The sequence below is a fragment of the Pseudomonas sp. VEM90 genome (assembly GCF_054611535.1).
In genome coordinates this window covers 1-57671 of sequence record NZ_JBTRAR010000029.1, presented here as the reverse complement: position 1 = coordinate 57671, position 57671 = coordinate 1, and the positions used below count along the sequence as shown (strand labels likewise).

42 protein-coding genes and 2 pseudogenes (1 of these 44 running past the window's edge) are annotated in these 57671 nt (G+C 63.5%); 24 read left to right on the top strand and 20 right to left on the bottom strand.

The window, feature by feature from the left end; genetic code table 11:
- On the bottom strand, window positions 1–821 hold the 5' portion of the coding sequence (locus ACYCCG_RS23100) for a MurR/RpiR family transcriptional regulator (protein ID WP_012052078.1). 52 nt of this gene lie to the left of the window's left edge; only the first 821 of its 873 coding nucleotides appear in the window; it begins with the start codon at window positions 819–821; the stop codon falls past the left edge of the window.
- A gap of 142 nt (window positions 822–963) precedes the next feature.
- Here ACYCCG_RS23100 and ACYCCG_RS23095 point away from each other — a divergent pair, with 142 nt between their 5' ends.
- The 3 genes from ACYCCG_RS23095 to ACYCCG_RS23085 all read left to right on the top strand — a co-directional run bounded on the left by ACYCCG_RS23095 (window position 964) and on the right by ACYCCG_RS23085 (window position 5062).
- Complete coding sequence (locus ACYCCG_RS23095) at window positions 964–1989, top strand: Ldh family oxidoreductase (RefSeq protein WP_176683281.1); 1026 nt, start codon at window positions 964–966, stop codon at window positions 1987–1989.
- A gap of 220 nt (window positions 1990–2209) precedes the next feature.
- The gene (locus ACYCCG_RS23090; protein ID WP_459671880.1) at window positions 2210–3406 is read left to right on the top strand and encodes an amino acid aminotransferase; all 1197 of its coding nucleotides are present in this window, start codon (window positions 2210–2212) and stop codon (window positions 3404–3406) included.
- A 375-nt stretch (window positions 3407–3781) separates the two neighbouring features.
- A complete protein-coding gene (locus ACYCCG_RS23085) occupies window positions 3782–5062 on the top strand; it encodes a serine/threonine transporter (protein WP_176683282.1) in 1281 nt (426 codons plus the stop codon).
- Window positions 5063–5133: 71 nt separating this feature from the next.
- On the opposite strand, the gene ACYCCG_RS23080 is transcribed toward ACYCCG_RS23085, so the two are convergent.
- Entirely contained in the window at window positions 5134–6321 is a 1188-nt protein-coding gene (locus ACYCCG_RS23080; protein ID WP_339444162.1) for a Bcr/CflA family efflux MFS transporter, read from the bottom strand.
- 329 nt (window positions 6322–6650) lie between these two features.
- On the opposite strand from ACYCCG_RS23080, the gene tpx reads away from it, so the two are divergent.
- The 6 genes from tpx (at window position 6651) to ACYCCG_RS23050 (ending at window position 18706) form a co-directional block, all read left to right on the top strand.
- Window positions 6651–7151: a thiol peroxidase gene (tpx, locus tag ACYCCG_RS23075; protein WP_176683284.1), complete on the top strand. Its 501-nt coding sequence runs from the start codon at window positions 6651–6653 to the stop codon at window positions 7149–7151.
- A gap of 347 nt (window positions 7152–7498) precedes the next feature.
- Entirely contained in the window at window positions 7499–8803 is a 1305-nt protein-coding gene (locus tag ACYCCG_RS23070; protein ID WP_209965398.1) for an MdtA/MuxA family multidrug efflux RND transporter periplasmic adaptor subunit, read from the top strand.
- On the top strand, window positions 8800–11898 hold the full coding sequence (locus ACYCCG_RS23065) for an MdtB/MuxB family multidrug efflux RND transporter permease subunit (protein ID WP_209965400.1): 3099 nt from the start codon (window positions 8800–8802) through the stop codon (window positions 11896–11898). Before ACYCCG_RS23070 ends, ACYCCG_RS23065 begins: the two co-directional genes overlap by 4 nt.
- Window positions 11895–15002, top strand: coding sequence for an efflux RND transporter permease subunit (locus tag ACYCCG_RS23060; RefSeq protein ID WP_209965402.1), 3108 nt, complete (start codon window positions 11895–11897; stop codon window positions 15000–15002). Before ACYCCG_RS23065 ends, ACYCCG_RS23060 begins: the two co-directional genes overlap by 4 nt.
- Window positions 14999–16489 (top strand): efflux transporter outer membrane subunit, encoded by a 1491-nt coding sequence (locus tag ACYCCG_RS23055; RefSeq protein WP_209965404.1) that lies wholly within the window; start codon window positions 14999–15001, stop codon window positions 16487–16489. The genes ACYCCG_RS23060 and ACYCCG_RS23055 overlap by 4 nt, the downstream gene beginning before the upstream one ends.
- Before the next feature lie 129 nt (window positions 16490–16618).
- Complete coding sequence (locus ACYCCG_RS23050; protein ID WP_459671878.1) at window positions 16619–18706, top strand: putative bifunctional diguanylate cyclase/phosphodiesterase; 2088 nt, start codon at window positions 16619–16621, stop codon at window positions 18704–18706.
- 51 nt (window positions 18707–18757) lie between these two features.
- Here the strand turns inward: ACYCCG_RS23050 and ACYCCG_RS23045 are convergent, their stop codons facing one another.
- The gene (locus ACYCCG_RS23045) at window positions 18758–19018 is read right to left on the bottom strand and encodes a DUF1652 domain-containing protein (RefSeq protein ID WP_176683290.1); all 261 of its coding nucleotides are present in this window, start codon (window positions 19016–19018) and stop codon (window positions 18758–18760) included.
- Window positions 19019–19499: 481 nt separating this feature from the next.
- Here ACYCCG_RS23045 and pgm point away from each other — a divergent pair, with 481 nt between their 5' ends.
- The 4 genes from pgm to ACYCCG_RS23025 all read left to right on the top strand — a co-directional run bounded on the left by pgm (window position 19500) and on the right by ACYCCG_RS23025 (window position 25142).
- Window positions 19500–21137, top strand: coding sequence for a phosphoglucomutase (alpha-D-glucose-1,6-bisphosphate-dependent) (gene pgm / locus ACYCCG_RS23040; protein ID WP_209965406.1), 1638 nt, complete (start codon window positions 19500–19502; stop codon window positions 21135–21137).
- Between the two features lie 78 nt (window positions 21138–21215).
- Window positions 21216–21728 carry a sigma-70 family RNA polymerase sigma factor gene (locus ACYCCG_RS23035; RefSeq protein ID WP_209965410.1) on the top strand — a complete coding sequence of 171 codons (513 nt, stop codon included), beginning with the start codon at window positions 21216–21218 and terminating at the stop codon, window positions 21726–21728.
- Window positions 21725–22669 (top strand): FecR domain-containing protein, encoded by a 945-nt coding sequence (locus tag ACYCCG_RS23030; RefSeq protein WP_339444164.1) that lies wholly within the window; start codon window positions 21725–21727, stop codon window positions 22667–22669. Before ACYCCG_RS23035 ends, ACYCCG_RS23030 begins: the two co-directional genes overlap by 4 nt.
- 67 nt (window positions 22670–22736) lie before the next feature.
- Complete coding sequence (locus ACYCCG_RS23025; RefSeq protein WP_459671876.1) at window positions 22737–25142, top strand: TonB-dependent siderophore receptor; 2406 nt, start codon at window positions 22737–22739, stop codon at window positions 25140–25142.
- 93 nt (window positions 25143–25235) lie between these two features.
- Here the strand turns inward: ACYCCG_RS23025 and ACYCCG_RS23020 are convergent, their stop codons facing one another.
- A complete protein-coding gene (locus ACYCCG_RS23020; protein ID WP_014590706.1) occupies window positions 25236–25652 on the bottom strand; it encodes a RidA family protein in 417 nt (138 codons plus the stop codon).
- Window positions 25652–26971: a flavin-containing monooxygenase gene (locus ACYCCG_RS23015; protein WP_209965416.1), complete on the bottom strand. Its 1320-nt coding sequence runs from the start codon at window positions 26969–26971 to the stop codon at window positions 25652–25654. Before ACYCCG_RS23015 ends, ACYCCG_RS23020 begins: the two co-directional genes overlap by 1 nt.
- A 317-nt stretch (window positions 26972–27288) precedes the next feature.
- Between ACYCCG_RS23015 and ACYCCG_RS23010 the strand changes: the two genes are divergently transcribed.
- Window positions 27289–27966 (top strand): DUF1028 domain-containing protein, encoded by a 678-nt coding sequence (locus tag ACYCCG_RS23010; protein WP_209965418.1) that lies wholly within the window; start codon window positions 27289–27291, stop codon window positions 27964–27966.
- Window positions 27959–29119 (top strand): acetylornithine deacetylase, encoded by a 1161-nt coding sequence (argE, locus tag ACYCCG_RS23005; RefSeq protein WP_209965420.1) that lies wholly within the window; start codon window positions 27959–27961, stop codon window positions 29117–29119. Before ACYCCG_RS23010 ends, argE begins: the two co-directional genes overlap by 8 nt.
- Window positions 29120–29160: 41 nt before the next feature.
- Here the strand turns inward: argE and ACYCCG_RS23000 are convergent, their stop codons facing one another.
- From ACYCCG_RS23000 to ACYCCG_RS22990, 3 genes are all read right to left on the bottom strand, one after another.
- Entirely contained in the window at window positions 29161–30429 is a 1269-nt protein-coding gene (locus ACYCCG_RS23000; protein WP_459671873.1) for a carbohydrate porin, read from the bottom strand.
- Window positions 30430–30529: 100 nt separating this feature from the next.
- Window positions 30530–32947, bottom strand: a complete 2418-nt coding sequence (locus ACYCCG_RS22995; RefSeq protein ID WP_459671872.1) for a glucose/quinate/shikimate family membrane-bound PQQ-dependent dehydrogenase — start codon at window positions 32945–32947, stop codon at window positions 30530–30532.
- Between the two features lie 259 nt (window positions 32948–33206).
- On the bottom strand, window positions 33207–33548 hold the full coding sequence (locus tag ACYCCG_RS22990; protein ID WP_209965426.1) for a cupin domain-containing protein: 342 nt from the start codon (window positions 33546–33548) through the stop codon (window positions 33207–33209).
- A 117-nt stretch (window positions 33549–33665) separates the two neighbouring features.
- On the opposite strand from ACYCCG_RS22990, the gene ACYCCG_RS22985 reads away from it, so the two are divergent.
- Entirely contained in the window at window positions 33666–34571 is a 906-nt protein-coding gene (locus tag ACYCCG_RS22985) for a LysR family transcriptional regulator (protein WP_209965428.1), read from the top strand.
- A gap of 106 nt (window positions 34572–34677) precedes the next feature.
- Window positions 34678–35877: an MFS transporter gene (locus tag ACYCCG_RS22980; RefSeq protein WP_209965430.1), complete on the top strand. Its 1200-nt coding sequence runs from the start codon at window positions 34678–34680 to the stop codon at window positions 35875–35877.
- Between the two features lie 48 nt (window positions 35878–35925).
- Here ACYCCG_RS22980 and ACYCCG_RS22975 read toward each other — a convergent pair whose 3' ends face one another.
- Window positions 35926–36537 (bottom strand): LysE family translocator, encoded by a 612-nt coding sequence (locus ACYCCG_RS22975; RefSeq protein WP_459671870.1) that lies wholly within the window; start codon window positions 36535–36537, stop codon window positions 35926–35928.
- A 104-nt stretch (window positions 36538–36641) separates the two neighbouring features.
- Between ACYCCG_RS22975 and ACYCCG_RS22970 the strand changes: the two are divergent.
- Window positions 36642–37654: pseudogene (locus ACYCCG_RS22970) on the top strand (GlxA family transcriptional regulator).
- On the opposite strand, the gene ACYCCG_RS22965 reads toward ACYCCG_RS22970, so the two are convergent.
- The 8 genes and pseudogenes from ACYCCG_RS22965 to ACYCCG_RS22930 all read right to left on the bottom strand — a co-directional run.
- A complete protein-coding gene (locus ACYCCG_RS22965) occupies window positions 37621–38469 on the bottom strand; it encodes a CAP domain-containing protein (protein WP_339444175.1) in 849 nt (282 codons plus the stop codon). The pseudogene ACYCCG_RS22970 and the gene ACYCCG_RS22965 sit on opposite strands and share 34 nt — an antisense overlap.
- Window positions 38470–38675: 206 nt before the next feature.
- A complete protein-coding gene (locus tag ACYCCG_RS22960) occupies window positions 38676–39287 on the bottom strand; it encodes a cell wall hydrolase (RefSeq protein ID WP_209965438.1) in 612 nt (203 codons plus the stop codon).
- Between the two features lie 34 nt (window positions 39288–39321).
- A complete protein-coding gene (locus ACYCCG_RS22955) occupies window positions 39322–40239 on the bottom strand; it encodes an AEC family transporter (RefSeq protein WP_209965441.1) in 918 nt (305 codons plus the stop codon).
- Between the two features lie 135 nt (window positions 40240–40374).
- Window positions 40375–41238 (bottom strand): LysR family transcriptional regulator, encoded by an 864-nt coding sequence (locus ACYCCG_RS22950; protein WP_209965443.1) that lies wholly within the window; start codon window positions 41236–41238, stop codon window positions 40375–40377.
- Window positions 41239–41331: 93 nt separating this feature from the next.
- Window positions 41332–42180: an ABC transporter permease gene (locus tag ACYCCG_RS22945; protein ID WP_252459177.1), complete on the bottom strand. Its 849-nt coding sequence runs from the start codon at window positions 42178–42180 to the stop codon at window positions 41332–41334.
- Window positions 42177–43193, bottom strand: a complete 1017-nt coding sequence (locus ACYCCG_RS22940; RefSeq protein WP_209965448.1) for an ABC transporter substrate-binding protein — start codon at window positions 43191–43193, stop codon at window positions 42177–42179. The genes ACYCCG_RS22945 and ACYCCG_RS22940 overlap by 4 nt, the downstream gene beginning before the upstream one ends.
- 94 nt (window positions 43194–43287) lie before the next feature.
- A complete protein-coding gene (locus ACYCCG_RS22935; protein ID WP_241792063.1) occupies window positions 43288–44043 on the bottom strand; it encodes a methyl-accepting chemotaxis protein in 756 nt (251 codons plus the stop codon).
- A 102-nt stretch (window positions 44044–44145) separates the two neighbouring features.
- Window positions 44146–45111: pseudogene (locus ACYCCG_RS22930) on the bottom strand (methyl-accepting chemotaxis protein); the annotation flags it as partial.
- Between the two features lie 569 nt (window positions 45112–45680).
- On the opposite strand from ACYCCG_RS22930, the gene ACYCCG_RS22925 reads away from it, so the two are divergent.
- The gene (locus tag ACYCCG_RS22925) at window positions 45681–47000 is read left to right on the top strand and encodes a Na+/H+ antiporter family protein (RefSeq protein WP_459671866.1); all 1320 of its coding nucleotides are present in this window, start codon (window positions 45681–45683) and stop codon (window positions 46998–47000) included.
- A gap of 13 nt (window positions 47001–47013) precedes the next feature.
- Here ACYCCG_RS22925 and ACYCCG_RS22920 read toward each other — a convergent pair whose 3' ends face one another.
- From ACYCCG_RS22920 to ACYCCG_RS22910, 3 genes are all read right to left on the bottom strand, one after another.
- Window positions 47014–48021 (bottom strand): FecR family protein, encoded by a 1008-nt coding sequence (locus ACYCCG_RS22920; protein WP_209965455.1) that lies wholly within the window; start codon window positions 48019–48021, stop codon window positions 47014–47016.
- Between the two features lie 265 nt (window positions 48022–48286).
- Window positions 48287–50056, bottom strand: a complete 1770-nt coding sequence (locus tag ACYCCG_RS22915) for an acyl-CoA dehydrogenase C-terminal domain-containing protein (RefSeq protein ID WP_459671863.1) — start codon at window positions 50054–50056, stop codon at window positions 48287–48289.
- A gap of 95 nt (window positions 50057–50151) precedes the next feature.
- On the bottom strand, window positions 50152–51774 hold the full coding sequence (locus ACYCCG_RS22910) for an acyl-CoA synthetase (RefSeq protein ID WP_019437073.1): 1623 nt from the start codon (window positions 51772–51774) through the stop codon (window positions 50152–50154).
- Between the two features lie 196 nt (window positions 51775–51970).
- Between ACYCCG_RS22910 and ACYCCG_RS22905 the strand changes: the two genes are divergently transcribed.
- The 5 genes from ACYCCG_RS22905 to ACYCCG_RS22885 all read left to right on the top strand — a co-directional run bounded on the left by ACYCCG_RS22905 (window position 51971) and on the right by ACYCCG_RS22885 (window position 57429).
- Window positions 51971–53377, top strand: coding sequence for a sensor histidine kinase (locus ACYCCG_RS22905; RefSeq protein ID WP_209965460.1), 1407 nt, complete (start codon window positions 51971–51973; stop codon window positions 53375–53377).
- Window positions 53378–53386: 9 nt separating this feature from the next.
- Window positions 53387–54019 (top strand): response regulator, encoded by a 633-nt coding sequence (locus tag ACYCCG_RS22900; protein WP_176683318.1) that lies wholly within the window; start codon window positions 53387–53389, stop codon window positions 54017–54019.
- Window positions 54020–54199: 180 nt separating this feature from the next.
- On the top strand, window positions 54200–54673 hold the full coding sequence (locus tag ACYCCG_RS22895) for a MarR family winged helix-turn-helix transcriptional regulator (RefSeq protein ID WP_003247811.1): 474 nt from the start codon (window positions 54200–54202) through the stop codon (window positions 54671–54673).
- 30 nt (window positions 54674–54703) lie between these two features.
- On the top strand, window positions 54704–55897 hold the full coding sequence (locus ACYCCG_RS22890; RefSeq protein ID WP_176683319.1) for an HlyD family secretion protein: 1194 nt from the start codon (window positions 54704–54706) through the stop codon (window positions 55895–55897).
- Window positions 55894–57429: a DHA2 family efflux MFS transporter permease subunit gene (locus ACYCCG_RS22885; protein ID WP_209965464.1), complete on the top strand. Its 1536-nt coding sequence runs from the start codon at window positions 55894–55896 to the stop codon at window positions 57427–57429. Before ACYCCG_RS22890 ends, ACYCCG_RS22885 begins: the two co-directional genes overlap by 4 nt.
- The last annotated feature ends 242 nt before the right edge of the window (window positions 57430–57671 follow it).

The following is a 57671-nucleotide window of genomic DNA, read 5'->3' as shown; positions in this document are numbered from 1 at the left end:
AGAGCGGCAGTTGCTTCCAAGCGTTTTTCAACATCTGGCCCGAGCTTCTTGCAGACCTCGTTGACCATCAGATGCACCCACGACAACATCGTCGAGGTGGATTCCCAGAACAGGTTGAACTCGGTGGGGATGCGGAACACCTCGTCGGCATTGGCATCCGCCCAGTCACAGAAAGTGTCGGTCACCAAGGTGACCGCAATGCCAGCCTCGCGCGCCTTCTGGCACAGCATCAGGGCATGGCGGGAATAACGGCGCGCCTCGAACACCACCAGAGCGCTGTCTTCGGCACGGCCCAGCAGCACTTCGCCGAAGTGCCCGGCGCTGATGTCGACCAGTTGCACACCATCGCGCAGGTATTGCAGCAGGTGGCTCATGCACATGGCGATGCCACGCTCGGTCTGGAAGCCGGCGATGAACACTCGCGGTTTGCTCGCCAGGCGTTGCGCCACGTTGTGCCAGGCCGGGCTCTGGCGGTACTCGTGTACGCGCACCAGGGCGGCGATTTCCAGCTCCAGGCTGCCGGCGTTGTCGCTGGCGTCCTGGTTCTGGCGGTAATCTTGCAAGCGATCACCCACCAGCCACGGGCCATCGCCCAGATCGTTCTGCAGGTCCTGCTTAAGCGCCTTGAGGTGGGCATAACCCAGTGAGCGACAGTAGCGCCCGACGCTGGATTCGCTGACGCCCAGCTTGGCGGCAATGCTGGCCGAGGTCTGGAACGGCAGTTCGTGCAGGTTGGCAAGCATGTAGGTGGCGATCTTGCGACCCGAGGCAGCGGCCCCTTCGAGGCTGTTTTCCAGGCGTTGCTTGATCAGTTGGCTCATGCTGCGGCTCCAGGGGTGAGGCTTGGGAAGAAAATGAATGTTTTCTGTCATCAAGTCAACATTTGACAGATTGCTGTCACATGAAGGAAAGTTTTTGTCGTTGCAACGCTGTAGCCATTCCAAAATCAACAAGGAGCTTCAGATGTCCGCACCTGCCACCAGCACCGTTGTGCGCATGCCGTTTACCGAGCTGCAAAGCCTGTTGCAGGCCATTTTCCAGCGCCATGGGTGCAGCGAGGCCGTGGCCCGGGTGCTGGCCCACAACTGCGCCAGCGCCCAGCGTGATGGCGCCCATAGCCATGGGGTGTTCCGCATGCCCGGTTATGTCTCGACCTTGGCCAGCGGCTGGGTCGATGGCCAGGCCACGCCACAGGTCAGCGACGTGGCCGCCGGTTATGTGCGTGTCGATGCTGCGGGCGGTTTTGCCCAGCCAGCACTGGCGGCGGCCCGTGAGCTGTTGGTGGCGAAGGCACGCAACGCAGGCATTGCCGTGCTGGCGATCCACAACTCGCACCACTTCGCTGCGTTGTGGCCGGATGTAGAGCCGTTCGCCGAAGAGGGCCTGGTAGCCCTCAGCGTGGTCAACAGCATGACGTGCGTGGTGCCGCATGGTGCGCGCAAGCCACTGTTCGGTACCAACCCCATCGCTTTTGCTGCGCCTTGCGCTGAGCATGACCCGATTGTTTTCGACATGGCCACCAGTGCCATGGCCCATGGCGATGTGCAAATTGCCGCGCGTGCCGGCCAGCAATTGCCGGAGGGCATGGGGGTGGACGCCGATGGCCAGCCGACCACCGACCCAAAGGCGATTCTGGAAGGCGGCGCCCTGCTGCCATTTGGCGGGCACAAGGGCTCGGCGTTGTCGATGATGGTCGAGCTGCTGGCGGCGGCGCTGACCGGCGGTCATTTCTCCTGGGAGTTCGATTGGTCCGGGCATCCGGGGGCGAAAACGCCATGGACCGGGCAGTTGATCATCGTCATCGACCCAGGCAAGGCCGAGGGCGAGCGCTTTGCCCAGCGCAGCCGCGAACTGGTGGAGCAGATGCAGGCAGTCGGGCTGACCCGCATGCCGGGTGAGCGGCGCTATCGTGAGCGTGAGGTGGCCGAAGAGGAGGGGGTGGCAGTGACCGAGCAGGAGTTGCAAGGCCTGAAAGAGCTGCTTGGCTGATCTGGCCCTTTCGCGGGTTAACCCACAGGTGCCTGAGCTGTTCCCAGGCTGTGCGCTGAACCCGTAGGAGCGGGTTTACCCGCGAAGAATCCAGCACGAATTTCCAGCCATGCAATGTTGCATAGACAACCTTGCACAATAGTGGATGTTCCTGAGCCCTCTCTCCGGGTATGCTCAGGGCTGACTTTCCGTACCGTCCTGATCCAAGGAGCTGCACGCTGTGTTCAAACATGTCGATGCCTATGCCGGCGACCCGATCCTCTCGTTGATGGAAACCTTCAAGGCCGACCCGCGCGCCGACAAGGTCAACCTGAGTATTGGCCTGTACTACGATGAGGCCGGCGTGGTGCCGCAACTGGCGGCGGTGGATGCGGTGGAAAAACGCATTGCCGGTCAGGACCACGAAGCCTCCCTGTACCTGCCGATGGAAGGCCTGGCCAGTTACCGCCAAGCCATTCAGGCGCTGCTGTTCGGTGCCGATCACCCGGCCGTGACCGGCGGCCGGGTGGCCACCGTACAGACCGTGGGTGGCTCCGGCGCCCTGAAGGTCGGTGCCGACTTCCTCAAGCGCTACTTCCCGCAGTCTGAAGTCTGGGTCAGCAACCCGACCTGGGACAACCACCGCGCCATCTTTGAAGGTGCAGGCTTCAAGGTCCACACCTACCCGTACTTCGACCAGGCCACCCGTGCCGTGGACTTCGACGGCATGCTGGCCACCTTGCAGAGCCTGCCGGCCAACAGCGTGGTGCTGCTGCACCCGTGCTGCCACAACCCTACCGGTGCCGATCTGGAGCAGCACCAGTGGCAACAAGTGGTCGAAGTGGTCAAGGCGCGCCAGCTGATCCCATTCCTCGACATCGCTTACCAGGGCTTCGCCGAAGGCCTGGTAGAAGACGCCTACGCTATCCGCGAAATGGCCCGTGCGGGCGTTCCGTGCCTGGTCAGCAACTCCTTCTCGAAAATCTTCTCGCTGTATGGTGAGCGGGTGGGCGGCCTGTCGGTGGTGTGCGATGACGAGGCCACTGCCCAGAGCGTGCTTGGCCAGCTGAAGGCCACCGTGCGCCGCAACTACTCCAGCCCGCCCAACTTCGGCGCCCAGCTGGTTGCCGGCGTACTGAGCGATGCTGGCCTTAATGCCCAGTGGGCCGAAGAAGTCGAAGTGATGCGCAAGCGTATCCTTGACATGCGCCAGGCGCTGGTCGATGCCCTGGCCGTGCTGCTGCCGGGCCAGGACTTCCAGTTCTTCCTGCGCCAGCGCGGCATGTTCAGCTACACCGGCTTCAGCGTCGAGCAGGTACGTCGCCTGCGTGACGAGTTCGGCGTTTACCTGATCGACAGCGGCCGTGTGTGCATGTCCGGCCTGCGCCCGGCCAACCTGCAACGGGTTGCCGAAGCGTTCGCTGCCGTTCAGAAGTAACTCGCCAGCCACGGACCCTCCTGCGGGGCGCGGTTGGACTTTGTGGGAGCGGCCTTGCGTCGCGAAAGGGGTGCGGAGCGCCCCCACGATTGCAGCTTTGCCGCTGACATTGCTGGGGCCGCTTTGCGGCCCTATCGCGACGCAAGGCCGCTCCCACAGGCGGCCCCACAGGCCCCCAGGCCGCTACATTCCATCGAACGACACCAGCAATGCCTTCCGCTTGTAAAGACAAGTGCAACCGCTCCTCGGAAAAGGGCTTCGCAAGTGCAACCTTTCCGTGCACAATCGCGCCCCTCTTTTCCGGTTGAGTTGGGCGAAACGTCTATTTCGCCATTCTCAGCCTGTTGCAGTCTTGCGAGTGGAGCTTCACCCGGAATGAATGAGCAGGCCCCAAGCGTTGAACAACGCTTTGCAGAATCGACCCCCGCCACCCTAGGCACCTGGGCGCGTCAAGACACCACCTGGATGCTGGGCCTGTTCGGCACAGCCATCGGCGCCGGGACACTGTTCCTGCCGATCAACGCGGGCCTTGGCGGCTTCTGGCCGCTGCTGATCCTGGCCGTGCTGGCCTTCCCGATGACCTATTTCGCCCACCGCGGGCTGACCCGTTTCGTCCTTTCCGGGCGCGATGGCGGCGACATCACCGAAGTGGTCAAGGAGCATTTCGGCGTCACCGCCGGCGCCTCGATCACCGTGCTGTACTTCTTCGCGATCTTCCCGATCCTGCTTATCTACAGCGTGGCGCTGACCAACACCGTGTCCAGCTTCATGGAACACCAGCTGCACATGCAGCCGCCGCCACGGGCAATCCTGTCATTCGTGCTGATTCTCGGCCTGCTGGCCATCGTGCGCTGCGGGGAGCAGGCCACGGTCAAGGTCATGAGCCTGCTGGTCTACCCGTTCATCGTCGCTCTGGCGTTGTTGGGCCTGTACCTGGTGCCGCACTGGACCGGTGGCATTCTCGACAGTGCCACAGAGGTGCCGCCGGCCTCGGCCTTCCTGCACACCCTGTGGCTGGCCATTCCGGTGATGGTGTTCTCGTTCAACCATTCGCCGATCATTTCGGCCTTTGCCGTCGACCAGAAGCGCCGTTACGGCGAGCACGCCGACGAGCGTAGCGGCCAGATCCTGCGTCGTGCCCACCTGCTGATGGTGGCGATGGTGCTGTTCTTCGTGTTCAGCTGCGTGCTCACCCTGAGCAGCGCCCAGCTGGCCGAAGCCAAGGCGCAGAACCTGTCGATCCTGTCGTACCTGGCCAACCACTTCAGCAACCCGACCATCGCGTTCGCTGCGCCGTTGATCGCCTTCGTGGCCATCGCCAAGTCGTTCCTCGGCCACTATATCGGTGCCAGCGAAGGCCTGAAGGGCATCATCGCCAAGACCGGTGCGCGTCCGGGCGCCAAAGCCCTGGACCGCGTGGTCGCTGCACTGATGCTGGTGGTGTGCTGGATCGTTGCCACGCTCAACCCGAGCATTCTCGGCATGATCGAGTCGCTCGGCGGCCCGATCCTCGCGGTGCTGTTGTTCCTGATGCCGATGTACGCCATTCGCCGTGTGCCATCGATGCGCAAGTACAGCGGTGCGGCCTCCAACGTGTTCGTCGTTGTGGTCGGCCTGGTTGCGCTGACTTCGGTGGTGTACGGCCTTGTAAGCTGATTCACCCGTTTCATTCAAGAATGCCCGGGGCGCTTGTCGTCACCCGGGCATTTTTCTGCCTGATCAAGGTTTCAACAGCGTTGCATTCCATCGTTCTTGGTGCGTGCAAGCAGCCACCACCCGCAAAGGCTGACCACCACGAACAGCATGCCCAAGCCTGCCGGTAGCTCGCTTTCCAAAGCTGCGACCACACTGCTCGTCAAACCGGCACCGGCGAACAGCAATGTCGCATTGAGCGACGCTGCCGCACCTGCCTGACGCGGATAGCGCGCCAAAGCCTGGGTTGTTGCGGCGGGGCGTACCAAGGTTGTCCCGGTGGTACAGACAATCATCGGCAGTAGAACCCCCAGCACAGATAAACCTGCTACCCGCCCCCACATCAAAAGGGTAATGCCCGCAGTACTTATAAGCAGCAAGCCTGCTTTTATTTGAGTTTGCGGGCTTACGCGACTGTTCAAGTAGGTCGCAGCCATGCCGCCGGCGATGTATGCCAACCCATAGCCGATAAAGACCAGAGAGAATTGATAGGCCGTCAGCTCCAGCCTGCCCATCAGCAGCAAGGGCGCTATGACGATAAAGGAAAAATGGCAGGCAAAGGCGAGGCTGGACAGCATGGAATGCGCGAGATAGTCCGTGTCTCGCAGCATCACCCGATAACTGGACATGCTTGGCGCCCGGTCGCGCGCCGCAGGTGTGTCATGAAGCAGCACACACGATAAAAGTGAAACGATTGCAGCGATGATCACGAATACCGTAAAGCTTGCCTTCCAGCCAAACGACTGTTGAAGCAAAGCACCTGCCAGCGGTGACAGGGAGATGAACAACCCGCTCGCGCTTGTTAACAGGATGCGCATGGCATTGCGTTGTGTACCGCTGTAGAGGTCCTGCACAAGCGCCTGGCCTAGCACGAGGCTGCCGCAACCCAGGGCCTGCACCAAGCGAAAGGCCATGAACGTTTCATAATGGGTTGAAAATACGCAACCGAGCGCCCCCACAATGGATACGCTCAACCCAGCGAGCAACAAACGCTTGCGCCCGATGCCATCCGACAGTGGGCCGATCACGATTTGCGCCATGGCCACACCAACAGCAAAAAAGCTCACCGAGTACGCAATCTGTTTTGTGTCGACTCGAAACTCATTGGCCAGCGCAGGGAATGACGGGAGGATCACGTCCAGGGGAAACACACCCAGCAGACATAACAGAATCAGCAGCGTCGAACACAGATAGCGCCGAAGCGAACCAGCGGGGCGGTGCACGCTGCTAACCACGGGCCAGGCTGGCCGGTTTTTCAGGTCTCGTGTTGGTAGCGTTCATCTATGTATTCCCCTTGTTGTCAGGCGTCTGATGGTAGCGCTGCCTTGAGGATGCACAAGCCGAACTCAGTGGCGAAATTTCTGATAGCGTTGTAGGTTTCTGCCGAGGGCTTATTGGCAGCCGTGAAGCAACTGGCCGTGACAGTCGGGGGTCGTCATTTTGTCCACAAAAATCGTCCGGCAATAGAACAATTTCACCTGCCCCCATAGGCACCCGGCTGCCTTCATGCTTAACTCAGTGTCCTTTTCAAACCCCGCATAAGGATTTCGTCATGGCTCAAGTGACCCTCAAAGGCAACCCGGTCCAGGTCAACGGCAACCTGCCACAGGCCGGCGCCCAGGCTCCGGCTTTCTCCCTGGTAGGTGAAGGCCTGGCTGACAAGTCGCTGAAAGACTACGCCGGCAAGCGCAAGGTGCTGAACATCTTCCCGAGCGTCGATACCCCGACCTGCGCCACCTCGGTGCGCAAGTTCAACGCCCAGGCCAACGACGTCGCCAACACCGTGGTGCTGTGCATCTCGGCTGACCTGCCGTTCGCCCAGGCACGCTTCTGCGGCACTGAGGGGCTGGACAACGTGAATAACCTGTCGACCCTGCGTGGTCGCGAGTTCCTCGAAAACTACGGCGTAGCCATCGCCGACGGCCCGCTGGCCGGCCTGGCCGCCCGCGCCGTGGTGGTGCTGGACGAGAACGACAAGGTGCTGCACAGCGAACTGGTTGGCGAAATTGCTGACGAGCCGAACTACGAGGCGGCGCTGGCTGTACTGAAGTAAGGATTGCGTGGGGCAGGGCGGGCGTCTGTAGCCTGTGATGGCCTCTTCGCGGGTAAACCCGCTCCTACAACGTGCGGCACAGTTTTCAAAGGCTGTGACATCCCCGTAGGAGCGGGTTCACCCGCGAAAGGGCCAGACCAGGCAACCGAACCTTCAGGCCCGTCACCGCTCCAAGCAACACCCTGTAACGGCCCGGAACACGTTCCGGGCCGTTTTCATTTAAAATTCCGCCTCTTGGCAACGTCAGGCAAAGGTAAACCTCTGGTAAAGGCCCTTTGCTAAAACGATGGCAGTGCTTATCGTTCATCCTCCCCAAGTCGTCATTCCGAACAAGGTTCGTTCAACCCATGCAAGCGTCCAATTCCCGTTCCCTCCGTCGCTGGCTCGTCGGCCTGCTGATCCTGCTGCTGGTGGCTGCACTGGCCTGGTGGCTGTGGCCCGCAGCGACGCCTGCGCATAAAGAAGCCAGTGGCGGGCGCGGTGGCAAGGGCATGATGGGCGGTCGGCCAGGTTTTGGCGGTTCCAGCGACCCGGTGCCGGTACGCGTCGTGCCGGCGCGGACAGGCGACTTCCCGCTCTACTACAAAGCCTTGGGCACGGTCACCGCGACCAATACAGTCAATGTGCGCAGCCGCGTGGCTGGCGAACTTGTGAAAATCCACTTCAAGGAAGGCCAGCGCGTCAAGGCCGGCGATCTGTTGGCCGAAATCGACCCGCGCCCTTATCGCATCGCCCTGCAGCAGGCCGAAGGCACCTTGGCGCAGAACCAGGCGCAGTTGAAGAACGCTCAGGTTGACCTGGCCCGCTATAAAGGCCTGTACGCCGAAGACAGCATCGCCAAGCAAACCCTGGACACCGCCCAAGCCCAGGTTGCGCAGTTCCAGGGGCTGGTCAAGACCAATCAGGCGCAGGTCAACGACGCCCGCCTGAACCTCGATTTCACCCAGATCCGTGCGCCGATCAGTGGCCGGGTGGGCCTGCGCCAGCTCGATCTGGGCAACCTGGTAGCCGCCAACGACACCACCGCGCTGGTGGTGATCACCCAGACCGAGCCGATCAACGTCGCCTTCACCCTGCCGGAAACCGAACTGAGCACTGTGCTGGAGCGCTACCGCAGTGGCGCCAGCCTGCCGGTCGAGGCCTGGGACCGCAGTGACAGCAAGCTGCAGTCCACCGGTGTGCTGGGCAGCATCGACAACCAGATCGACACCACCACCGGCACCCTGAAGTTCAAGGGCCGCTTCGAGAACAAGGACCTGGCCCTGTTCCCCAACCAGTTCGTCAACGTGCGCTTGCTGGCCGACACCCTCAAGCAGGTGGTCATGGCCCCGGCCGCAGCCATCCAGTTCGGCAACGACGGCACCTTCGCCTATGTGGTCAACGAGCAGAGCACCGTCAATGTCCGCAAGCTGAAGGTGGGCGCCAGCGATGGCGAGAACAGCGTCATTCTCGACGGCCTGAAGGCCGGCGACCGCCTGGTGCTGGAAGGCACCGACCGCCTGCGCGAAGGCACCCAGGTGGAAGTGGTCGAAGACAGCTCGCAAGTGCCGACCAGCCCAGGCCAGCACCTGCAAGGGCAGGAAGCCAAGGGTGCGGCCCAAACAACAGGTGAAGCACAACCTGGCAACGCAGCAGGCAAGGCGGGCGCATGAACCTGTCGCGCCTGTTCATCCTGCGCCCGGTCGCCACCACGCTGAGCATGCTGGCCATCGTGCTGGCCGGCCTGATCGCCTACAAGTTGCTGCCGGTTTCCGCCTTGCCGCAGGTGGATTACCCAACCATTCGCGTCATGACCCTGTACCCCGGCGCCAGCCCGCAGGTGATGACCAGCGCCGTCACCGCGCCACTGGAGCGCCAGTTCGGCCAGATGCCGGGCCTGGAACAGATGGCTTCGACCAGTTCTGGCGGCGCGTCGGTGCTGACCCTGCGTTTCAACCTCGACATGAACATGGACGTTGCCGAGCAACAGGTACAGGCCGCGATCAACGCCGCCAGCAACCTGCTGCCCAGTGACCTGCCGGCACCGCCGGTGTACAACAAGGTCAACCCGGCCGACACCCCGGTGCTGACCCTGGCCATCTCCAGCAAGACCATGCCGCTGCCCAAGCTCAACGACCTGGTCGATACCCGCGTGGCGCAAAAGCTTGCGCAAATCAGCGGTGTGGGCATGGTCAGCATTGCCGGTGGCCAGCGCCAGGCGGTACGCATCAAGGTCAACGTCGACGCCCTGGCGGCCAATGGCTTGAATCTGGATGACGTGCGCACGCTGATCGGTGCCTCCAACGTCAACCAGCCCAAAGGCAACTTCGACGGCCCGACCCGGGTGTCGATGCTCGATGCCAACGACCAGCTGCGCTCTCCCGAGGAATACGCCAACCTGATCCTGGCCTACAACAACGGTGCGCCGCTGCGCCTGAAGGATGTGGCCGAAATCGTCGATGGCGCTGAAAACGAGCGGCTGGCTGCCTGGGCGAACGAGAACCATGCTGTGCTGCTGAACATCCAGCGTCAGCCGGGTGCCAACGTGATCGAAGTGGTCGACCGCATCAAGGGCCTGCTGCCGTCGATCACCGACAACCTGCCGGCCGGCCTCGATGTGTCGGTGCTGACCGACCGCACCCAGACCATTCGCGCCGCGGTCAAGGACGTGCAGCACGAACTGCTCATCGCCATCGTTCTGGTGGTGATGGTCACCTTCGTTTTCTTGCGCCGCTTCAGCGCCACCCTCATTCCGTCGATTGCCGTGCCGCTGTCGCTGATCGGGACGTTCGGGGTCATGTACCTGGCCGGGTTCTCGGTCAACAACCTGACACTCATGGCCCTGACCATCGCCACCGGCTTTGTGGTCGATGATGCCATCGTCATGCTGGAGAACATCTCCCGGCATATCGAAGAGGGCGAGACGCCCATGCAGGCGGCGCTCAAGGGCGCCCGACAGATTGGCTTCACCCTGATTTCGCTGACCTTCTCGCTGATTGCGGTACTGATCCCGCTGCTGTTCATGGCGGACGTGGTCGGTCGCCTGTTCCGCGAGTTCGCCATCACGCTGGCTGTGGCGATCCTGATTTCCCTGGTGGTGTCCCTGACCCTGACGCCGATGATGTGCGCGCGTCTGCTCAAGCGCGAGCCCAGGGAAGAAGAGCAAGGCCGCTTCTACCGTGCCAGTGGCGCCTGGATCGACTGGCTCATCAAGCACTACGGCAGTGCCCTACAGTGGGTGCTCAAGCACCAGCCGCTGACCCTGCTGGTGGCGGTGGCCAGCCTGGCGCTCACGGTGCTCCTGTACATGGTCGTGCCCAAGGGCTTCTTCCCGGTGCAGGACACCGGGGTGATCCAGGGTATTTCCGAAGCGCCGCAGTCCACCTCGTTCGCCGCCATGAGCGAACGTCAGCAGGCCCTGAGCAAGGTCATCCTGCAAGACCCGGCCGTGCAAAGCCTGTCGTCCTACATTGGGGTAGACGGCGACAACGCCACGCTCAACAGCGGTCGCCTGCTGATCAACCTCAAGCCCCACGGCGAGCGCGATGTCAGCGCCAGCGAAGTGATCAGCCGCCTGCAGCCGCAAGTCGACCGGCTGGTGGGCATCCGCCTGTTCATGCAGCCGGTGCAAGACCTCAGCATCGAGGACCGGGTCAGCCGTACCCAGTACCAGTTCAGCTTGTCGTCGCCGGACGCCGACCTGCTGGCGCAGTGGAGCGGCAAGCTGGTGCAGGCGCTGCAGCAGCGCCCGGAACTGGCCGATGTGGCCAGCGACCTGCAGGACAAGGGCTTGCAGGTGTACCTGGTGATCGACCGTGATATGGCCAGCCGCCTGGGGATCAGCGTGTCGCAGATCACCAATGCCCTGTACGACGCCTTCGGCCAGCGGCAGATCTCGACCATCTACACCCAGGCCAGCCAGTACCGCGTGGTGTTGCAGTCCCAAGACGCCGCCACGATCGGCCCGCAGGCGCTGGAGTCGATCCACGTCAAGGCCACCGATGGCGGTCAGGTGCGCCTTTCGGCGCTGGCGCGGATTGAGCAGCGTCAAGCGCAGCTGGCTATTTCCCACATTGGCCAGTTCCCGGCGGTGACCTTGTCGTTCAACCTGGCCCACGGCGCATCGCTGGGCGAAGCCGTGCAGGTGATCGAGCAGGTGCAGAAGGACATCGGCATGCCGCTGGGCGTGCAAACCCGCTTCCAGGGTGCGGCCGAGGCCTTCCAGGCGTCGCTGTCGAGTACCTTGCTGCTGATTCTGGCGGCGGTGGTGACCATGTACATCGTGCTGGGGGTGCTGTACGAAAGCTACATCCACCCGGTCACCATCCTCTCGACCCTGCCGTCGGCGGCGGTCGGTGCCTTGCTGGCCTTGCTCATCAGCGGTAACGACCTGGGCATGATCGCCATCATCGGCATCATCCTGCTGATCGGTATCGTCAAGAAGAACGCGATCATGATGATCGACTTCGCCCTGGAGGCTGAGCGCAATCAGGGCATGAGCCCGCGTGATGCCATCTACCAGGCGGCGCTGCTGCGCTTCCGGCCGATCCTGATGACCACCCTGGCCGCGCTATTTGGTGCGGTGCCGCTGATGCTTGCCACCGGTTCCGGCGCCGAGCTGCGCCAGCCACTGGGCCTGGTGATGGTCGGCGGGTTGCTGGTCAGCCAGGTGCTGACGCTGTTCACCACTCCGGTCATCTACCTGTACTTCGATCGCCTGGCCCGCCGCCTGCGCCCGGCCACTGACGTGAAGCAGGCCCAGGCATGAACCTGTCCGGGCCTTTCATCCGTCGCCCGGTGGCGACCATGCTGTTGAGCCTGGCGATCATGCTGCTGGGCGGGGTCAGCTTTGGCTTGCTGCCGGTGGCGCCACTGCCACAAATGGACTTCCCGGTGATCGTGGTATCGGCGAACCTGTCTGGTGCAAGCCCCGAGGTCATGGCGTCCACTGTGGCCACACCGCTGGAGCGCAAGCTGGGCAGCATCGCCGGCGTCACTACGCTCACCAGCAGCTCCAACCAGGGTTCGACACGGGTAATCATCGGCTTCGAGTTGGGCCGTGACATTGATGGCGCAGCCCGTGAGGTGCAAGCGGCGATCAACGCAACCCGCAACCTGCTGCCCAGTGGCATGCGCAGCATGCCCACCTACAAGAAGATCAACCCGTCGCAGGCGCCGATCATGGTGCTGTCGCTGACCTCGGATGTGTTGCAGAAAGGCCAGCTGTATGACCTGGCCGACACCATCCTTTCACAGAGCCTGGCTCAGGTATCGGGGGTAGGGGAGGTGCAGATCGGTGGCAGTTCGCTGCCGGCCGTGCGCATTGCCGTCGAGCCGCAATTGCTCAACCAGTACAACCTGTCGCTGGACGAGGTGCGCACTGCGGTGTCCAACGCCAACCAGCGCCGGCCCATGGGCTTTGTCGAGGACGCCGAGCGCAACTGGCAGGTGCGGGCCAACGACCAGTTGGAAAGCGCCAAGGACTATGAGCCGGTGGTGATTCGCCAGCAGAACGGCACCATTCTGCGCCTGTCTGACGTGGCGACCGTCACCGACGGTGTTGAAAACCGTTACAACAGCGGTTTCTTCAACGACCAGGCAGCGGTGCTGCTGGTGGTCAACCGCCAGACTGGCGCCAACATCATCGAAACGGTCGACCAGATCAAGGCGCAGCTTCCGGCACTGCAGTCGCTGCTGCCAGCCAGCGTGCAACTGAACGTGGCCATGGACCGCTCGCCCGTGATCAAGGCCACCCTCAAAGAGGCCGAGCACACCCTGCTGATCGCCGTGGTGCTGGTGATTCTGGTGGTCTACCTGTTCCTCGGCAGCCTGCGCGCCTCGCTGATCCCCAGCCTGGCGGTGCCGGTATCGCTGGTGGGTACGTTCGCGGTCATGTACCTGTGCGGTTTCTCGCTCAACAACCTGTCGCTGATGGCGCTGATCCTTGCCACCGGGCTGGTGGTGGACGATGCCATCGTGGTGCTGGAAAACATCTCCAGGCACATCGAGAACGGCCAACCGCCGATGAAGGCGGCCTACCTGGGCGCCAAGGAAGTGGGCTTCACCTTGCTGTCGATGAACGTGTCGCTGGTGGCGGTGTTCGTCTCCATCCTGTTCATGGGTGGCATCGTGCGCAACCTGTTCCAGGAGTTTTCCATCACCCTGGCAGCGGCGATCATTGTCTCGCTGGTGGTGTCGCTGACCCTGACACCGATGCTCTGCGCCCGCTGGCTCAAGCCGCACCAGGCCGAGCAGAGCCGCCTGCAGCGCTGGAGCGACAAGCTGCATCAGCGCATGGTTGCTGCCTATGACCGCAGCCTGGGCTGGGCCCTGCGCCACAAGCGCCTGACCCTGCTCAGCCTGCTGGCCACCATCGGCGTCAACATCGCCCTGTACGTGGTGGTGCCCAAGACGTTGATGCCCCAGCAGGATACCGGCCAATTGATGGGCTTCATCCGGGGCGACGACGGCCTGTCGTTCAGCGTGATGCAGCCGAAGATGGAAATCTACCGCCGGGCCTTGCTGGCCGACCCGGCAGTACAGAGCGTCGCCGGTTTCATCGGTGGCAACAGCGGTACCAACAACGCTTTTGTGCTGGTGCGCCTGAAACCGATCAGCGAGCGCAAGATCGATGCGCAGAAGGTGATCGAGCGCCTGCGCAAGGAACTGCCCAAAGTGCCCGGCGGGCGCCTGTTCCTGATGGCCGACCAGGACCTGCAACTGGGTGGCGGTGGGCGTGACCAGACCTCTTCGCAGTACCTGTATACCCTGCAAAGCGGCGATCTTTCGGCATTGCGCGAATGGTTCCCCAAGGTGGTCGCGGCGCTGCGTGCACTGCCTGAGCTGACCGCCATCGACGCCCGCGATGGTGCTGGTACCCAACAGGTGACGCTGGTGGTCGACCGTGACCAGGCCAAGCGCCTGGGCATCGACATGGACATGGTCACCGCGGTACTGAACAACGCCTACAGCCAGCGGCAGATCTCCACGATCTACGACAGCCTCAACCAGTACCAGGTGGTGCTGGAGATCAACCCGAAATACGCCTGGGACCCGAGCACGCTGGAGCAAGTGCAGGTGATCACCGCCGACGGCGCCCGGGTGCCGCTGTCGACCATCGCCCACTACGAGAACAGCCTGGCCAACGACCGGGTCAGCCACGAAGGCCAGTTCGCTTCGGAAGACATCGCTTTCGACGTCGCCGAGGGCTACAGCCCCGACCAGGCCATGGCGGCGCTGGAGCGCGCGGTGGCCAAGCTGGGCTTGCCCGAGGAGGTGATTGCCAAACTCGGCGGCACTGCCGATGCCTTTGCCAAGACCCAGCAGGGCCAGCCATTCATGATCCTTGGCGCACTGCTGCTGGTGTACCTGGTGCTGGGCATTCTGTATGAAAGCTACATTCACCCGCTGACCATTCTCTCGACACTGCCTTCGGCGGGCGTCGGAGCCTTGTTGGCGCTGTACGTCACCGGTGGCGAGTTCAGCCTGATCTCGTTGCTGGGGCTGTTTCTGTTGATCGGGGTGGTGAAAAAAAATGCCATCCTGATGATCGACCTGGCCTTGCAGCTGGAGCGCCATCAGGGCTTTTCGCCGGAAGAGTCGATCCGCCGGGCCTGCCTGCTGCGCCTGCGGCCGATCCTGATGACCACCCTGGCGGCGATCCTTGGCGCATTGCCGTTGCTGCTGAGCCAGGCTGAAGGCGCAGAAATGCGTCAGCCGCTGGGCCTGACCATCATCGGTGGCCTGGTGTTCAGCCAGATCCTCACCCTTTATACGACGCCGGTGGTTTACCTGTACCTGGACCGCCTGCGCCACCGTTTCAACCGTTGGCGCGGCGTGCGCACCGACGCCGCCCTGGAAACCCCGCTATGACTTTTGCCCAGACCCCACTTCATCGTGCCCTGCAAGCACTGGCCCGTGGCCGTGGCTCGCGCCTGCTCGGCGCCGGGTTGTGCCTGGCCTTGCTCAGTGCCTGCACCCTGAGCCCCGATTACCACCGCCCCGAGCTGAACAGCACGGCGGCGCAGTTCAAGCACGCCGAAGGCTGGACCCAGGCCTCGCCGTCCGACGCCATCGCCCGCGGCGCCTGGTGGGAAATCTACGGCGATGCCGGGCTCAACGCGTTGGTCGAAGAGCTCAACCGCAGCAACCAGACCGTGGCGCAATCAGAAGCCCAGTATCGCCAGGCCCAGGCGCTGGTGCGCAGCAGCCGTGCGGCGCTGTTCCCCAGTCTGGACCTGAGCGCCAGCAAGAACCGCTCGGCGCAGGGAACCGGCAGCTCCAGTTCCAGCCTGTCCAATAACAGCAGTGGCATTCGCAACACCTACAACGCCCAGTTGGGCGTGAGCTGGGAGATCGACCTGTGGGGCAAGCTGCGCGAAACCCTGAATGCCAATGAGGCCAGTGCCGAAGCCAGTTTCGCCGACCTTGCGTCTATCCGCCTGAGCCAGCAGTCGGAACTGGTGCAGAACTACCTGCAATTGCGGGTTATCGATGAGCAGAAGCGCTTGCTGGAAGCCACCGTGGCGGCTTATGAACGCTCACTGCGAATGAACGAAAACCAGTACCGTGCCGGGGTCGCCGGCCCGGATGCCGTGGCCCAGGCCCGCACCCAGCTCAAAAGCACCCAGGCTGACCTGATCGACCTGATCTGGCAGCGTGCGCAGTTCGAAAATGCCATCGCCGTGCTGCTGGGCAAGGTTCCGGCCGACTTCGCCCTGGCCGACAGCAAGGCTATTCCCGCGTTGCCGCAAATACCGGTTTCGCTGCCTTCGCAACTGCTGGAGCGCCGCCCGGACATCGCTGCGGCCGAACGCAACGTGATGGCGGCCAACGCCAACATCGGGGTCTCGCGGGCAGCCTACTTCCCGGACCTCAGCCTGAGCATGAGTGGCGGGTATTCCAGCAGCAGCTTCAGCAACTGGATCGAGCTGCCCAACCGCTACTGGTCGGTAGGCCCGCAGTTGGCGCTGACCCTGTTCGACGCCGGCAAACGCAGCGCCGAGGTCGACCGCACGGTGGCCGTGTATGACCAGACGGTGGCGCAGTACCGCCAGACCGTGCTGGACGGCTTCAGGGAAGTGGAAAACCTGCTGGTTCAGCTGAAGGTGTATGGCGATGAAGCCGTGGTGCGCCAAGAGGCGCTTGATGCTGCCCGCGAGTCGTTGCGCCTGACCGAGAACCAGTACCGCGCCGGGCTGATCGGCTATCTGGATGTGGTCAACGTGCAAACCACGGCGCTGAGCAACGAGCGCAGCGTGCTGAACCTGCTGCAAGGGCGCCTGGTGGCCAGTGTGCAACTGGTGGCTGCGTTGGGCGGCGGCTGGGATGCAGAGCAGGCGTTTGCCGAGCAGAATTGACCACGCGCAGAGGGGGGCATTTGCGGTTATTGGGCCCATCCCCATTCGCAAAAACCCCGTGCGTTTCGCTTAAGCTTGAGTACAATTGTCAGCTTTTGCCGGCCCCCTGTTCCGGCGCTGGAACTTTCAATGCTGACCGGTAGCTACTCTTCTTCGCTGGTGTTGATTTCGCTGTGCGTGGCGATCCTGGCATCCTATACCGCTCTTGACCTGACTGGCCGCATCGCCACGGCCAAGGGCCGCGCTGCCTACCTGTGGATGGGCGGCGGTGCATTGGCCATGGGCATCGGCGTGTGGTCGATGCACTTCATTGGCATGCTTGCCTTCAGCTTGCCCATCGACTTGGGTTACGACCTGGCCCTGACCGCGTTGTCGCTGCTGATCGCTGTGCTGTCCTCGGGCTTTGCCTTGTGGCTGGTCAGTCAGCCGAGCCTGCCAGCGCTGCAGTTGGGGTTCGGCGCGCTGATCATGGGCTCGGGTATTGCCTGCATGCACTATACCGGCATGGCCGCACTGCGCATGCTGCCGGGCATCGACTACGACCCGACGTTGTTCGGTGCTTCGCTGCTGATTGCCGTAGGCGCCTCGGCGGCGGCATTGTGGATCGCCTTCCGCCTGCGCAAACACACCCCCTATGTACGGCAGATCCGTGGCCTGGCGGCAGTGGTGATGGGCTTTGCCATCGTTGGCATGCATTACACCGGCATGGCAGCGGCGAACTTCCCCGAGGGCAGCTTCTGCGGCGCGTTGGGGGGCGGGCTGCAGGGTGACAGCCTGGTTTACCTGGTGCTGATCACCACGCTGGCAGTACTGGCAGTGGCTCTGCTGACTTCGGTGCTGGATGCTCGCCTGGAGGCGCGTACTGCCGAGTTGGCTCGTTCGCTGACCTTGGCCAACCAGGAGCTGACCCAACTGGCCCTGCACGACACCCTCACGGGTCTACCCAACCGTACCTTGCTCGCCGATCGCATCGAACAGGCCATCGCCAAAGTGGCGGAGCAGGGCGGCTGTTTTGCCCTGATGTTCATTGATCTGGACGGCTTCAAGCCGGTCAACGATGCCTTTGGCCACCATATCGGAGACCTTCTGCTCAAGGCAGTGGCGGCCCGCCTGCGCGGCCACCTGCACAGCCAGGATACGCTGGCACGGATTGGCGGCGACGAGTTCGTTCTGCTGGTGGAACTGCAGGAGCCGAACGATGCCATGGACGTGGCGGTCAAGCAGGTCAACCTGGTGTCCCGGCCTTTCCGCGTGGCCGAGCACGACCTGCAACTGTCGGCGAGCCTGGGCATCGTCCTGTACCCGGGCAACGGCCAGGACCAGCACGAGCTGCTGCGTAACGCCGACGCTGCCATGTACCATGCCAAGAGCGCAGGCAAGAACGGTTACAGCTTCTTCGATGTGTCGATGAACAGCAATGCCCGCCAGCAGTTGCAACTGCTGCAGGACTTGCGCCTGGCGCTGGAGCAGCGCCAGTTCCGCTTGCATTACCAGCCCAAGTTCGACGCCCAGGCCTGCCAGCCGATTGGTGCCGAAGCGTTGCTGCGCTGGGAGCACCCGCAGCAGGGCCTGCTGCTGCCTGACCGCTTCATCGGCCTGGCGGAAAAGACCGGCCTGATCATACCCATTGGCGAGTGGGTACTCATCGAGGCCTGCCGTCAGATGCGCCAGTGGCTGGACCAGGGCCACCATGGCTGGCGCATGGCGGTCAACCTGTCGGCCATCCAGTTCTGCCACGCCGGCCTGGTCGACAGCGTGGCCCGCGCCCTGCAGCAGAACGGCTTGCCGGCCAACTGCCTGACACTGGAAATTACCGAAACCACCGCCATGCACGATGCCGACGCCAGCCTGACTGTGCTGCAGCGTCTGTCCGACATGGGCGTGGACTTGTCCATCGATGACTTTGGTACGGGCTATTCCAGCCTGATGTACCTCAAGCGCCTGCCAGCCAACGAGCTGAAAATCGATCGTGGTTTCGTCCGCGACCTGGAGCAGGACAGTGACGATGCAGCGATTGTTTCGGCAATTGTCGCACTGGGCCAGGCCTTGGGCCTGCGTATCGTTGCCGAGGGGGTTGAGACCGACAAGCAGCAGGACTTCCTGACCCGTCTGGGCTGTGATTCGTTGCAGGGCTACCTATTGGGCCAGCCCGTGCCGGCCGAGCAGTTCATGAGCAAGTTGCAGGCCATGGGCCCGGAATTCACCGCTGCGGGCTAAGCTCTGTATGAAAAGCCTTGATACTCGGTGAAGCTGCGTTGAAAACAGCGCCTAGACTGCATCGCGCAGGGTAAAGGCGGGTATGAAGGCATCCATTTCCGCCTCGACGGCCTCGATGATGCGCTCTACATCGGCAGCGGGCATGATCGCCGCACAGGGGATGCCCGCAATCGCCAGCAAGGTTTCACCGCTGGCGCGGTCGAACAGCCGCGCGACCATGCTGCGTGGCGCATCCATGCTGGCCTCGAAACCCAATGGATGGAAATGCCAGCGCATCACCTGGCAGGCGTTGGGGAACGTCATCTTGTTCATGCCAGCCTCCTTGTCCGTCCCCGGACGTGATGAGCGGGTGGCCACATCGATGCGGCCGCCGGGAACATAAAGATAGCACCTGCCATGCGCGATTTTCGGTTGTCGGCACGACAAATGTGTTAATGCATGACAGTGGTCACATCCTGGTCATGGGCGCTATGTGTCGACTGGTCGCATGGCAAACGTTTTCCCGGCCGGATGGTGCCAGGTAACCATTGGGTTTCGTGGATTTCGCTGACATACGACGCGCAGGTTTTTCAGACGAGCGGCTTGGGGGAGGGGCCGGCGACGGAAAGCCATGGGTTCCATTATCCAGGGGTATTGTTTCTACGCGAGACCGTTTACGCGCCATCACGCTTTGATGCGGTTCTGCAAGGGCGACGTGCACTAGCTGATTCTTTGATGCCCCCATCGCACGGCATTGCAACTCTCAGTACACTGCACGCTCCAACACCAACATCCGTTGAACTCGAGGTTTTGCATGACGCTCAGTCCATTGGCAGGCAAGCCGGCTCCGACCAGCGTGCTGGTCGATATTCCCCGGCTGCTCACCGCCTATTACACCGGCCGCCCAGACGCTGCCGTGGCGGCCCAGCGGGTGGCCTTCGGCACCTCGGGGCACCGGGGCACTTCGCTTGAATTGAGTTTCAACGAGTATCACGTCTTGGCCATTACCCAGGCTATCTGCCTGTATCGCCAGGAAAAAGGTATCGATGGCCCGCTGTTCATCGGCGCCGATACCCACGCTCTGTCGGCCCCGGCTACCGCTAGCGCCCTGGAGGTTCTGGCCGCCAACGGCGTGCAGGTGATGCTGTCCAAGGATGACGAATACACGCCTACGCCGGCGGTTTCCCACGCCATCCTCTGCCACAACCGTGGCCGCACGCAGGGCCTGGCTGACGGTATCGTCATCACTCCGTCGCACAACCCGCCGCAAAGCGGTGGCTTCAAGTACAACCCGCCCAACGGCGGGCCGGCCGACAGCGACGTGACCAAGTGGATCGAGGGCAAGGCCAACGAACTGCTGGTGGCTAACCTGGCCGGCGTCAAGCGCATGGACCATGCCCAGGCGCTGCGGGCACCGACCACCCACCGCCACGACTACGTCAGCAACTATGTGGCCGACCTGGAAAACGTCATCGATTTCGATGTCATTCGTGGCGCCGGGTTGCGGCTGGGCGTCGACCCGCTGGGCGGGGCAGGGGTGCGCTATTGGTCGGCAATTGCCAAGCACTACCAGCTTGACCTGGAAGTGGTGAACACCGAGGTCGACCCGACCTTCCGCTTCATGACCGTCGACTGGGACGGCCAGATCCGCATGGACCCTTCCTCGCCGTATGCCATGCAGGGCCTGATAGGCCTGCGCGAGCGCTTTGACGTGGCCTTCGCCTGCGACCCGGACCACGACCGCCACGGCATCGTTACCCCAGACGGCTTGCTGCAACCCAACAACTACCTGGCCGTGGCCATCGACTACCTGTTCCGCCACCGCCCGCAGTGGCGCAGTGACGCCGCCGTGGGCAAGACAGTGGTCTCCAGCGGCCTGATCGACCGCGTTACCCAACGGCTGGGCCGCGATCTGTATGAGGTGCCGGTGGGCTTCAAGTTCTTCGCTCAGGGCCTGTTCGACGGTTCGCTCGGTTTTGGTGGCGAAGAAAGTGCAGGGGCTTCGTTCCTGCGCCGCGATGGCTCGGTGTGGGCCACCGACAAGGACGGGTTGATCCCGGCCTTGCTGGCCGCCGAAATGACCGCCCGTACCGGGCGTAACCCGAGCCAGGCCTATGCTGACCTGACCGAGGCGCTGGGCAAGCCGTTCGCCACGCGTGTCGAGGCCAAGGCAGATGCGCGGCAGAAGGCGTTGCTGAGCAAACTGGCGCCGGAGCAGGTGAAGTCGACCGAGCTGGCCGGTGAGCCGATCGTGCAGATCCTCAGCCACGCCCCAGGCAATGGCCAGGCGATTGGCGGGCTCAAGGTGATGACGGCCAATGGCTGGTTCGCCGCGCGCCCGTCGGGCACTGAAGACATCTACAAGATCTACGCCGAAAGCTTCATCGACGAGGCGCATTTGCAGCGTCTGGTGCAGGAAGCACAAGTGCTGGTCGATGAAGCAATCGCCTGACCGGTAACAAACCGCTTGGTTCTGTGGCGCGATGTAAATTAGAATTAATCTTATTTACTCCGCCGCAGGACCCTCCTCATGATCGACGCCGCGCCGCCACCGGAGCCTGGCCTGCCTGCCCTGTACCGGGAGCATCGCGGCTGGCTTGAAGCCTGGCTGCGCCGGCGTATGGGCAATGCCTGGGATGCCGCCGACCTCAGTCAGGATACTTTTCTGCGCATTCTGGCCAGCGCCCAGCCGCTGGCAGACATACGCGAACCGCGCGCCTATCTGCTGACCGTCGGCAAGCGCCTGCTGAGCAACTTCCACCAGCGACGTAGCCTGGAGCAGGCCTACCTTGATGCTTTGGCGCAGTTGCCCGAGCAACACGTGCCGTCGCCAGAACAGCGCTGGGTACTGCTGGAAACCCTGCAAGCACTGGATGAATTGCTCGACGGCCTCAAGCCGGCGATACGCAAGGCCTTTCTCTGGAGCCAGCTGGAAGGCTTGGGCTACGCCGAGATTGGCCAGCGCCTGGGCGTTTGCCAGCGCTCGGTGAAACGCTACATGGCGCAGGCTTACGAACATTGCCTGTTGGCCGATTTGCAATGAGCCCCCACTCCCCAGAAACCCGCAAAGCGCTGCGTGCTGCGGCCCGTTGGCTGGCATTGCTGGATTCTGGCGACGCAAGCGAAGCTGACCTGCTGCGCCTGGCGCAATGGCGCGCCAGCAGTCACCTGCACGAAGACGCCTGGCAAAAGGCATCGCTGCTGCGAGCGCGGTTTGCCGGGTTGCCCGGCGCATTGGCGATGGCCGCCCTGGATCGTCCGGATGCCGGTCGTCGGGCATTGCTCAAACAAGCCCTGGGAGTGTCGGCGTTGTTGCCGGTGGCCTGGCTGGTGAGCCGTGAGCTGCCGCTGGATGCCTGGACCGCCGACATGCGCACCGCAGTAGGAGAGCGCAGGCAGGCTCTGCTGAGCGACGGCACCTGGTTGCAGTTGAACACCGACAGTGCGGTCGATATCGAGCTGGGTGCAGGCCGCGTGGCACTGCTGCGCGGTGAAGTGGCCGTCAGTGTGCCCGCTAACCTGAGCCTTACCTTGCAGGTGCCTTACGGCCGGGTGGTGCTTAGTGAGGGCGAGGTGTGCCTGCGCCTGCTTGATGAGGCCTGCCGGGTGTCGGCGATCAAAGGGGCGGTCAGCCTGCAACCGTTGCGTGGTCCAGCCGTGATGCTGCAGGCCGGCCAGCAGGCCAGTTTGCAGGCGACCGGCGTTGGCCCTGTCAAAGCCTTCGACGAATGGCAACTGGGCTGGCGCGAAGGCGCACTACGGCTGGACGACCGCCCGTTGGGCGAGTTGCTGCACGAACTGCGCAGGTATCGCCCCGGCGTACTGCGCTGGGCACCGGAACTGGAGCGCTTGCGTGTGACCGGCACGTTCCGCCTTGACGACACCGACCGGGTGCTGGCCTTGCTCGCCGCCAGCCTGCCGTTGCAGGTGCAGAGCCGCACGCGTTATTGGGTGAGCCTGACCGCACGAGAAAAACGAGCATGAGGCTGTCCCCTTTTTTTCACTCGCCGGTCATTACCGGTAGGAGAAAATAAAAGGGGAGCCTTGTTCAATGCCTGCAGTAAAATCTTGCCGCCTGCGCCCACTGGTGCGCGCCGCACATCCATTGTTCGCGATGAGCCTGCTGTTGTGTGCGCCCACCTGGGCCGATGAGCCGGCCCGGCGTACGTTCCAGGTGGCGCCAGCCAGCCTGGGTGCTGCTTTGACCCATTTCGCCGACCAGGCCGGTGTCAGCCTTTCGCTGGACCCGGCATTGGTAGAGGGCCGGCAAAGTAACGGCTTGTCCGGTCGTTACAGTGTCGATGAAGGCTTCAGCCAGTTGCTGCGCAGTAGCGGCCTGCAGGCGCTGCCGGTGGGTGAGGGGGCCTTCACCTTGATGCCGGCCCCCCAGGCCAGTGGCGCTCTGGAAATCGCCCCCACCCGCATCGTCGGCGGCCTGGCCGCAGGCAGCGAAGCGCAGCCGTATGCCGGTGGCCAAGTGGCACGCCAGGGCGCGCAAGGCATGCTCGGTTCGCGCGACTTCATGGAAACCCCGTTCAGCATCACCAGCTACACCAGCGAACTGGTCAAGAACCAGCAGGCGCGCACCTTGGGCGAGCTGATTGCCAGTGACCCTTCGGTGCGTGCTACCAACCCGGCGGGCGGGCGTTTCGAGCAGTTCACCATTCGCGGCTTCAGCCTGTTCAACAGTGATGTGGCTTACAACGGTCTCTATGGCATCTTGCCGACGTACTCGATCGACATGGAAATGGCCGATCGGGTCGACATCATCAAAGGCCCCAGCCAGTTGATCAACGGCATTTCGCCGCGTGGCAGCGTGGGCGGCGGTATCAATGTGCAGCCCAAGCGAGCCGCTGACAAACCGATCACCGAATTCACCGGCAGCTACGCCTCGGCAGGCCAGACAGGCGGCGCAGTGGACATCGGCCGTCGCTTTGGTGAAGGCCAGCAGTTCGGCGTGCGCTTCAATGGTGTGAAGCAGGCCGGTGATACCGAATGGGACCACCAGCGCGTTGACCGCGAAATGGCGGTGCTGGGCCTGGATTTTCGAGGCGAGCGCCTGCGGCTCTCGGCAGACCTTGGCCACACCGAACGCGACACCGACGCCCCGCAGGAGCGTGTGCTGGTCGGTGCCAATGCCAAGGTGCCCAATGCCAATGACGTACGCCACAACTACGCCCAGGCCTGGAGCAAGGCGCGTACCAACGACACTTTCGGTGCGCTGAACGCCGAGTACGATATCAGCGAATCGCTGCTGGCCTATGGTGCGGTCGGTGCGCGCAAGAGCAACCACGACTTCCTGCGCCATAACGTGTCGATCACCAACGATGCCGGCGACTTCACTGTGCAGCCGCGTGACTTTACCCGGGACGAGTCGGTGCGCACCGCCATGGCCGGTTTGCGTCACTGGTTCCATACCGGGCCGGTGAGCCACGAGCTGAACCTGGCCGCCAGCTATTACTACATGGACTTCACCAACGGCGGGGCGCGCTATGCCTCGGCGCCGAGCAACCTCTACAACCCGGTGGCCGCAGCGACACCCGCTACGCCAACCCGCCTCGACCCCGAGGTTTACACGGAAAACCGCTTCTCCGGCGTGGCCCTGGCCGACACCCTTGGTTTTTTTGACGACCGCCTGCTGCTGACCCTGGGTGCGCGCTGGCAACGGGTGCAGGTGGATGACTGGAGCGACGGCGTCAAAGGCGAGACGGCCTATGACGAAGAAAAGCTCTCGCCTTCGGGGGGGATATTGCTCAAGGTCACCGACCAGCTCTCGTTGTACGCCAACTACATGGAGGGCTTGAGCCAAGGCAAGATCGCCCCATCGACCTCGATCAACGAAGACCAGATCTTCCCGCCGTTCACCAGCCGTCAGATCGAGGTGGGGGCCAAGTACGACCTCGGCCAGGTGGCCTTTACTGCCAGCGCCTTCCGCATTCGCCAGCCGGCCTACGAGACCAACCCCGTCTCGCGGGTGTTCGGCCCCAATGGCAAGCGTGACAACCGCGGCATCGAGCTGAGTGTGTTCGGTGAGCCAGTGCAGGGCGTGCGGGTGCTGGGTGGGGTGATGTATCTCGACAGCGAGCTCACCGACACCATCGGCGGTGCCTACGATGGCAACCGTGCGCCGGCCACGCCCGAATACAACGTCAATCTGGGGGCTGAATGGGACGTGCCAGGGGTGAGCGGCCTGACCTTCACAGCGCGCGGCATTCACTCCAGTTCGCAGTACCTGGACCAGAACAACAGCAAGCGCATCGATGGCTGGGAGCGTTATGACCTGGGCGCACGTTACGCCTTCAAGGTGGACGCCACCGAGGTTACCTTGCGGGCCAGTGTCGAGAATGTGCTCGATGATCGCTACTGGAGCTCGGCGGGGGCGTCGGATGACAGTGAGCCGGGGTTGACCCTTTCCACGCCGCGTACTTACCTGTTATCGGCAACCTTGGGCTTCTAGCTCAAAGCGCTGGGGCCGCTTTTCGCGGCCCGTTGGCACTCAGGTGTGGCTGGACGGCAGGTGGCAGTCACCACCCGCCATTCAGGCCTGCGGTCATTGCTGATCGGGTACCACGGCGATCACGTCGATCTCCATCAGCCATTCGGCCTGGGCCAACCCGGCCACCACCAACCCGGTGGAAATCGGGAATACGCCCTTGAGCCACTTGCCCACCTCTTTGTACACCGGCTCGCGGAAGCGCGGGTCGGTGATATAGGTGGTGGTCTTGACGATGTGCGACAGGTCCGAGCCGGCTTCTTCAAGCAGTTGCTTGACGTTCTTCATCGCCTGTTCGGTTTGTGCGCGCGGGTCACCCAGGCCTACCAGCTTGCCTTCGAAGTCGGTACCGACCTGGCCACGCACGTAGATGGTATTACCCGCCCGCACGGCCTGGCACAAGTCGTTGTCCAGGGTCTGGTTGGGGTAGGTTTCCTTGGTGTTGAACATGCGGATGCGAGTATGGGTAGGCATCAGTGGGCTCCGAGGGTGCTGACATTGCTGATCTTGGCGGTTTGCTGCTCATCCGCTGCGCGTTGCTCGCGGTCGCGGTAGGCGGTGTAGGTACGCTGCGTGGCGATGTGGCCGGCGACGTGCTTGGCGTCGTGCCACACCCCCCAGATGAACGATGAACCACGGCGCGACAACCACGGCAGGCCGAGGAAGTACACGCCCGGTTCGCGGGCTACACCGCGCTGGTGCTGGGGCTTGCCGTTGGCATCGAAGGTGTCTACCTGCAGCCAGCTGAAGTCCACGCCGTAACCGGTGGCCCAGATGATGCTGCTGACGCCGGCTTTGGCCAGGTCCAGTTGCTGCAGCGGGTTGCGCATGCACTCCGGGTCGGCCAGGCGCTGGCGGGCTTCGGGCTCTTCCGGCAGGTCCAGGCCGTTGCGTTCGATGTAGGCATCGGCCGCATCCAGCAGGGCCAGGTAGTTTTCGTCGCCGCGGTTGATGTTCTCGACCAGGTTGTCCTGGAAGCGCGCTACGCCGTTTTCGAACGACTGGGTCAGGCCGACCAGGGTCATGCCTTGGTGGGCGAGGGCGCGGAAGTCCACGGTGTGGCCACCACGGGCGCCGCTGACCGCGATGGTCACATGCTCGCGACCGGGCTTGGCAATTTCCGCGTCCCACTCGCCCAGCACGCCCAGCCACCAGCAGAAGTCGCGGTTGCGGTAGGCACGCGGCGGGCGGTCGTGGGCGCCAACCGACAGGTACACCTGGCGCCCGGCGCGCATCAGTTCTTCGGCGATCTGCACGCCGGAGGAACCGGCACCGACCACCAGTACCGCGCCTTCAGGCAACTGCTCTGGGTTGAAATAAGCCGCGGAATGAATCTGGTGCAGGTTGCTGTCTTTCGGCGCGATGGCCGGGATCACTGGCTTCTGGAACGGGCCGGTGGCGGCGACTACGCGGTTGGCGCGAATCACGCCTTCATTGGTTTCGATGGTGAAGCCGGGGCGGTCGCTGTTACGCACCACGCGCTTCACTTCAATGCCGGTGCGCACGGGCAGGTTGTACTTGCGTACGTACTGCTCGAAGTAGTCGGCCACTTGGTCCTTGCCGGCGAACGCATCGGCGTCAAGGTTGAATTCCAGCCCTGGGAAGCGGTCGTGCCAGACCGGGCCGTTGGCGACCAGCGAGTCCCAACGGCCGGTACGCCAGGCCTGTGCGATGCGGTTGCGCTCCAGTACCAGGTGCGGCACGCCAAGCTTGCTCAGGTGTTCGCTCATGGCCACGCCGGCCTGGCCGGCGCCGACGACGAGGGTGTCGATTTCGAGGTTGTTCAGTGTCATGTCCGAGCCCTTGTTCAGGCGGTTATTGTCAGGTCGGTTTGGAGGACCGCCGTTGCCTGGAGCCAGACTAGGGATGCTGTGGAAATGGCGAAAATAGTATTTAGCTGGTGCTTGCCGATAAAACGGCGAAGGCCTTGAGTTCTCTGGCCTGCGGGGTGGGTTGCCCGGGTGGGTGAGGTGGTTTTTCGAGCGGGTGCAGAGAGCGGGGCCTTGAGCATAGTTTTTTCCTGCCTACCCCCTCGGAAAAAGGTCGTTTCGCCCGCCAGAAGGTTCCACTCAGAATGCCGTGTATCGCACAGCACAACAGGAACCATGACATGACGTTCTCCATCATCGGTCGTTGCCAGGAAACCGGCCAGGTCGGTATCGCCATCAGCTCGTCGAGCATCGCCGTGGGTGCCCGTTGCCCCTGGGTGCGTGCCGGTGTGGGCGCGGTCTCTACCCAGAACATCACTCTGCCGGCGCTAGGCCCGCAGATTCTCGATGCCCTTGAGCATGGCCAGTTGCCGCCTGCCGCCGCGCTGGACAGGGTGCTCAGTGCCAATGGCTGGAGTGAATACCGCCAGGTCACGGTGATCGACAGTCACGGCCAGGTGGCATTGTTCACCGGGCGGGAAGCACTGGGCACACACCATGCAGTGGCCGGCGAACAATGCGCGGCGGCTGGAAACCTGCTGTCCTCGACCCAGGTGATCGAAGCCATGGTACTGGCCTTCGAGCAGGCCGGCGGCCACCTGGCCGACCGCCTGTTGGCAGCCATGCACGCGGCGATGGCCGCGGGTGGTGAAGCCGGGCCTGTGCACTCGGCGGCGCTGAAGATTGCGGGCGAGCTGACCTGGCCGCTGGTGGACCTGCGCGTCGACTGGGCCGATAGCGACCCGGTCGGCGCGCTCGATGGCCTGTGGCAAGCCTATCGCCCGCAGATGCAGGATTACGTTACCCGCGCCCTCAACCCGACTGCCGCGCCAAGCTATGGGGTGCCGGGCGATGAGTGAATTTGTCAGCCGCACGCTGCTGGCCCGGCTGATCGGCTTTGCCACGGTGAGCCGCGACTCCAACCTGGCGCTGATCGGTTTTATCCGTGATTACCTGGCCGAGTTGGGAGTGGAATGCGAGCTGTTCCATAACCCGGAGGGCACCAAGGCCAACCTGTTCGCCACCATCGGCCCCAGAGATGTTGGCGGTGTGGTGCTGTCTGGCCATACCGATGTGGTGCCGGTGGATGGCCAGGCCTGGACGGTCGAGCCATTTGCCCTGAGTGAGCGTGACGGCCGCCTGTATGGCCGCGGCACGGCCGACATGAAAGGCTTTATCGCCTCGGTGTTGGCTGCTGTGCCCGCTTTTCTCGCCCAGCCGTTGCGCATGCCGATACACCTGGCATTTTCCTATGACGAAGAAGTTGGTTGCCTGGGCGTGCGCTCGATGCTGGCTGCCCTCGAACAGCGCCCGTGTAAACCACGGCTGTGCCTGATCGGTGAACCCACCGAACTCAAGCCGGTGCTGGGGCACAAGGGCAAGCTGGCTATGCGTTGCCAGGTACAGGGCGCAGCGTGCCATTCGGCGTACGCGCCGTATGGGGTGAACGCCATCGAATATGCGGCGAAACTGATTGGCAAGTTGGGTGACATCGGCGATGCCCTGGCACTGCCGGCTCATCACGACGAGCGCTTCGATCCGCCGTTCTCCACGGTGCAGACCGGGGTGATCAAAGGGGGCAGGGCGCTGAACATCGTGCCGGCCGAGTGCGAGTTCGATTTCGAAATACGCGCGCTCCCTGGGTTCGAGGCGCAGGCGGTGGCCGACCAGTTACAAACGTATGCTGAAGCCGAGTTGCTGCCGCGTATGCGCAAGGTCAATACCGCCAGCGCTATTCGCCTGGAGCCGCTGAGCGCCTATCCGGGGCTGGCGACACCGGAGGACAGCGAGGCTGCGCGGTTGGTGGCGTTGCTCAGTGGTTCGGATGCGTTCGGTACCGTAGCGTTTGGTACCGAAGGTGGCCTGTTCGACCAGGCGGGCATACCCACCGTGGTGTGCGGGCCTGGCAGCATGGACCAGGGCCACAAGCCGGATGAGTTTGTCAGTGTCGAACAGTTGCGGGGCTGTGATGCCATGCTGCTGAGGCTGGTGGACTACCTCAAGCAGGCTTGATGGTTGCGACGGTGGATGGGCCGCAGCGCGGCCCCGGTGACTCAGAAGGTCGCCTTGACCTGCAGGCCAACCACCAGTGCGTTGTCGATGTCTTTGCCCGAAAACGCCCCTGGCTCGATGATGTATTGCACATCCGGGCGCAGGTTCAGCCATGGCGTGGCCTGGTAGCCGTAGCTCAGTTCGATCAACTGCTCGGCGCTGTCGATATCCGGGAACTGCTGGCCCGCGTCGAAAGCGGCATCTTCCAGCACATCGCGGCTACGCGGGTTGGGCACGGCCCGGCCGTAACCCAGTGCCACGGTATCCTTCGGGCGGCCTTCGAACGGTTTGTACAGCACCACGCCGGCGCCATACCACTTGGTGAACGGCGAAGCGGCCTTGCTTGACGCCGAGTACTGGCCGAAGGCGTGCAGGCTTCGGCCTGGGGAGGCCTGGTCGTTCCACACCGCCTGGTCGATCAGCAGGTAATGGCCACCTCGGCCAGACACTTCATCGTCGCTGCCAATGCGTTTCACATCGGAGCTGTCGTAGTAGTAGCCCAGCTTGTACTCGCCTGGCAGTTCACCTTGCAGCTTGTAGATAAGCTCTACCGGTACCACGGTGCCGGTGGTGTGTTTGGGCCCCAGGTGCCAGGCGCGGCTTGAGTTGCCGTTGCTTTCGGGGTCGACGTTGAACGCCGCCACGCGCAGTTGCCAGGCGGGCGACAGGTCGTACTTCACCCGCACACCGAGGTGAGCGTTGGGGTAGTTGGCCCAGCCACTGCCGCCGGACATGTTCAGCGGGTGGCCGCAGAAGCCGGCGTTCATGAAATTGCACAGGATGCCGCTGTCCAGGCCGCCGAGGTCGTTGCCCATGGCCATGTAGCCGAGCTTGACGTTGAGCGCCGTGGTGAACAGCGTGCGCTCGTAGCTCAGCTCGGTCAGGCGAGTGTACAGGCCACCGAAGTTTTCCTGAATCGGCAGGCGGTTGCCTACCAGGTCTTCCGAGGCGCTGTTACCGCGGCGGTCGTTGATGGTCAGCTGAACCTTGCCGCCGTTGTCCAGGCCGTACAGTTTCGACAGGTCGAACTGCACGCCCAGCTTGACGTTCTGCGAATAGCGCGCCGAGCGGTGCAGGCCACCGTGGGCGTTGTAGGCAGTTTCACCGCTGTAGTCGCCGGTGATCTTGACGCCGTCCTCTTCGAGTTGATGACGCAGGCCGCCCCAGTCACCGGTCAGGGTGCTGCGGGTCATGAGGTCGTCGTTGGCAAGGGCAGTGGTGCTGGCCAGGGCCAGCAGCAGGGTGGGGGTGATGCGAATTGCGGATGGCATTACAGAATCTCGGATTGTCTTTGAGGGGCATTCGCGGGCAAGCCCGCTCCTACAGGGGCCTTGTAGGAGCGGGCTTGCCCGCGAAGCAGGCGACGCGGTCTTACGGCAGAGCGTAAGAAATCACGTAGTCGCCACGGTCAGTCGACTGGCGTGCACCGCCAGCAGTGATCACCACGTACTGCTTGCCGGTTTTCGGCGAGACGTAGGTCATCGGGCCGCCCTGGCTGCCTACTGGCAGGCGAGCCTTCCAGATTTCCTTGCCGTTGCTGCTGTCGTAAGCGCGCAGGTAGAAGTCCTGGGTTCCGGCGATGAACACCAGGCCGCCTTGGGTCGACAGGGTGCCGCCAAGGGTTGGCAGGCCGATCTTGATCGGCAGGTGCATGCGGATGCCGAGCGGGCCGGTGTCTTCAACGGTGCCGACCGGTACCTGCCAGGCCACCTGGCGGGTCTTCATGTCGATGGCGGTCAGGGTGCCGAACGGCGGTGCCTGGCATGGAATGCCGGCGACCGACAGGAAGCGGTTCTTGTTCACGGCATACGGGGTGCCCTTGAGCGGTACCGCGCCCATGCCAGTGTTCAGTGCTTCGCCACCGGACGCTGCGCCACCTTTGTTCTGCGACGGGATCATCTGGATCCACAGGCCCAGGCGCATGTCGTTGACGAAGATGAAGCCATGTACCGGGTCGGTAGAAATGCTGCCCCAGTTCATGCCACCCAGCGAACCCGGGAAGCTCAGCGACAGGTCGGTGCCCGGCGCGGTGTACAGGCCGTCGTAGCGCATCTTCTTGAAGTCGATGCGGCACAGCAGCTGGTCATACGGGGTGGCACCCCACATGTCCGATTCGGTCAGGGTCTGCGCGCCAATCTGCGGCATGCCCACCGACTTGGGCTGGGTAGGGGAGTACGGCTCGTTCGGGATGTTGCTTGGCTTGACCGGTACTTCGTCGACCTGGGTCAGCGGCTTGCCGGTGGCGCGGTCGAGCACGTAGATCTGCCCGGCCTTGGTGCCGATCACCACCGCAGATACCGACTGGCCGTCGTCCTTGGTGAAGTCGATCAGGCTCGGCTGCATGGGCAGGTCGAAGTCCCAGAGGTCGTTGTGCACGGTCTGGAACACCCACTTCTGGTTGCCGGTGGTGGCGTCCAGGGCCAGCACCGAAGCGCCGTACGTGTGGTCCAGTTTGCTGCGCTCTACGCCGTAGATGTCGGTGGACGACGAACCCATGGGCAGGAACACGGTGTTCATCGCCGGGTCGTAAGACATCGGCGCCCAGCTGTTCGGCGTGCTGCGCACATAGGTGCTGTCGGCTTGTGGTGCCTGGCGATCTTCCGGGTTGCCCGGGTCGAAGGCCCAGCGCATTTCACCGGTGATCACGTCAAAACCACGGATCACGCCACCTGGCATGTCGGTCTGGACGTTGTCGGCAACCCGGCCTCCGACCACTACGGTAGTGCCGGCCATCAGTGGTGCCGAGGACAGCTGGTAGTAGGAGTCCGGTACATCACCCAGGCCGGCCTTGAGGTCGACCTGGCCATTGTTGCCGAAGCCCTGGCAGAACTCGCCGTTGTCGGCGTCGACGGCAATCAGGCGGCCGTCGATGGTGTTGGTCAGCAGGCGACGCTGGCAGTTGGCACCGGCTGGTACGCTAACGCCGGTGATCGGCGAGCTGTTCGGCTGGGTTGGCTGGGCGATGGCGGCAGTGGCGTCGAAGTAGGCCATGCCACGGCAACGCTGCCAGACCTTGGACTGGGCGTTGATTTCGTTCTTCCACAGCTCTTTGCCGGTGTCGGCATCGAGTGCGATCAGGTTGTTGTGCGGGGTGCAGATGAACACCTTGCTGCCGATCTGCAGCGGGGTGAGCTGGTCTTCGGCACCGTTGCCGTCACTGATGGCGACGTCGCCGGTGTGGTAGGTCCAGGCCACTTTCAGCTTGTTGACGTTATCCCGGTTGATCTGGTCAAGCGCGGCGAAGCGGCTGCCACCTTCGGTGTTGCCGTAGTGGGCCCAGTCTTTCTGTTCCTTGCCGGTTTCGACCGGGGTCATGCCCGGGCCTTTGCCGTTGGGGGCGACGCTTGGGTGGGCAACGAACATGTTGCCGACCGCGATCACCAGTACCACGGCCATTACCCCGGCGACGCCGTAGGCACCGCGCCCGGCGCTGGCGCCGTTGGCACGCGCCAGCAGCGGGTAGACCAGCGCCACGACCATGCCGATTGCGCCGAACATGAACAGGCGCGAGAACAGCGGCCAGAACACCAGGCCTGCATCGATCACCGCCCAGATGGCAGTGCCGACCAGGAACACGGCATACAGCCAGGCGCCAGCCTTCTTGCGCCGAGCAATGAGGACACCGGCGATGGCCATGGCCAGGCCGCCGATCAGGAAGTACCAGGAACCGCCCAGACCGGCGAGCTTGACGCCGCCAGCAGCCAGGAGGAGGCCGAGCAGGGCGATGATCACGCCCAGGCCGACCAGGATGAAGTGTGTGGCGCCAGAGGCGCGCGGTATTTCTTTCATGCCAGGGATCTCAGCAGGTGGAATGCGCGCAGTTTAAGCCCTTAGCTTGCTAATTAACAAGTTGGTACATAATTGAGCGAGGCTGATTGTCGCAGGGCTGAACTTACGAAGATGTGGCTAAAAGTATAGATAAGGTGCTGAAAAACGCATTGAACGGGGCGTTAATGCGCATGTTCGATTTGTATTCATGCTTTGGTCGTAAGCCCAACCTTGCACGGCTACGTAACAACAGCGTCATGTGCATGGCCCTTCATGCCGGTCATGGGGTGCTGCTGCTATAGAACACCGCGAGCCAGATGGTGGCCGTGCCGGGTGCGGTCCATTCCACGCGGTGGCGGTGGTGCGGGGGGATGTCCAGACAATCGCCCGGCGCCAGCAGGCGGGTGTGGTGCTCGTGCTCGAAACGCAGGGCGGCAGCCCCCCTGAGCAACATGATCCACTCACCTTCAGCCTGGTCGTACCAGAAACCGGGTGGGCTGGCTTGCCCGCTGGAGACGATACGCTTCACGCGCACGCCTGGGCGGCTGAGCAATTCGTCGACACGTTCGGCGCTGGCGGGATCGCAGGGCGGCAGGGCGGTCAGCAGGTTGTTCAGGGTCATGGCAAGCCTCCTTGGAATTGGGTTGATTTCACTATGGACGCAATTGCCGTGGGGCGCGCTGCTTGACCCGCCCGGCTGTTTGTAAGAACTTTCCGGTTTTTGGAAGACGGGCTGAACATGGACAAGCTGCTGGCGATGAAAATGTTCGTGGCCACTGTCGATGCCCAAGGCTTTTCTGCTGCCGCGCGCAGGCTAGGGCTGGCGACATCGTCGGTGACACGTCTGGTCGATGCCCTGGAAGCGTCGCTGGGCGCCACCTTGCTCAACCGCTCGACGCGCCAGGTCAGCCTGACCGAAGCCGGCGCCCGTTACTACCAGCGGGCACGGGGCATTTTTGAAGCACTGGACGAGGCTGATGCCAGCATCGCCGATCGCGGCGAGGAGCCTGTGGGTGTACTGCGCCTGAGCCTGCCAGTGGAGTTTGGTCGGCGGGTCATCGCCCCGCACCTGGGGGCATTCCTGGCGCAGCACCCGGCACTGGAACTGGACATCGACCTCAGCGACCGCCTGGACGACTTGCTTGACGGGCGCTATGACCTGTCGATTCGCCTGGGCGACCCCTCGCCCAATGACGAGCTGGTGTGCCGCCGGCTCGGCGGTTTTCAGCGTTGGCTGGTGGCCAGCCCGGCCTACCTGGTCGGGCGTGAGCCACTGCAGCATCCCCGGGAGTTGCTTGACCATGCCTGCCTGCGCTTTCGCTATGGGCAGAAAGCGCGCCCCTGGCGCCTGACCTGTGGCCAGGACAGCCTGGAGCTGGACGTAAACGGGCCACTGCGCAGCGCCAACGCCGACCTGTTGCGTGAAACGGCACTGGCAGGCAGTGGTATCGCACTGCTGGCCGACTGGCTGGTACGCGACGATGTGCTGGCGGGGCGCCTGCAGCGGGTTTTCCCCGACTGGCAGGCCAGCCCTGGCACAGCCAATAGCAGCATCAACGCCTTGTATATGCCCAACCACCGGGGCTCACGGCGGGTAAACGCATTCATCGACTTTTGCGAAAATTTGCTCATACGCGGCAACTAGTGTTGCGCTGTGCGCAAAGCCGCATTGCGCCACCGCCGGATTCTCGGCGATGGCGTCCATGGGTAAGGTAGCCGGCATCTCCCCATCCCATGTCGAGGAACTTCGCATGAACCCCTCCCTTGCGACAGCGCAACCGGCAGCCGCCAGCCTGAGCCGGGCTCTGGTAGTGCTGTTGGCGTTCTGCTGCGGCGCGATCGTCGCCAACATCTACTACGCCCAGCCCATCGTCGGGCTGATCGCCCCGGACCTGGGGCTGTCCACCGAGCATGCCAGCCTGATCGTTTCTCTCACTCAGCTGGGCTATGCCTTGGGCCTGTTGTTGCTGGTACCGCTGGCCGACCTGCTGGAAAACCGCCGCCTGATGGTGGCCACCGCGGTCCTGGCGTGCGTCAGCCTGCTGCTGGCGGGCACCAGCAGCAGTGGCCAGGGCCAGCTGTTCCTGGGTTATGCACTGCTGATCGGCTTTAGTTCGGTGTCGGTGCAGATGCTCATCCCGCTGGCGGCGCATCTGGCGCCGGAGCAGCAGCGTGGTCGTGTGGTCGGTAACATCATGGGCGGCTTGTTGCTGGGCATCCTGCTGGCACGACCGCTGTCGAGCCTGGTGGCCGACCACTTCGGCTGGCGTGCGGTGTTCATTGGCGCCGCCGGGGTAATGCTGGCGATCATCCTCTTGCTGGTGTTGACCTTGCCGCAGCGGCGTCCCGAGCACAAAGCCAGCTATGCCGGGTTGATGCTGTCGCTGCTCACACTGCTGCGTCGTTATCCGCTGTTGCGCCAGCGTTCGTTGTACCAGGCATTGATGTTCGCAGCGTTCAGCCTTTACTGGACGGCGGTGCCGATGGCGCTCGCCGGTGAGCATGGGCTGTCACAAAGCCAGATCGCTGTGTTCGCCCTTGTTGGCGCGGTGGGCGCCGTTGCTGCACCCTTGGCCGGCCGCCTGGCCGATGCCGGGCATGCCCGGGCCGGCTCGCTGCTGGCGCTGTTGCTGGCGCCGGCGGCCTTGTTGCTGGGGCTGACAGTACCGGGTTACAGCGTGATTGGCCTGGGCCTTACCGGCGTGTTGCTGGACTTTGCGGTGCAGATGAACATGGTCATCGGCCAGCGCGAAGTATACGCACTGGACCCTGCCAGCCGCGGGCGGCTGAATGCGGTGTACATGACCAGCATCTTCCTCGGCGGGGCGCTGGGGTCGGCGGTGGCCAGTGCGCTGTTCAGCCAGTTTGGCTGGCATGGCGTGGCACTGGTGGGGGCGGGGTTGCCGGGTGTGGCGCTGGTTGTGTTTCTACTCAAACCACGCCGGGGTTGAACCGGTACGCGATGGAGGGCACGGGCTTCGCCCGGTTTCGCGGGCCCGCTATCGGCCAAGCGGCAGCGCCAGGCCAATCAAGGCAAACAGGCTCCCGCAGCAACGATTGAAACCTTTGCCACCCTTGGCCAGCCATGGCCGAATGCGAAACGCCAGGCGCGCCAGCAGGTATTCGACCAGGAACTCAACGCTGGCAAAGGTCGCGGCCATCACCGCAAATTGCAGCACCAGCCCTCGCTGTGGGTCGATGAACTGCGGCAGGAAGGCGCCATAGAACAGCAGCACCTTGGGGTTGGCCATGGCCGAAAGCAGGCCCTGGCGAAACAGCCCGGCATTGCCGCGCCGCGCGCTTTGCTCGGTCAGTTCCAGCAGCAGGCCTGGGCTGCGCCACAGTTGAATGCCCAGCCAGATCAAATAAGCCCCACCCACCCACTTCAGTACGCCCAGCACCGACGCCGAGGTTTGGAGCAGTGCGCTGAGGCCGAACATGGCCAAGGCGATGAGGGCGCTGAAACCAAATACCCCACCCACGATGGTAAACAGCGTTCGCCGTGCGCCATAGAGCGCGCCATGGGTCAACGCCAACAGGCTGTTGGGCCCAGGGGTCAGCGACAGGCCGATGCTGGCCAGCAGATAGATGAGCCAGGTGTCCAGTGCCATGTTGAACATTGCCTTGTTCGAGAGAGAGCGCCAGTCTATGGCGCAACGCTCAAGCTGGAAGAGTATTATCTGGTCATACAAGGGTTTTTTCTGGACGTGGTTTCATGCCGCCCGACATCCGCTTGCTGATCATGCCGTTACCGGATTTTGCCTTGCTGCCGTTTGGCGCCTTTCTCGACAAATTGCGCTTCAGCGCCGACGACGAGGACTACAGCCAGCAACGCTATTGCAGTTGGACGGTGGCGGGGCTCAGCCTCGAGCCGGTACCGTCAAGCAGTGGCGCGGTGCTGCAGGTCGAGGCCATTGCGGATCAGCTCGAGCTGAGCCGTTTCGACTACCTGGTGGTGTTTGGCGGCCGCAGTGCCTTGGCCACCGTGGAGCTGGCGCCACGTTATCGGGCTTTGCTCAGGCAGGCCGCCAAGGCAGGTGTCAAGCTGGTGGGGGTCGACAATGGCGCCTTCCTGCTGGCGGCCTGCGGCCTGCTGCAGGGGCACAAGGTGGTGGTGCACTGGCGTCACGAAGCCGAGTTTCGGGCTGCTTTTCCGCAGTTGCAGCTGCTGCGCGAGCAGTTGTACTGCATCGATGGCAACCGCATCACGTGCGCCGGTGGCACTGCCGCCATCGACCTGGCCGTTGCCCTACTGTCACGTGCTTGCGGGCGAACACGTGCGCTCAAAGGGCTGGCTGACATGCTGGTGGACGAGACCCGCGACAGCCGTCATGCCTTGCGCTCGCTGGAGCTGGGAGCCGGTCAGGGACGCCAGGTGCAGCGGGCGCAAGCACTGATGCGTCATCATCTGGGCACGCCGTTGGCCGTGGAGCAACTGGCGGCGGAACTGGGCATTAGCCGGCGTCAACTGGACCGGCAGTTCCAGGCCAGCCACGGCATGAGCGCCAAGGCCTGGTGGCTGGAGATGCGCTTGCAGCAGGCGCGCTGGCGTTTACTCAACTCCAGCCACAGCCTGGCGCAGATTGCCGATGAGGTGGGCCTGGGGGATGCCAGCTACCTTGGCAAGTGCGTGCGGCGTCGGTTTGGTTGTACAGCTTTGCAGTTGCGTGCAGGCAATTGCCCCTTCACCTGACCTACTGCGGCGTCCCGAACACGCCTGTCCAGTAGATCCCGGCATCACTCTTGGGGTCTACCGCATACGCAGCGCCCAGTTCACGGAAGGCCGGATTCATCAGCGTGGCGCAGTGCCCCGGGCTGTTCAGCCAGCCATTCACGACCTTTTGCGCGGTGTCACGCCCGGCAGTGATATTTTCGCCGATCTGCTGGTACAGGTACCCGGCCAGTTCCGCCCGGTCACCGGGTGTGCGGCCATCTTTGTCGATGTGGTCGAAGAAGTTCTGGTTGGCCATGGCCCGTGTGTGGTTGGCTGCGACCCCGGCCAGCACTGTGCTCCAGCTGAGTGCCGGGGCGGCGGCAAACGGCTGGCCGCCGCATTGCCGTGGCACCTTGCGCGCGGCGTTGACCTCCTGCAGCACCTTCTGCCCCTCGGCCTGCCAGTCGCCCAGGCGGCCGGTGAGCAGCGGCCGTGCCAGTACGATGCGCCAGTCGCGGCCCTCCTGGCTGACGCCGATATCGACGAATTGCGGGTCGAGCACCACTTGGCAGAAGCTTTCCTCGATGGCATGCATGGCGGCGCGTGCATCGCGTGGCCCCGACAGGCTGATGGCCTGGACGCTGACCATCGGGTAAGCGGCGCGGGTCATGGCCTGTTGCAGGTCGCGGGTGCCCTCTGGCGACAGCGCAAGGCGTGTGTCGCTATTGAGCGGTGGCAGTTCCAGCGACGCCCCGCCACCGCAGGGCTGGGCCTTGCTGCGGTAGACATTGATCGAATCGATCAGCTGCGCCTCTTCGCCGGTGGCTGCCAGCGCCCCGGTCGAAACGACCAGGCTCAGCGACAAGACGACGGATGTCAGGACGCGCATGTGGATCTCCCTTTGACTGGCAGCGTCGTGGTATGCGCTGCTCATCCTACACAAGCCCGCGGCTTTTGGCCCGAGGTCGTGCAAGGCAATGAAAACGCCGGCAATCGTTACTGGCGGCAAAAGAGGGGGTAGACCCCTGGTCGATGGAAAAGTGCGGTCAGTTGCCAATCATTCGTATCAGGCCAGCGTTGTCAGCCGTTTACGCGTCAATGGGCCAACGCCTGGTCTGGCTTGTAGAACAGGAAGTGGGTCGTCTGCGCGGTCTTTCGATATGCCTTCGCCCAGTCGGGGCGCACAGTGCGATCGTGAAAGTACAACGCACCGCCGGTGGGGTCTTTCAACTGCTGGTTCAGTGCCTTGCGTGCGATCTCTTTGGCAACATCGTAGCGTTGCGGCTCCTCGACCTGGTCCGGGCGCCCGTCACACCACCATGAGAACTGGCAGGCCTTGGTCTCCACACCCTGTTTGACAACCCCGCAGATGGTATCGGGAAAGCCATCGTGGCCCAGGCGGTTGAGCACCACGCTGGCCACTGCGGTCATGTCTTTGGCGTCGGCGCCTTTGGCTTCCCAGTAGAGGGTACGAGCCAGGCAGGTGATGCTGTCATCCAGCGGCGCCTTGCCAGCCGGGTCCACTGCCTGAGCTTCGCCGGGGGTCAGTTTCTCCGCTTTTTTGGGGGGAGGCGCATCTTCAACGACTTTTTCTTCAAGCACTTCGGCCTTGTCCTCGGCAACGGCGGCTTTGGCCGGGTCAGCGGCAAACAGGGGGCCTGTGAGCAGGGCCGAGGTCAAGCCGATCAGCATGCAGTAAAGGCGCATGGGTGAACTACCAGGCGGTGGGCAGAATTTCAGTCTAGCCAAGCGTAAGCATTAACACCAAAGGCAAGGTGGCGGCGGCAGCCACGGTCTGCAGAGCGATGATGGTGGCCATCAGTGGCGCATTGCCGCCCATTTGCCGGGCCATGACATAAGACGATGAAGCGGTTGGCAGCGCCTGGAACAGCACCGCCACCACCGCTGCCTGGCCACTCAGGCCGAGCAGCCGGCAAAGGCCCCAGGTGGTCATTGGCATGACCAGGAACTTGAACGCCGATGCCGCCATCAGCGGGCGCACCTGCTGGCCGAGGCTGGCGCCGCCCAGTGCTGCACCGACACACAGCAGGCCCAGAGGCAAGGCGGCGTGGCCCAAGGCCTTGACCGTGGCGTCGATACCGGTTGGCAAGCCCAGCCCCGAGACCCGTAGCATCAGCCCCCCAGCGCAGCCGATGATCAGCGGGTTGGCGAAGATCGCCCGAAGCACTGTGGCAGGGGAACTGTGACGGGCGCTGAAGCGGGCAAACACCAGCACGCAGAGCAGGTTGACCAAGGGCACGATGGCCGCGTTGGCCACCGCTGCCAGGGCAATCCCGGCGCTGCCATAGATGCCCGCAGCCAGGGTGGCGCCGATGTAGTTGTTGAAGCGGATACCGCCCTGAAACACTGAAGTGAAGTCGGCTCCATCATGGTTCGCCGTGCCCTGATACAGCACCAGCAACACGGCACCTGCCAAGGTTGAGAGCATCAGGGCGCCGGCCATGCCCAGCACCGGTATGCCATCGAGGTTGGCAGTGGCCAGGCCATGGAGGAACAGCGACGGCAGCAGGACGTAATAGCTCAGGCGCTCGGCGCCAGGCCAGAAGTTCTCGGCAAGAAAACCGCGAAGTCGCAGGAAGGTACCCAGGGCAATCAGCAGGATGATGGGTAGCAGGGTGGTCAGCAGCAAGTGCAGCATGGTCAGCATTCCGTGGTCGGGTACGGGCATAGACTACGGGTGCGGATCAATCTGGAAAAACGTTGTTTTCTTCAGTGACCGTTGAGGAAAAGTGCATGTTGGTGGGTGCTCGTCTCGCCCTGGAGCAGCCCGGCTTCAGGCTTCCAGGGCGGTCTTCAACACCGCACTCAAATGCCGCCGCTGGCTTTTTTCATGCTCCAGCAACACCACCCGCCGGGTCAGCTGCGGCTCGCCAAACGGCAGGCAGGTGGCGGGTGGCAAGCGTTGCAGGTCGTCGTCCGCCATGGGGATGATCGCCACGCCCAGGCCCATCACCGCCATGCGCGCCAGGGCTTCCTGGCTGTCCAGCTCCATCAGTTCGCTCACCTGTACATGCTGGCGGCGTAGCTCCTGCTCGATCTGCCGGCCGGCCCAGGCACGCTTGTCGAAGCGCAGGAATGGCTGGCTGGCCAGCAACTGCGGCACGCTATACCCGGCCAGCTCAGGGCTGGCAATGGCCCAGAAACGGTCCTCGAACAGCGGTGTGAAGTCCAGGTTTTGCGGGTAAGGGCTGACCGGTTCGGTAGTGATTGCGGCATCGAGCTCACCGTCTTCCACGCGCCGCGCCAGCTCCGCCGACATGCCTGAGGCCACGCTGATGTGTAGCTGCGGGTGGTGGGCCTTGATCCACACCAGCGCTTTAGGCAAACGCCGCGCCAGCACCGTGTGGATCGCCCCCAGGCGCAAGCGGCCGCGCAGGCTTGGGCCGCTGGCCAGGGCATCGGCCAGTTCGTCATAGGCAGCCAGAAGGCTCTCGGCGCGGGCCACCGCCAACTGGCCGGCTTCGGTCAGCACCACCTGCCTGCGGCTACGGTCGAACAAGGCCACCTTCAGTTCGTCTTCGAGGGTTTTGATGTGCAGGCTGACCGCCGAGGGGGTGAGGCTTAGCAGGTCGGCAGCGCGGGCAAAGGTGCCGTGGCGGGCGATGGTCACCAAGGTGCGCAGGGCTTTCAGGGACATGCGGTTGAGGTCCGGTTCTCAGCTGACAGAGGCGTATTGTCAGGCCCGGCCCTCTCGCAGCACAAGGCTGCTCCCAGGCCTTGACCGCACGGCTCAGCGATTGCTACGCCCATAGGCCTGGCTGATCCGGTCGATCACCATCGCCAGGGCGACAATTGCCAGCCCGGCCTCCACCCCTTGGCCAACATTCAAGGTCTGGATCCCCGCCAGCACATCCTCGCCCAACCCACGGGCGCCGATCATCGACGCCACGACTACCATCGACAAGGCCATCATCACCGACTGGTTGAGCCCGGCCATGATACTTGGCAGCGCCAGGGGCAGGGCGATGCGCCGCAACCGCTGCCAACGGCTGGCGCCAAGGCCGTGTGCCGCCTGTAACAACGAGGGGTCGATCTGGCTCAAGCCCAGTTCGGTCAACCGCACCAGCGGCGGCAGGGCGTAGATCAGCGTGGCGAACACGGCAGGCACCTTGCCCAGGCCAAACAGCATCAGCACCGGGATCAGGTAAACGAACGCAGGTAGCGTCTGCATCACATCGAGTACTGGCAACAGGAGCCGCCTGGCCAGTGGCCGGGCGGCCAGCAGGATGCCCAGCGGTACCCCCACCAGTACGCACAGGCCGGTACTGACCAGCACCAGGGCCAGGGTCTGCAGCAGTTTGTCCCACAGCCCGAGCATACCGATCAGGGCCAGCAGCGCGACCAGCACGGCGCTGCGCAGCAGGCTGCGGCTGGCGTGCCAGGCCAGCAGCCCCACCAGCAGCAACAGCAGCCACCAAGGCAACAGACGCAGCAGGTTCTCCAGGCCGACCAGCAGTTGCAGCAACTGGTCAGAAAAACCGCGCAGGTGGTCGCCGTAGTTCAATACCAACCAGTCGACCAGGCGGTTGACGCTGTCGGCAAAGGAAAACTGCAGGGTTTGCGGGAAACCGCTGCTCACAGGCTGGCCTCGACCTTGGCGGCGATGTCCGCCGGCAGCCAGGCTTTCCACACCTCGCGGTTATCGCGCAGGAAGGTGAGGGCGGCTTTGCGCGGGGGCGTGCGTTTTTCGCTCATGACAGCCAGGGCCTTGTTCAGGCGATCGATGGGCAGGTTGACCTGTTCGAACACGCTGACCAGGTCTGGGTAGTTTTCGCGGAAGGCTTTGGACACGCCAATCGACAACTTTGCCGGCAGCGAGCGGCTGCCCTTCGGGTTGGGATTGGCGGGGTCGGTGAGGGTGGCCCAGGCCTGGGCATCGAACGGTGGCTCTTCCAGCCGGATGAGCTTGTAGCGCCCCATCAGCGGGGTCGGGTTCCAGTAGTAGAACAGCACGGGTTTGCCACGGCGGATTGCCGAACCGATCTCGGCGTCCATCGCGGCGCCGGAGCCACTGCGGAAGTTGCTGTAGAGGCCATCCAGGCCATAGGCCTTGAGCTTCTGGCTGTTGACGGTTTCAGACGTCCAGCCGCTCGGGCTGTTGAGAAAACGCCCTTTACCGGGTGATTCGGGGTCGGAAAATACCTGCGGGTAACGCTTGAGGTCCTCGACACTGTGCAGCTCAGGCGCCACGGGTTTCAGATTACGAGCGGCATCACCCTCGATCACATAGGCTGGTACCCACCAACCTTCCTCTGCATGCTTGACCGTATCGCCCAGTGCGAACACCTGGCCGGCCTGTTCGGCCTTGACCCAGGCAGGGCTGCGCCCGGCCCATTCCTCGGCGATCACTTGCAGGTCATTGCGCGCCAGGGCCACTTCCATGCTGACCGTGCTGCCAGGCAGGGTGTCGGTACGGTAGCCGTAGCCGCGCTCCACGATCAGCCGCAAGATCTCGGTAGTGAGGGCGCCGCTTTCCCAGCCGATGGCACCAAAATGGATAGGTGCAGGCTGTTCTGCCGATGCGGCGCTGTCCGTGCTGGCCAGGCCCACCGTCAACAGCAGCCCGGCCAGCAGCGCTGGAATTCGCTTCATGTAAACCTCGTCGTTCGCACCCCTTGGCGGTGGGGGCAAGTGTAGACGACGAGGTTTTGTCGGTTTCAGGGCCACTGGCGTGGCCCCGTTCGCTTCAGACGCGGAACTGGTCCATCAGCGCTTGCTGCTGGTTGGCCAGGCTGTTCAGCGACTGGCTGACCCGCGCCGACTCGTTGGCCTGGCCTGACAGGGATTCAGTGACGTCACGAATGGTCGCCACGTTGCTGTTGATTTCCTCGGCTACCGCGCTTTGCTCCTCGGCGGCAGAGGCAATCTGCAGGTTCATGTCGGTGATCACCGTCACTGCCTGGCCTATGCGCTGCAATGCCGTGACGGCTTGGCCGACCTGCTCCACGCCACCTTGGGCCTGGCGGTGGCTGTGGTCCATGGCGCCGACCACTTCGCGGGTGCCGTTCTGCAGTGCTTCGATGACCTGACGGGTTTCTTCCACCGACTCCTGAGTGCGCTGGGCCAGGTTGCGCACCTCATCGGCGACCACGGCAAAGCCACGGCCGGCCTCACCGGCGCGGGCAGCTTCGATGGCAGCGTTGAGTGCCAGCAGGTTGGTCTGCTCGGCGATCGAGCGGATCACTTCCAGTACCGAGCCGATCTTCTCGCTGTTCTGCGCCAGGCCTTCTATTTCGGCCATGGTGTCGCTCATGTTGGCGGCCAAGGCACCGATGCTGCTGGTGGTGCGGTCGATTACCGCCAAGCCCTCGCGGGTGGCCTGGTCGGCATCGCGTGCAGCCTGTGCAGCCTGGGCGGCGCTGCGGGCAACGTCCTGGGCGGTGGCGCTCATTTCATGCGAGGCGGTGGCCACCTGGTCGACCTGGCGGTACTGCTGTTCCATGCCGGCGCTGGTTTCAGTGGCAATCGCCGAGGATTGGTCGGCCGTGCCTCGGGCGGCCTGCACCGAGCTTTTGACCTCGGCGATGGTTGGCTGCAGCTTGTCGAGGAAGCGGTTGAACCAGCCGGCCAGTTCGCCCAGTTCGTCCTGCTTCTGGTAGGTCAGGCGACGGGTCAGGTCGCCTTCGCCGCTGGCAATGTCCTTGAGCATGGCGGCCACGCCAAGGATCGGCCGGGTAACGCCGCGAGCCATCAGCCAGACCAGCAGCAGGCCGGCAATGGCTGCCGCCAGGCCCAGGCTCAGTTCCAGCAGGGTGCCACTGGTGTTGAGGGCGTCAAGTTCCTGCTTCAGGGTTTCGGCCGGCCCGGTCAGGGCGTTTTCCGGCACATCCAGCAACACGCCCCAGGGCTGGGCGTCCGGGATTGGCCGGAATGCCGCCAGCACCTTCAAGCGCTGGCGGTCGTGGAGGATGCTCAGTTTGCCATCGGCCAGCTTGCGCACCAGCTCGGCGCCTTTGGCCGGGTCTACCTGGTCGAAGCGCTGGGCCAGCTTGCTGGCATCGGCGCTGTAGCCTGCCAGCAGGCCGACCGGGGTGAGAATGCCGACCGTGGTGCGGCCTTCGTAGAGGCTGCGGCTGGCCTCCTGGCTCAGCGCCTGCAGGCTGTTGAGGTTGATGTCGATGGACAGGGTGGCAATGATCTTGCCGTTGACCGTCAGCGGGAACACGATGCTGGTCATCAGTACCTGCTGGCCGTCGATGTCGTAGAAGTAGGGCTCCACCACACACACCTTGCCGGATGTGCGAGGGCACACCCACCAGGTGTTGGCCGGCTGGCCGCTGGGGCCGATCTCGGTGTTGGCCATGTCATGTTCGGGCAGGGCCATCGAGGTCAACTGGCCTGCGCGTGGCTGCGACCAGTACAGGGCAAAGCGCCCGGTTTCGTTGCTGCCCAGTTCTGCCTTGCCGGCAAACAGGCTGTCCTTGTCGTCCAGGGCATTGGGCTCGAACACCAGTGACAGGCCAAGCAGGTCGGGGTTGGCTTGCAGTGCGGCGCGCACCTGGCGGGTCATGTCCTCGCGCAGGTCGAAGGCATCGAGAAAGCGCTTTTCGGCCTGCTCGCGCAGGAACAGCACCTGGCGGGCGAAGCCGGCGCCGTACTGGTAGGCATCCATGAACTGGCGGCGGATGTTCAGTGCTTGCACTTCACCTTGTGACTCGATACGCGACTGCGCCGCCTCGGTCAGCATCTGCATGCTGCTGGCCTTGACCAGGTCCGAACTGTGATCCATGCGGTACAGCGACAGGCCGACGAGCAAGGTGACGATAGCGGCCAGACAGAGACCGGCGAGCAGGGTGATCTTCCACTGGATGGAGAGTTGGCGCAAAGGCATGGGGGCGGATCCCTTTTTTGGCAGTAAGGGTTATGGCTTCATCTGCGGTGGGGCCGGGAGGTGCCAAAGCGCTCCAGCCAGGCACCTCGCTGCCTCTCACGGTATCGGCTCAAGCCGTTTTTTCTTTATTCAAACATTCAATTTAAATTCGACCGTCAGTTAACGCGCCGTATCAAGGCGCTTTTGACATCTGCCGCCTACTGCTTCAGAGTTCGCGCTTTTTTCTGTCGTAATGAGGTAAGCCAACCATGAATGCAGTGATCGCCGCGGTCGGCATCATGCTGATACTCAGCCTGTCCCGCGTGCACGTGGTCATCGCCCTGATCATCGGCGCCCTGGTCGGTGGGCTGGTGGGCGGCCTGGGCATCGAAGGCACGCTCAAGGCCTTCAACGGTGGTCTCGGTGGTGGTGCCACGGTGGCTTTGTCCTATGCACTGCTGGGTGCCTTTGCCGTGGCGATTGCCAAGTCTGGCCTGGCCCATGCGCTGGCCGACCGCGCCCTGGCCATGATCGATCGGCGGGGCGACGCCAGTGGCGGCAAGCTCAAATGGCTGATGATCGGCCTGATGCTGGTGGTGGCCGTGTCGTCCCAGAACATCCTGCCCATCCACATTGCCTTCATCCCGCTGCTGGTGCCGCCTCTGTTGTACGTGCTCACGCGCCTGCGCATCGACCGCCGGCTGATCGCCTGTGTGATCACCTTTGGCCTGATCACCCCGTACATGTTCCTGCCGGCGGGCTTCGGCAATATCTTCCTCAACGAGATCCTGCTGGCCAACGTTGCCCGCGCTGGTGTCGATGTGAGCGGCGTCAACGTCACCCACGCCATGGCTATCCCGGCAGCCGGTATGCTCGTCGGCCTTCTGGTGGCCGTATTCATCAGCTATCGCAAGAAGCGTGAATACGACCTGGCGCGCATCCAGCAGGTGGAACAGGTGGGCGTGCAGTACAACCCGCTGACCTTGCTGGTGGCCGGGCTGGCGATCGCTTCAGCCTTCATCGTCCAGCTGTTGCTGGACTCGATGATCATCGGCGCCATGGTCGGTTTCCTGATCTTCTCGCTGTCGGGCATCGTCAAGTGGAAAGATACCGACGACCTGTTTACCGAAGGCATGAAGATGATGGCCATGATCGGCTTCATCATGATTACCGCGTCCGGCTTTGCCGAGGTCATGAAGGCCACCGGTGAGGTGATGGGCCTGGTGGAAACCTCGGCGCAGTGGATCAACCACAGCAAGGGCATCGGTGCCTTGCTGATGCTGCTGGTAGGTCTTCTGGTGACGATGGGGATCGGCTCGTCGTTCTCCACCGTGCCGATCCTGGCCGCGATCTTCGTGCCGCTGTGCGTGCAACTGGGCTTCGACCCGTTGGCCACGGTGTGCATCATCGGTACCGCCGGTGCGTTGGGCGATGCCGGGTCGCCGGCCTCTGACTCGACCCTGGGCCCGACCTCGGGCCTGAACGTGGATGGCCAGCATCACCACATCTGGGACACCGTGGTGCCGACCTTCATCCATTACAACTTGCCGTTGATGGCGTTCGGCTGGTTGGCAGCGATGACCTTGTAAGGCGGGGAGGGCGTCAGCCCTTGTCGGGCGGCGGCGAGATGCGATTGAGCACGGTGCTGCCGTCCTTGCTGCGGGTCAGGTAGACCGGTAGGACTTTGGGCAGGTTGTTGACCAGACGCCCCACTTCACGGGTGTTGTAGATGCCGCTGATGCGGATGCGGCCGGTGCTGGCATCGGCCAGTAGCAGCGGGGCGTCGAGGTAGCGGTTGATCACCGGCAGCGCCTGTTCCAGGCTCAGGTTGTCGAGCACCAGCTTGCCGCTGCGCCATGCCAGGCTGTTGCCATAGTCGTCGCTTTGCTCCAGCTGCGGCTCGAAGTCGCCCTTGTGGTAGCTGGCCTGCATGCCAGGGCCAAGGCGGTAGCCACCGGCACTGCCCTCACTGGACACCAGCACTGAACCTTCCACCAGGGTGACCTTCACCTGGTCTTGGTACTTCCACACGTTGAACTGGGTGCCGGTGACCCGGGTCTGGCCACTGCCGGCACGCACGATGAACGGGTGGCTGCTGTCGTGGCGCACCTTGAAGAACGCTTCGCCGCGCTTGAGTGTGACCCGGCGCTGGTCCTTGTAGTTGAGGAAGGTGAGCTCGGTGTGCAGGTTGAGCTGTACCGTGCTGCCGTCGCTGAGCTCCACGGTCTGCATGCCGTCACCGGTTTCAACGTGCTGGTAGTGGTTGGGCAACCAGCCCTGTTCCCACCCCATCCACCCGGCCAGCGGCAGCACTGCCAGGGCGATGGCCGCAGCAGATGCCAGCGGCCGCCAGTTGCGAGGGCGGGCGGCGTGTCTGGCGGGTGGGTTGAAGTCGATGACGGTGGCGCTGCGCGGCAGCAGGTCGGCGGTTTGCCAGATTTCCAGCATCGCCTGGTACTCTTCGGCATGCCGCGGGTCGGCCGCCAACCAGTCAGCGAATACGTCACGCTCGGCCTGCGTGCAATCTTCGGCGTGCAGGCGCATGCACCAATGCGCTGCGGCGTCGGTGATGGCATCGTCTGGGTTGGGATTGAGGCGGTCGTGGTTCATTGTGGCTCCGGGTTTTGCGCATTCTACCCTTGCGGGAGGGCTCCCGAGAACCAATGTAATGGCGAATGACTATCAGTTGTGCCGGTTTTTCGTCGGATTAGCCATGGTTTTTCAGCGTTTGAGAACCCTTCGCGGGCGCATGGCGTTGTCTGCAATCGTTTCTGCAGGGGTAGCCTGATGCTGCGAAGAGGCCCTTCGCAATCCTGTACCGGACTCTTCGCAGCACACGGCACCCCTTGCAACAAGCGCGTCAGCGACACACCGGTCAGAACTGTGCGGCCTCTAGTCCATAAAGGCTGCCACTGCCGGCCCGTATACTCGCCTCCAGCCCCAACCCCCGCGGCAAGACCCGCTGGAAGTAGAACGCCGCACACGCAAGCTTCGCGCCATGAAACGCATCATCCTCATCACGTTTGGCCAGCGCCACCGCCGCCATCCGCGCCCACATGTACGCATATGCGGTCAGCCCGAACAGCTGCAAGTACTCAACCGCCACCGCGCTGACCAGATTGGCATCCTCGCCAGCCTGCTCCCGCAGCCAGCTGCTGGTGGCCTCCAGCCGCGTCAGGCTCGCCTGCAGGGCCTCGCGGTGCAAGGGCGCATCCACACTGAAGGCTCGCACTTCGCGGGCAAAGCTGGCCAACGCCTGACCACCGTCGGCCAGCACCTTGCGCCCCAGCAGATCAAGGGCCTGGATGCCGTTGGTGCCTTCATAGATCTGCGCAATGCGCACGTCTCGCACGCGTTGTTCCTGGCCCCATTCGCGGATGTAGCCATGACCGCCATACACCTGCTGCCCAAGCACGCAGCTTTCCAGGCCGTTATCAGTGAAGAATGCCTTGGCCACCGGCGTCAGCAGTGCCACCAGGCGCTGGGCATGCTCGCGCTCGCCGGCGTCCTCGGCATAGCGTGCCACGTCCAGTTGCTGGCCAACGTAGACGGCGAACGCCCGACCCGCTTCGGTGAGGGTGCGCATGGTCAGCAGCATGCGCCGGACATCGCCATGGTGGATGATCGGGTCGGCCGCCTTGTCGTGTGCCCGCGGGCCAGTCGCTGCGCGGCTCTGCAGGCGCTCGTTGGCGTAGCGGGCGGCGCTCTGGTAGGAGGCGTCGGCACAACCGATGCCCTGTATGCCGATGGACAGGCGCTCGTAGTTCATCATGGTGAACATCGCTGCCAGGCCCTTGTTCGGCTCGCCCACCAGGTAACCGATGGCACCATCAAAGTTCATGACACAGGTCGCCGAGGCCTTGATGCCCATCTTGTGTTCGATCGAGCCACAATGGACAGCGTTGCGCGCGCCCAGACGGCCATCGGCCTCGACCAGGAATTTCGGTACCAGGTACAGCGATATACCTTTGGCACCGGCGGGCGCATCCGGCAGTTTGGCCAGCACCAGGTGGACGATGTTCTCGGTCAGGTCCTGTTCGCCGCCGGTAATGAAGATCTTGCTGCCACTGATGCGCACACTGCCATCGGCCTGAGGCTCGGCGCGGGTGCGGATCAGCCCCAGGTCAGTGCCGGCATGGGGTTCGGTCAGGCACATGGTACCGGCCCAGCGGCCTTCATACAGCGGTGGCAGGTAAGTGGCCTTGAGGGTTTCGCTGGCGTGGGCATCGATCGCCAGGCAACTGCCGGCGCTCAACGCCGAATACAGGCTGAAGCTGCAGTCAGCGGCGTAGAGCATCTCTTCGAACAGCACGCCGAGCATCTTTGGCATGCCCATGCCGCCGTGTTCCGGGTTGCCGCCCAAGCCGACCCAGCCACCTTCGCGGTAGGTGTTCCAGGCCTCGCGGAAGCCATCAGGGGTGGTGACCTGGCCTGCGTCGAAGCACACACCTTGCTCGTCACCGTTGCGGCTGAGCGGGGCAATCAGCTGGCCGGTGACTTTGGATGCTTCCTCGAGAATGGCGTCGGCAGTATCGGCATCGATAAGTTCGGCCAGGGCGGGCAGGCGGGCCCACAGGCTCGAAGCGTTGAACACGTCATGTAGGACAAAGCGCATGTCGCGCAGGGGGGCGGAATAGGTGGTCATCGGCAGCTCTTGCAATAGTGGGGGATGGTTGGGCGTGCGCTGAACCTTCAGGCGCAGCCTAGTGCTGCGCACCTGAAGGGGGAACGACTACGGCATCAGAGCGCCTTGGCCCGGTCGCGCAGCACGTATTTCTGGATCTTGCCGGTCGAGGTCTTGGGCAGCTCGCCGAACACCACGGTCTTCGGCACCTTGAACCCGGCCAGGTGTTCGCGGCACCAACTGGTGATGTCGGCTTCACGGGTGTCCTCCCGGCCCGGCTTCAGGGCGACGAAGGCGCACGGGGTTTCCCCCCATTTTTCATCCGGGCGTGCCACCACGGCGGCTTCCAGCACTGCCGGGTGCTTGTACAGGGCGTCCTCGACCTCGATGGTGGAGATGTTCTCGCCACCGGAAATGATGATGTCCTTGAGCCGGTCCTTGATCTCGATATAGCCGTCGGCATGCCACACGGCCAGGTCGCCGGTGTGGAACCAGCCGCCACGGAAGGCTTCGGCGGTGGCTTCAGGGTTTTTCAGGTAGCCCTTCATCACCGTGTTGCCGCGCATGAAGATCTCGCCCAGGGTATCGCCGTCGCGGGGCACCGGCTGAAGGGTTTGCGGGTCGGCCACCATCAGGCCGTCGAGGGTCGGGTAGCGCACGCCTTGGCGAGACTTGATCCGGGCACGCTCTTCCAGCGAAAGCGCATCCCATTCGTCATGCCAGGCACACACGGTCACCGGGCCGTAGACCTCGGTCAGGCCATAGGTGTGGGTGACCTTGATGCCCATTTGCTCCACGGCGCCGATGACCTTGGCCGGTGGTGCGGCGCCGGCGACCATGGCCTGCACCGGGTGCTCGATGGCTGCCTTGGCCGCCTCGGGCATGTTGACCAGCGCGTTGAGCACGATCGGTGCACCGCACAGGTGGCTGACTTTGTGCTCGCGGATCAGGGTCAGGATTTTCTGCGGGTCGACCCGGCGCAGGAACACATGGGTGCCGGCCAGGGCGGTGATGGTCCAGGGGTAGCACCAGCCGTTGCAGTGGAACATCGGCAACGTCCACAGGTACACCGGGCGGTGGCCCATGGCCCAGGTCATCTGATTGCCCAGTGCGTTCAGGTAGGCGCCACGGTGGTGGTAGACCACGCCCTTGGGGTTGCCGGTGGTGCCAGAGGTGTAGTTCAGCGAAATGGCCTGCCACTCGTCATCGGGCCATTCCCAGGCAAATTCCGGGTCGCCTTCGTTGAGCAGTGCCTCATAGTCCAGCTCGCTGACCGCGCGGCCTTCGCCGTACTCCGGGTCATCTACATCAACCACCAGCGGCGGGTGTTCAAGCAGTGCCAGAGCGCCTTCGATGACTGCATGGAACTCGCGGTCGGTGATCAGCACCTTGGCCTCGCCATGCTGCAGCATGAAGGCGATGGCCTCGGCATCCAGGCGCACGTTCAGGGTATTGAGCACGGCACCAGTCATGGGTACGCCGAAGTGCGCCTCGAGCATGGTCGGGGTGTTGGGCAGCATCACTGCCACGGTGTCGCCGCGGCCAATGCCACGGCCGGCCAGGGCGCTGGCCAGGCGCCGACAGCGTTGGTAGGTTTCTTGCCAGTTGCGGCGGATGGCGCCGTGGATGACGGCCGGGTAGTTGCCGTAAACGGCAGCGGTGCGTTCGATGAAGCTCAGCGGGGTGAGGGCGACATGGTTGACGGCAGCGGGCATCAGGCCCTGGGCATAGATCGACATGCGGTAATCCTGTAAGGGAGGCAGACGCAGCCTGTGCACCTGACCCCCGATGGCTGATTGTTAGCTCTGTTCAGGGTGCAGTGGGGGCGGACGGTGGGCCGCCCCCTCTGTCGCAGTTTTACGCGAGTCGCTATGGTATTAGGAATATCGACTATAGCAATATAGTAAAACTACTATAAAAAACAGGCCGCCTACTGTGGATGACACTGCTTACCCCTTGCTCACCAACGACCCACAACCCAGTCTGTTGCTGGCCAGTGATGCAAGCCCGCTGGCACTCAACCCGGCACTGCAGGCCTGGGTCGCCGAAGGGCCTGAGCTGGCTCGCTGGCTGCCGGCCAATTGCGCTGCACTGGTACGTGCCTGTTTGCGCCAGCATCGGGCGATCAGCGATGTCGAGGTGCAGGTCGGCGAACGCATCGTGTTGTGGACGTTCATGCCGGACAACCAGGGCCAGCAGGTGCTGGGCCGCTGCCGCGATGCCAGTGAAGAGCGCCATGGCGCACGCGAAGCCAGCCGTGCCCGGCGCCTGTATCGGCTGATCATCGAAAACACCACCGACCTGATTTCCCGGCACAGCCCCGATGGCCGCTTTCTCGATGCCTCACCGGCAGCCTACCGCCTGCTCGGCCTGTGGCCCGAGCAGCTGCGTGGCATGCCTGTACATACCCTGCTGCATCCGCGCGAGCGGCGTCAGGTGCTGCGCCAGGCCGCTGCCGCGCTGGACCAGGACGGCTACCACACGATGACTTGCCGGGTGCGCCAGGCGACAGGTGGCTACCGTTGGTTCGAAATCGCCAGCCGGGCGATCCGTGAGACTTACACCGGCGCGGTGGTGGAGGTGGTCAGCGTGTCCCGCGACATCACCTTGCGCATCGAAGCGCAGGAAAGCCTGGCGCACAGTGCCCGCCTCGCTACCCTGGGCGAGCTGGCCTCGGGTATCGCCCACGAGATCAACCAGCCACTGGCCGCCGTGGTCAACTATGCCAACGCCAGTCAGCGTTATCTGCAGGGCCTGGACCGTGACCCCCAGGCTCGCGAGCGAGTAGGCCAGGGTCTGCAGCGTATCAGCGAGCAGGCCACCCATGCCGCCGAAGTGATCCGCCGCCTGCGTGCCTTCCTGCGCAAGGGGCCGCGCCGCCTGGAGGCGCTGGATGTGGCCGAGCTGGCTGGCGAAGCCATGCGCCTGTGTGCCTGGGAAGCCGCGCGGGACCAGGTGCAGGTGGAACTTCGCATGAGCGCTCAACTGCCCTTGGTGTATGCCGACCGGGTGCTGCTGGAGCAGGTGCTGCTCAACCTGCTGCGCAATGCCATCGATGCCAATCGCGAGCAGCAGGGGGAGCGGCCGTCACGTATCCTGCTCTGCGCGGCGCGCGATGGCGATGGGGTACTGGTCGAGGTAGCCGACCAGGGCCCGGGCGTGGCGCCGGAGCGGCTGGATGAAATCTTTACGCCGTTTACCACCAGCAAGGCCGACGGCCTGGGCTTGGGCTTGAGCATGAGTCGCAGCCTGATCGAAGGCTTTGGTGGCAGCCTGTGGGCGCGGGCGGGTGACAACGGCGGTCTGGTACTGTGCTGCCGGCTGGCGGTCAGCAGGGAATAAGGGGAGGCGGTGTTGCAAGCAAAAGTGTATGTGGTCGATGACGACCAGGGGATGCGCGACTCTACGGTCTGGCTGCTGCAGTCGGTGGGCCTGCAAGCCTTGCCGTTCGCCAGCGGGCAGGCGTTTCTCGACGCCTGCATCGATGATGGGCCCGCTTGCGTCTTGCTGGATGTGCGCATGCCGGGTTTGGGCGGGTTGGCTGTGCAGCAGGCGATGCGTGAGCGTGGCCTGATGGTGCCGGTGATCTTCGTCAGCGGTCATGCCGATGTCCCGATCGTGGTGCGGGCGTTCAAGGCCGGCGCCTGCGACTTCATCGAAAAACCCTACAACGACCAGTTGCTGCTCGACAGCGTTCAGGCTGCGCTGGAGCACGCCGGGCTGGCGCGACAGGGCGATCAGGCGCTGGCCTTGGTGCAGGCGCGAATCGATGGCCTGACGCCGCGTGAGCGAGACGTCTTCGTACCCTTGGCCCAAGGGTTGAACAACCGCGAGATTGCCGAGCAGTTGGGCATCAGCGTCAAGACCGTGGACCTGTACCGAGGCCGGGTGATGAAGCGGTTGCAAGCGGGCAGCCTCGCAGAGCTGGTGGGAATGGCGATTGCTTGCGGGGCGGTGGAGGCGTTGGGCCTGCGAGCACGTTAACCGCCTTTACGCACACCCTTGCAGGCGCGGCCTTGTGTGTAGCAATGGGCCGCAATGCGCGCCTGCTGGGAGCGGTGAGACTGGCAGAAGACATGAAATATTTCATAGCTTGCTAATGAAGGCTTTGACATTCACTGCCTAGGCAGTAATATTTCTACATACTTAACTGAGCAGTCAAAGATGGCCCATTTCTCCCCCGAAAACTTCCAGACCTGCGCCATCGGCATGTTGCTTGGCCGCGCAGCGATCCTCAAAGACCGCATTCTTGACTGGCACCTGGAGTCAGAGGGCGTCACTGCCGCGCAGTTCAAAGTGCTGATCATCGTCACCCAGTACCAGGTGGATACCCCGGCCGAGCTGTGCCGGTACCTGGGCCTGGACAGCGGTTCGATGACTCGCATGCTCGACCGCCTCGAGCAGAAGGAGCTGATCGTGCGCAACCGCTGCGCCGACGACCGTCGCCAAGTGCGCCTGGCACTCACTGCCGACGGCCAGCGCCTGGCCAACCGCCTGCCGGAAATCGGCGCCGCCGCCATGAACGAGTTGTGCGGCGTGCTGGCACCAGAGGAGCTCAAGACCCTGGAAGGCCTGCTGGCCAAGGTGCTGCTCGGTGCTGGCGACCCTCTGACGATCCGCCGCTTCGGCGACCGTTGAACCCTGTAACGAATTATCCAAGGTATTGTCATGGCCACACCTACAGATACCCCGACTCCCTCCGTCGCGCCTGAGCCGTCACGCAAGCGCAAGGCCTGGCTGCTTGGCCTGCTGTTGCTGCTGATCCTTGCCGGGGCAGGCACCTGGGCCTGGTACAGCATTGTCGGGCGTTGGCACGAAAGCACCGACGATGCCTATGTCAACGGCAACGTGGTGGAGATCACCCCGCTAGTCGCTGGCACCGTTACCAGCATCGGGGCTGATGACGGCGACCTGGTCCACGCCGGCCAGGTATTGCTGCAATTCGACCCGGCCGACAGCGAAGTCGCCTTGCAGTCCGCCGAAGCCAAGCTGGCACGCACCGTGCGGCAGGTGCGCGGGCTGTACAGCAACGTCGACTCGCTAAAGGCTCAACTGGAAACGCGCCAGGCCGAACTGCGCAAGGCGCAGCAAGACTTCAACCGGCGCAAGGTGCTGGCTGACAGCGGTGCGATTGCCGCAGAAGAACTGTCCCATGCCCGCGACGACCTGACCGTTGCCCAGGCCGCCGTCAACAGCGCGCGCCAACAGCTCAGCACCAGCAGTGCGCTGGTCGACGACACCGTGGTGTCCTCGCACCCCGACGTCATGGCTGCTGCTGCCGACCTGCGCCAGGCCTACCTCGACCATGCCCGCACCACGTTGGTCGCGCCGGTCACCGGCTACGTCGCCAAGCGTACCGTCCAGTTGGGCCAGCGCCTGCAGCCGGGCACCGCGACCATGGCGGTCATCCCGCTGGATCAGGTGTGGATCGATGCCAACTTCAAGGAAACCCAGCTGCGTGAGATGCGCATCGGCCAGCCGGTGGAAATCACCGCTGATTTGTATGGCAGCGAGGTCAAGTACAGCGGCACGGTCGACAGCCTTGGCGCGGGCACCGGCAGCGCCTTTGCCTTGCTGCCGGCGCAGAACGCCACCGGTAACTGGATCAAGATTGTTCAGCGAGTACCCGTGCGCATCCACCTCAGCCCCGACCAGCTCAAGGACCACCCCCTCCGTATTGGCCTGTCCACCGTGGTCGAAGTCGACCTGCATGACCAGAGCGGCCCGGCCCTGGCCCAGCAGCCACCGCAGAAGGCCAGCTACACCACCCAGGTGTATGACCACCAGTTGGTCGAAGCCGATAACCTGATCGCCCGGCTGATTCACGAGAACAGTGCAACCGGCAAGACGGCGCAGCGATGAGCAACAACGCCGCTGCCCAGTTCACGCCGCCGAGTCTGCTGCTGACCACCATCGGTCTGTCGTTGGCGACGTTCATGCAGGTGCTGGACACCACCATCGCCAACGTGGCCCTGCCGACCATCTCCGGCAACCTGGGGGTAAGCTACGAGCAAGGCACCTGGGTCATCACCTCGTTCGCGGTGAGCAACGCTATCGCCTTGCCGCTGACCGGCTGGCTGAGCCGGCGCTTTGGTGAAGTGAAGCTGTTCATCTGGGCCACGCTGCTGTTCGTGCTGGCGTCGTTCCTGTGCGGTATTGCCCAGTCGATGCCCGAGCTGGTCGGGTTTCGCGTCTTGCAGGGCGTGGTCGCCGGGCCGCTTTATCCGATGACCCAGACCCTGCTGATTGCTGTCTATCCCCCTGCAAAACGGGGGATGGCACTGGCGCTGCTGGCGATGGTCACGGTGGTGGCGCCGATTGCCGGGCCGATTCTTGGGGGCTGGATCACCGATAGCTACAGCTGGCCGTGGATCTTCTTCATCAACGTGCCCATCGGCCTGTTCGCTGCTGCCGTGGTGCGCCAGCAGATGCGCACGCGCCCGGTGGTCACCAGCCGCCAACCGATGGATTACATTGGCCTGTTGACCCTTATTATCGGCGTCGGTGCCTTGCAGGTAGTGCTGGACAAGGGTAACGATCTGGACTGGTTCGAGTCGTCGTTCATCATTGTCGGCAGCCTGATTTCGGTGGTGTTTCTGGCGGTGTTCGTGATCTGGGAGCTGACCGACCGGCACCCGGTGGTCAACCTTCGGCTGTTCGTGCACCGCAACTTCCGCATTGGCACTATCGTGCTGGTTGGGGGGTATGCCGGGTTCTTCGGTATCAACCTGATCCTGCCGCAGTGGTTGCAGACGCAGATGGGCTATACCGCGACCTGGGCAGGCCTGGCGGTGGCGCCGATCGGCTTGCTGCCGGTGATCATGTCGCCGTTCGTGGGCAAATATGCGCACCGGTTCGACCTGCGGGTGCTGGCTGGGTTGGCGTTCCTGGCGATCGGCACCAGTTGCTACATGCGTGCCGGTTTCACCAGCGAGGTGGACTTCCAGCACGTGGCCTTGGTGCAGTTGTTCATGGGGATTGGCGTGGCGTTGTTCTTCATGCCGACCTTGAGCATCCTGCTGTCAGACCTGCCGCCGCACCAGATTGCCGACGGTTCGGGGCTGGCGACTTTCCTGCGGACCTTGGGCGGGAGTTTTGCGGCTTCGTTGACTACCTGGATCTGGATTCGTCGGGCGGACCAGCACCATGCCTACCTGAGCGAGCACATCAGCCAGTTCGATCCGGCGACGCGGCATACCCTTGAGCAGTTGGGCGGCGTCAGCCCGCAGAGTTATGCGCAGTTGGAGCAGATACTCAATGGGCAGGCTTACATGATGTCGACGGTGGATTACTTCACCTTGATGAGCTGGGTATTTGCCGGGTTGATTCTGCTGGTGTGGTTCGCCAAGCCGCCCTTTACCGCCAAGGCGGGGCCGGCATCGGCGGGGCATTGAGCTAAAGAAGGCAAGATCCCGATGCTCTCGCTCTCGCTCTCGCTCTCGCTCTCGCTCTCGCTCTCGCTTCGGCTTTTGATTTTGCTTCTAAGCGCGCGATAGCCCAGGCGCCGCGGATTGCGACTTCAGGAGGCCGAGCGCAGGGCTTGCGAAGGGAGGTGACGGGCATGGATGCCCGTCAAGCGCTGGGCCCCAGGATGGGGCCTTCGGCGCGGTCCTCCCGGGAGCAAGCCCGGAGCGAG

Excerpts from the sequence above, each read along its gene's own strand:
- ACYCCG_RS23095 (WP_176683281.1), top strand. The coding sequence starts at position 964 with ATGTCCGCACCTGCCACCAGCACCGTTGTGCGCATGCCGTTTACCGAG.
- ACYCCG_RS23085 (WP_176683282.1), top strand. The coding sequence starts at position 3,782 with ATGAATGAGCAGGCCCCAAGCGTTGAACAACGCTTTGCAGAATCGACC.
- tpx (WP_176683284.1), top strand. The coding sequence starts at position 6,651 with ATGGCTCAAGTGACCCTCAAAGGCAACCCGGTCCAGGTCAACGGCAAC.
- ACYCCG_RS23070 (WP_209965398.1), top strand. The coding sequence starts at position 7,499 with ATGCAAGCGTCCAATTCCCGTTCCCTCCGTCGCTGGCTCGTCGGCCTG.
- ACYCCG_RS23065 (WP_209965400.1), top strand. The coding sequence starts at position 8,800 with ATGAACCTGTCGCGCCTGTTCATCCTGCGCCCGGTCGCCACCACGCTG.
- ACYCCG_RS23060 (WP_209965402.1), top strand. The coding sequence starts at position 11,895 with ATGAACCTGTCCGGGCCTTTCATCCGTCGCCCGGTGGCGACCATGCTG.
- ACYCCG_RS23055 (WP_209965404.1), top strand. The coding sequence starts at position 14,999 with ATGACTTTTGCCCAGACCCCACTTCATCGTGCCCTGCAAGCACTGGCC.
- ACYCCG_RS23050 (WP_459671878.1), top strand. The coding sequence starts at position 16,619 with ATGCTGACCGGTAGCTACTCTTCTTCGCTGGTGTTGATTTCGCTGTGC.
- ACYCCG_RS23045 (WP_176683290.1), bottom strand. The coding sequence starts at position 19,018 with ATGAACAAGATGACGTTCCCCAACGCCTGCCAGGTGATGCGCTGGCAT.
- pgm (WP_209965406.1), top strand. The coding sequence starts at position 19,500 with ATGACGCTCAGTCCATTGGCAGGCAAGCCGGCTCCGACCAGCGTGCTG.
- ACYCCG_RS23035 (WP_209965410.1), top strand. The coding sequence starts at position 21,216 with ATGATCGACGCCGCGCCGCCACCGGAGCCTGGCCTGCCTGCCCTGTAC.
- ACYCCG_RS23030 (WP_339444164.1), top strand. The coding sequence starts at position 21,725 with ATGAGCCCCCACTCCCCAGAAACCCGCAAAGCGCTGCGTGCTGCGGCC.
- ACYCCG_RS23025 (WP_459671876.1), top strand. The coding sequence starts at position 22,737 with ATGCCTGCAGTAAAATCTTGCCGCCTGCGCCCACTGGTGCGCGCCGCA.
- ACYCCG_RS23020 (WP_014590706.1), bottom strand. The coding sequence starts at position 25,652 with ATGCCTACCCATACTCGCATCCGCATGTTCAACACCAAGGAAACCTAC.
- ACYCCG_RS23015 (WP_209965416.1), bottom strand. The coding sequence starts at position 26,971 with ATGACACTGAACAACCTCGAAATCGACACCCTCGTCGTCGGCGCCGGC.
- ACYCCG_RS23010 (WP_209965418.1), top strand. The coding sequence starts at position 27,289 with ATGACGTTCTCCATCATCGGTCGTTGCCAGGAAACCGGCCAGGTCGGT.
- argE (WP_209965420.1), top strand. The coding sequence starts at position 27,959 with ATGAGTGAATTTGTCAGCCGCACGCTGCTGGCCCGGCTGATCGGCTTT.
- ACYCCG_RS23000 (WP_459671873.1), bottom strand. The coding sequence starts at position 30,429 with ATGCCATCCGCAATTCGCATCACCCCCACCCTGCTGCTGGCCCTGGCC.
- ACYCCG_RS22995 (WP_459671872.1), bottom strand. The coding sequence starts at position 32,947 with ATGAAAGAAATACCGCGCGCCTCTGGCGCCACACACTTCATCCTGGTC.
- ACYCCG_RS22990 (WP_209965426.1), bottom strand. The coding sequence starts at position 33,548 with ATGACCCTGAACAACCTGCTGACCGCCCTGCCGCCCTGCGATCCCGCC.
- ACYCCG_RS22985 (WP_209965428.1), top strand. The coding sequence starts at position 33,666 with ATGGACAAGCTGCTGGCGATGAAAATGTTCGTGGCCACTGTCGATGCC.
- ACYCCG_RS22980 (WP_209965430.1), top strand. The coding sequence starts at position 34,678 with ATGAACCCCTCCCTTGCGACAGCGCAACCGGCAGCCGCCAGCCTGAGC.
- ACYCCG_RS22975 (WP_459671870.1), bottom strand. The coding sequence starts at position 36,537 with ATGGCACTGGACACCTGGCTCATCTATCTGCTGGCCAGCATCGGCCTG.
- ACYCCG_RS22965 (WP_339444175.1), bottom strand. The coding sequence starts at position 38,469 with ATGCGCGTCCTGACATCCGTCGTCTTGTCGCTGAGCCTGGTCGTTTCG.
- ACYCCG_RS22960 (WP_209965438.1), bottom strand. The coding sequence starts at position 39,287 with ATGCGCCTTTACTGCATGCTGATCGGCTTGACCTCGGCCCTGCTCACA.
- ACYCCG_RS22955 (WP_209965441.1), bottom strand. The coding sequence starts at position 40,239 with ATGCTGCACTTGCTGCTGACCACCCTGCTACCCATCATCCTGCTGATT.
- ACYCCG_RS22950 (WP_209965443.1), bottom strand. The coding sequence starts at position 41,238 with ATGTCCCTGAAAGCCCTGCGCACCTTGGTGACCATCGCCCGCCACGGC.
- ACYCCG_RS22940 (WP_209965448.1), bottom strand. The coding sequence starts at position 43,193 with ATGAAGCGAATTCCAGCGCTGCTGGCCGGGCTGCTGTTGACGGTGGGC.
- ACYCCG_RS22935 (WP_241792063.1), bottom strand. The coding sequence starts at position 44,043 with ATGGAACAGCAGTACCGCCAGGTCGACCAGGTGGCCACCGCCTCGCAT.
- ACYCCG_RS22925 (WP_459671866.1), top strand. The coding sequence starts at position 45,681 with ATGAATGCAGTGATCGCCGCGGTCGGCATCATGCTGATACTCAGCCTG.
- ACYCCG_RS22920 (WP_209965455.1), bottom strand. The coding sequence starts at position 48,021 with ATGAACCACGACCGCCTCAATCCCAACCCAGACGATGCCATCACCGAC.
- ACYCCG_RS22915 (WP_459671863.1), bottom strand. The coding sequence starts at position 50,056 with ATGACCACCTATTCCGCCCCCCTGCGCGACATGCGCTTTGTCCTACAT.
- ACYCCG_RS22910 (WP_019437073.1), bottom strand. The coding sequence starts at position 51,774 with ATGTCGATCTATGCCCAGGGCCTGATGCCCGCTGCCGTCAACCATGTC.
- ACYCCG_RS22895 (WP_003247811.1), top strand. The coding sequence starts at position 54,200 with ATGGCCCATTTCTCCCCCGAAAACTTCCAGACCTGCGCCATCGGCATG.
- ACYCCG_RS22890 (WP_176683319.1), top strand. The coding sequence starts at position 54,704 with ATGGCCACACCTACAGATACCCCGACTCCCTCCGTCGCGCCTGAGCCG.
- ACYCCG_RS22885 (WP_209965464.1), top strand. The coding sequence starts at position 55,894 with ATGAGCAACAACGCCGCTGCCCAGTTCACGCCGCCGAGTCTGCTGCTG.